The 57,671-nt window shown below is 32.0% G+C and carries 60 protein-coding genes, 13 pseudogenes and 1 other annotated feature (2 of these 74 running past the window's edge); of the genes and pseudogenes, 44 read left to right on the top strand and 29 right to left on the bottom strand.

From position 1 onward, the window contains the following. The 4 genes and pseudogenes from DN393_RS13540 to DN393_RS13525 all read left to right on the top strand — a co-directional run. A protein-coding gene (locus tag DN393_RS13540; protein ID WP_081257252.1) for an IDEAL domain-containing protein crosses the window boundary here: on the top strand, positions 1-84 show its final stretch. Its footprint begins 255 nt before the window's first position; the window shows 84 of its 339 coding nt (coding positions 256-339); its start codon lies beyond the left edge, outside the window; it ends in the stop codon at positions 82-84. Positions 85-99: 15 nt separating this feature from the next. Continuing rightward, positions 100-546, top strand: a complete 447-nt coding sequence (locus DN393_RS13535; RefSeq protein WP_064475370.1) for a hypothetical protein — start codon at positions 100-102, stop codon at positions 544-546. Positions 547-1,107: 561 nt separating this feature from the next. Then, positions 1,108-1,272: pseudogene (locus DN393_RS13530) on the top strand (dUTP diphosphatase); the annotation flags it as partial. A 2-nt stretch (positions 1,273-1,274) separates the two neighbouring features. Beyond that, positions 1,275-1,448: pseudogene (locus DN393_RS13525) on the top strand (N-acetylmuramoyl-L-alanine amidase C-terminal domain-containing protein); the annotation flags it as partial. Here the strand turns inward: DN393_RS13525 and DN393_RS13520 are convergent. Then, positions 1,429-1,893: a restriction endonuclease gene (locus DN393_RS13520; protein ID WP_088046700.1), complete on the bottom strand. Its 465-nt coding sequence runs from the start codon at positions 1,891-1,893 to the stop codon at positions 1,429-1,431. The pseudogene DN393_RS13525 and the gene DN393_RS13520 overlap by 20 nt on opposite strands. 121 nt (positions 1,894-2,014) lie before the next feature. On the opposite strand from DN393_RS13520, the gene DN393_RS13515 reads away from it, so the two are divergent. Then, positions 2,015-2,464 carry an epimerase gene (locus tag DN393_RS13515; protein ID WP_098101534.1) on the top strand — a complete coding sequence of 150 codons (450 nt, stop codon included), beginning with the start codon at positions 2,015-2,017 and terminating at the stop codon, positions 2,462-2,464. A gap of 25 nt (positions 2,465-2,489) precedes the next feature. Here the strand turns inward: DN393_RS13515 and DN393_RS13510 are convergent, their stop codons facing one another. Further along, positions 2,490-2,687: a helix-turn-helix transcriptional regulator gene (locus DN393_RS13510; RefSeq protein ID WP_064475970.1), complete on the bottom strand. Its 198-nt coding sequence runs from the start codon at positions 2,685-2,687 to the stop codon at positions 2,490-2,492. A 150-nt stretch (positions 2,688-2,837) separates the two neighbouring features. Here DN393_RS13510 and DN393_RS13505 point away from each other — a divergent pair. Next, positions 2,838-3,139 (top strand): annotated as a pseudogene (locus DN393_RS13505) (hypothetical protein). A 9-nt stretch (positions 3,140-3,148) separates the two neighbouring features. Continuing rightward, positions 3,149-3,286, top strand: a pseudogene (locus DN393_RS32605) (replication-relaxation family protein); the annotation flags it as partial. Between the two features lie 264 nt (positions 3,287-3,550). Here DN393_RS32605 and splB read toward each other — a convergent pair. From splB to DN393_RS13490, 3 genes are all read right to left on the bottom strand, one after another. Further along, a complete protein-coding gene (gene splB, locus DN393_RS13500) occupies positions 3,551-4,579 on the bottom strand; it encodes a spore photoproduct lyase (protein WP_098101535.1) in 1,029 nt (342 codons plus the stop codon). Next, positions 4,576-4,839 carry a transcriptional regulator SplA domain-containing protein gene (locus DN393_RS13495; RefSeq protein WP_064475375.1) on the bottom strand — a complete coding sequence of 88 codons (264 nt, stop codon included), beginning with the start codon at positions 4,837-4,839 and terminating at the stop codon, positions 4,576-4,578. Before DN393_RS13495 ends, splB begins: the two co-directional genes overlap by 4 nt. A gap of 162 nt (positions 4,840-5,001) precedes the next feature. Further along, positions 5,002-5,175: a hypothetical protein gene (locus tag DN393_RS13490; RefSeq protein ID WP_000354585.1), complete on the bottom strand. Its 174-nt coding sequence runs from the start codon at positions 5,173-5,175 to the stop codon at positions 5,002-5,004. A gap of 257 nt (positions 5,176-5,432) precedes the next feature. On the opposite strand from DN393_RS13490, the gene DN393_RS13485 reads away from it, so the two are divergent. Further along, entirely contained in the window at positions 5,433-5,795 is a 363-nt protein-coding gene (locus DN393_RS13485; RefSeq protein WP_149173579.1) for a carboxymuconolactone decarboxylase family protein, read from the top strand. Positions 5,796-5,914: 119 nt separating this feature from the next. On the opposite strand, the gene DN393_RS13480 is transcribed toward DN393_RS13485, so the two are convergent. Further along, entirely contained in the window at positions 5,915-6,370 is a 456-nt protein-coding gene (locus tag DN393_RS13480; protein WP_088046698.1) for a TspO/MBR family protein, read from the bottom strand. A 347-nt stretch (positions 6,371-6,717) separates the two neighbouring features. After that, positions 6,718-7,599, bottom strand: a complete 882-nt coding sequence (locus DN393_RS13475; protein ID WP_098101538.1) for a protein kinase domain-containing protein — start codon at positions 7,597-7,599, stop codon at positions 6,718-6,720. A 127-nt stretch (positions 7,600-7,726) separates the two neighbouring features. On the opposite strand from DN393_RS13475, the gene DN393_RS13470 reads away from it, so the two are divergent. The 9 genes and pseudogenes from DN393_RS13470 (at position 7,727) to DN393_RS13430 (ending at position 16,668) form a co-directional block, all read left to right on the top strand. Next, positions 7,727-8,239, top strand: a complete 513-nt coding sequence (locus DN393_RS13470) for a GrpB family protein (RefSeq protein ID WP_098101539.1) — start codon at positions 7,727-7,729, stop codon at positions 8,237-8,239. 171 nt (positions 8,240-8,410) lie between these two features. Then, positions 8,411-9,400 carry a zinc-binding dehydrogenase gene (locus DN393_RS13465; protein ID WP_098101541.1) on the top strand — a complete coding sequence of 330 codons (990 nt, stop codon included), beginning with the start codon at positions 8,411-8,413 and terminating at the stop codon, positions 9,398-9,400. A gap of 261 nt (positions 9,401-9,661) precedes the next feature. Continuing rightward, positions 9,662-10,261, top strand: coding sequence for an undecaprenyl-diphosphatase (locus tag DN393_RS13460; RefSeq protein ID WP_064475381.1), 600 nt, complete (start codon positions 9,662-9,664; stop codon positions 10,259-10,261). 297 nt (positions 10,262-10,558) lie between these two features. Then, positions 10,559-12,697 (top strand): penicillin-binding protein, encoded by a 2,139-nt coding sequence (locus tag DN393_RS13455; RefSeq protein ID WP_098101542.1) that lies wholly within the window; start codon positions 10,559-10,561, stop codon positions 12,695-12,697. Between the two features lie 176 nt (positions 12,698-12,873). After that, positions 12,874-13,132 (top strand) — a binding site (T-box leader). Between the two features lie 65 nt (positions 13,133-13,197). Next, positions 13,198-14,436, top strand: a complete 1,239-nt coding sequence (locus DN393_RS13450; protein WP_098625474.1) for an MFS transporter — start codon at positions 13,198-13,200, stop codon at positions 14,434-14,436. 123 nt (positions 14,437-14,559) lie between these two features. After that, a pseudogene (locus tag DN393_RS32405) lies at positions 14,560-14,665 on the top strand (penicillin-binding protein); the annotation flags it as partial. A 22-nt stretch (positions 14,666-14,687) separates the two neighbouring features. Then, positions 14,688-14,897, top strand: a pseudogene (locus tag DN393_RS13440) (GNAT family N-acetyltransferase); the annotation flags it as partial. Between the two features lie 257 nt (positions 14,898-15,154). Beyond that, positions 15,155-15,661 (top strand): DUF3189 family protein, encoded by a 507-nt coding sequence (locus tag DN393_RS13435; protein ID WP_064475384.1) that lies wholly within the window; start codon positions 15,155-15,157, stop codon positions 15,659-15,661. A 200-nt stretch (positions 15,662-15,861) separates the two neighbouring features. Continuing rightward, positions 15,862-16,668, top strand: a complete 807-nt coding sequence (locus DN393_RS13430) for a DegV family protein (RefSeq protein WP_064475385.1) — start codon at positions 15,862-15,864, stop codon at positions 16,666-16,668. A gap of 134 nt (positions 16,669-16,802) precedes the next feature. Here DN393_RS13430 and DN393_RS13425 read toward each other — a convergent pair whose 3' ends face one another. Beyond that, positions 16,803-17,375: a DJ-1/PfpI family protein gene (locus tag DN393_RS13425; protein ID WP_064475386.1), complete on the bottom strand. Its 573-nt coding sequence runs from the start codon at positions 17,373-17,375 to the stop codon at positions 16,803-16,805. Positions 17,376-17,959: 584 nt separating this feature from the next. Here DN393_RS13425 and DN393_RS13420 point away from each other — a divergent pair. The 3 genes from DN393_RS13420 (at position 17,960) to DN393_RS13410 (ending at position 21,625) form a co-directional block, all read left to right on the top strand. Continuing rightward, complete coding sequence (locus DN393_RS13420) at positions 17,960-19,183, top strand: methyltransferase domain-containing protein (RefSeq protein WP_064475387.1); 1,224 nt, start codon at positions 17,960-17,962, stop codon at positions 19,181-19,183. 112 nt (positions 19,184-19,295) lie between these two features. Beyond that, positions 19,296-20,600, top strand: a complete 1,305-nt coding sequence (locus DN393_RS13415) for an MFS transporter (protein WP_064475388.1) — start codon at positions 19,296-19,298, stop codon at positions 20,598-20,600. 515 nt (positions 20,601-21,115) lie between these two features. Beyond that, on the top strand, positions 21,116-21,625 hold the full coding sequence (locus DN393_RS13410) for a DUF7018 domain-containing (lipo)protein (RefSeq protein ID WP_064475389.1): 510 nt from the start codon (positions 21,116-21,118) through the stop codon (positions 21,623-21,625). Between the two features lie 198 nt (positions 21,626-21,823). Here the strand turns inward: DN393_RS13410 and DN393_RS13405 are convergent, their stop codons facing one another. Further along, positions 21,824-22,522 carry a hypothetical protein gene (locus DN393_RS13405; protein ID WP_064475390.1) on the bottom strand — a complete coding sequence of 233 codons (699 nt, stop codon included), beginning with the start codon at positions 22,520-22,522 and terminating at the stop codon, positions 21,824-21,826. A gap of 509 nt (positions 22,523-23,031) precedes the next feature. On the opposite strand from DN393_RS13405, the gene DN393_RS13400 reads away from it, so the two are divergent. Continuing rightward, on the top strand, positions 23,032-23,832 hold the full coding sequence (locus DN393_RS13400; RefSeq protein WP_149173578.1) for a GNAT family N-acetyltransferase: 801 nt from the start codon (positions 23,032-23,034) through the stop codon (positions 23,830-23,832). Positions 23,833-23,877: 45 nt separating this feature from the next. Then, a pseudogene (locus DN393_RS13395) lies at positions 23,878-24,557 on the top strand (glycerophosphodiester phosphodiesterase family protein). A 258-nt stretch (positions 24,558-24,815) separates the two neighbouring features. Here DN393_RS13395 and DN393_RS13390 read toward each other — a convergent pair. Continuing rightward, the gene (locus DN393_RS13390) at positions 24,816-25,277 is read right to left on the bottom strand and encodes a DUF2306 domain-containing protein (RefSeq protein WP_064475393.1); all 462 of its coding nucleotides are present in this window, start codon (positions 25,275-25,277) and stop codon (positions 24,816-24,818) included. Positions 25,278-25,451: 174 nt separating this feature from the next. Here DN393_RS13390 and DN393_RS13385 point away from each other — a divergent pair, with 174 nt between their 5' ends. Beyond that, a complete protein-coding gene (locus tag DN393_RS13385; protein WP_149173577.1) occupies positions 25,452-25,982 on the top strand; it encodes a DUF4269 domain-containing protein in 531 nt (176 codons plus the stop codon). A 43-nt stretch (positions 25,983-26,025) separates the two neighbouring features. Here the strand turns inward: DN393_RS13385 and norG are convergent. Continuing rightward, positions 26,026-27,459, bottom strand: a pseudogene (norG, locus tag DN393_RS13380) (efflux pump transcription regulator NorG). A gap of 147 nt (positions 27,460-27,606) precedes the next feature. On the opposite strand from norG, the pseudogene DN393_RS13375 reads away from it, so the two are divergent. The 15 genes and pseudogenes from DN393_RS13375 to DN393_RS13310 all read left to right on the top strand — a co-directional run bounded on the left by DN393_RS13375 (position 27,607) and on the right by DN393_RS13310 (position 40,320). After that, positions 27,607-28,521, top strand: a pseudogene (locus DN393_RS13375) (DMT family transporter). Positions 28,522-28,659: 138 nt separating this feature from the next. Next, entirely contained in the window at positions 28,660-30,021 is a 1,362-nt protein-coding gene (locus tag DN393_RS13370) for a family 8 glycosyl hydrolase (protein ID WP_149173576.1), read from the top strand. A gap of 161 nt (positions 30,022-30,182) precedes the next feature. Beyond that, a complete protein-coding gene (locus DN393_RS13365; protein WP_064475397.1) occupies positions 30,183-31,106 on the top strand; it encodes a nucleoside hydrolase in 924 nt (307 codons plus the stop codon). Positions 31,107-31,182: 76 nt separating this feature from the next. Then, positions 31,183-31,641, top strand: a complete 459-nt coding sequence (locus tag DN393_RS13360) for a GNAT family N-acetyltransferase (RefSeq protein WP_098101551.1) — start codon at positions 31,183-31,185, stop codon at positions 31,639-31,641. Positions 31,642-31,701: 60 nt separating this feature from the next. Further along, the gene (locus DN393_RS13355) at positions 31,702-32,148 is read left to right on the top strand and encodes an NUDIX domain-containing protein (RefSeq protein ID WP_149173575.1); all 447 of its coding nucleotides are present in this window, start codon (positions 31,702-31,704) and stop codon (positions 32,146-32,148) included. Positions 32,149-32,347: 199 nt separating this feature from the next. Then, complete coding sequence (locus tag DN393_RS13350; RefSeq protein WP_064475399.1) at positions 32,348-32,620, top strand: heterocycloanthracin/sonorensin family bacteriocin; 273 nt, start codon at positions 32,348-32,350, stop codon at positions 32,618-32,620. A 102-nt stretch (positions 32,621-32,722) separates the two neighbouring features. Next, positions 32,723-33,739: a serine hydrolase domain-containing protein gene (locus DN393_RS13345; RefSeq protein ID WP_098101555.1), complete on the top strand. Its 1,017-nt coding sequence runs from the start codon at positions 32,723-32,725 to the stop codon at positions 33,737-33,739. Positions 33,740-33,770: 31 nt separating this feature from the next. Next, the gene (locus DN393_RS31530) at positions 33,771-33,914 is read left to right on the top strand and encodes a hypothetical protein (protein ID WP_000653369.1); all 144 of its coding nucleotides are present in this window, start codon (positions 33,771-33,773) and stop codon (positions 33,912-33,914) included. Between the two features lie 284 nt (positions 33,915-34,198). Continuing rightward, entirely contained in the window at positions 34,199-35,407 is a 1,209-nt protein-coding gene (locus tag DN393_RS13340; protein WP_064475401.1) for an L-lactate MFS transporter, read from the top strand. A 289-nt stretch (positions 35,408-35,696) separates the two neighbouring features. Beyond that, positions 35,697-36,323: a cadmium resistance transporter gene (locus tag DN393_RS13335; RefSeq protein WP_064475402.1), complete on the top strand. Its 627-nt coding sequence runs from the start codon at positions 35,697-35,699 to the stop codon at positions 36,321-36,323. 189 nt (positions 36,324-36,512) lie between these two features. Continuing rightward, positions 36,513-36,938 carry a GNAT family N-acetyltransferase gene (locus DN393_RS13330; protein ID WP_064475403.1) on the top strand — a complete coding sequence of 142 codons (426 nt, stop codon included), beginning with the start codon at positions 36,513-36,515 and terminating at the stop codon, positions 36,936-36,938. A gap of 206 nt (positions 36,939-37,144) precedes the next feature. Next, a complete protein-coding gene (locus tag DN393_RS13325; protein ID WP_000757647.1) occupies positions 37,145-37,588 on the top strand; it encodes an NUDIX hydrolase in 444 nt (147 codons plus the stop codon). A 30-nt stretch (positions 37,589-37,618) separates the two neighbouring features. Next, positions 37,619-38,749, top strand: a complete 1,131-nt coding sequence (gene dnaN / locus DN393_RS13320) for a DNA polymerase III subunit beta (protein WP_064475404.1) — start codon at positions 37,619-37,621, stop codon at positions 38,747-38,749. A gap of 22 nt (positions 38,750-38,771) precedes the next feature. Further along, entirely contained in the window at positions 38,772-39,251 is a 480-nt protein-coding gene (locus DN393_RS13315) for an NUDIX hydrolase (protein WP_064475405.1), read from the top strand. Positions 39,252-39,381: 130 nt separating this feature from the next. After that, positions 39,382-40,320 carry a hypothetical protein gene (locus DN393_RS13310; protein ID WP_149173574.1) on the top strand — a complete coding sequence of 313 codons (939 nt, stop codon included), beginning with the start codon at positions 39,382-39,384 and terminating at the stop codon, positions 40,318-40,320. A gap of 60 nt (positions 40,321-40,380) precedes the next feature. Here the strand turns inward: DN393_RS13310 and DN393_RS13305 are convergent, their stop codons facing one another. Next, entirely contained in the window at positions 40,381-41,343 is a 963-nt protein-coding gene (locus DN393_RS13305; RefSeq protein ID WP_098101559.1) for an MBL fold metallo-hydrolase, read from the bottom strand. 296 nt (positions 41,344-41,639) lie between these two features. On the opposite strand from DN393_RS13305, the pseudogene DN393_RS13300 reads away from it, so the two are divergent. Together DN393_RS13300 and DN393_RS13295 are read left to right on the top strand one after the other, a co-directional pair. Beyond that, a pseudogene (locus tag DN393_RS13300) lies at positions 41,640-42,232 on the top strand (hypothetical protein). 152 nt (positions 42,233-42,384) lie between these two features. After that, entirely contained in the window at positions 42,385-42,780 is a 396-nt protein-coding gene (locus DN393_RS13295) for a RidA family protein (RefSeq protein ID WP_064475408.1), read from the top strand. Between the two features lie 723 nt (positions 42,781-43,503). Here the strand turns inward: DN393_RS13295 and DN393_RS13290 are convergent. From DN393_RS13290 to DN393_RS13265, 6 genes and pseudogenes are all read right to left on the bottom strand, one after another. Further along, positions 43,504-44,319 (bottom strand): YwqG family protein, encoded by an 816-nt coding sequence (locus DN393_RS13290; protein ID WP_098103123.1) that lies wholly within the window; start codon positions 44,317-44,319, stop codon positions 43,504-43,506. Positions 44,320-44,397: 78 nt separating this feature from the next. Beyond that, positions 44,398-44,805 carry a DnaJ family domain-containing protein gene (locus tag DN393_RS31955; protein WP_064475410.1) on the bottom strand — a complete coding sequence of 136 codons (408 nt, stop codon included), beginning with the start codon at positions 44,803-44,805 and terminating at the stop codon, positions 44,398-44,400. Positions 44,806-44,826: 21 nt separating this feature from the next. Then, a pseudogene (locus DN393_RS31950) lies at positions 44,827-46,025 on the bottom strand (alpha/beta hydrolase). Between the two features lie 79 nt (positions 46,026-46,104). Further along, positions 46,105-46,470: a hypothetical protein gene (locus tag DN393_RS13275; RefSeq protein WP_088046690.1), complete on the bottom strand. Its 366-nt coding sequence runs from the start codon at positions 46,468-46,470 to the stop codon at positions 46,105-46,107. Positions 46,471-46,708: 238 nt separating this feature from the next. Further along, positions 46,709-47,080, bottom strand: a complete 372-nt coding sequence (locus DN393_RS13270) for a YxiJ-like family protein (protein WP_002127599.1) — start codon at positions 47,078-47,080, stop codon at positions 46,709-46,711. Between the two features lie 12 nt (positions 47,081-47,092). Further along, positions 47,093-47,944 (bottom strand): patatin-like phospholipase family protein, encoded by an 852-nt coding sequence (locus DN393_RS13265; protein WP_149173573.1) that lies wholly within the window; start codon positions 47,942-47,944, stop codon positions 47,093-47,095. A gap of 54 nt (positions 47,945-47,998) precedes the next feature. Here DN393_RS13265 and DN393_RS13260 point away from each other — a divergent pair. Next, positions 47,999-48,181: pseudogene (locus DN393_RS13260) on the top strand (PH domain-containing protein); the annotation flags it as partial. 121 nt (positions 48,182-48,302) lie between these two features. Here the strand turns inward: DN393_RS13260 and DN393_RS13255 are convergent. From DN393_RS13255 to DN393_RS13235, 5 genes and pseudogenes are all read right to left on the bottom strand, one after another. Continuing rightward, a pseudogene (locus DN393_RS13255) lies at positions 48,303-48,776 on the bottom strand (GNAT family N-acetyltransferase); the annotation flags it as partial. A 1-nt stretch (position 48,777) separates the two neighbouring features. Further along, positions 48,778-49,299, bottom strand: coding sequence for a YfiT family bacillithiol transferase (locus DN393_RS13250; RefSeq protein ID WP_064475413.1), 522 nt, complete (start codon positions 49,297-49,299; stop codon positions 48,778-48,780). A 17-nt stretch (positions 49,300-49,316) separates the two neighbouring features. Next, a complete protein-coding gene (locus tag DN393_RS13245; protein ID WP_064475414.1) occupies positions 49,317-49,844 on the bottom strand; it encodes a GNAT family N-acetyltransferase in 528 nt (175 codons plus the stop codon). Positions 49,845-49,888: 44 nt separating this feature from the next. Continuing rightward, positions 49,889-51,229, bottom strand: a complete 1,341-nt coding sequence (locus DN393_RS13240) for an FAD-dependent oxidoreductase (protein WP_149173571.1) — start codon at positions 51,227-51,229, stop codon at positions 49,889-49,891. Between the two features lie 62 nt (positions 51,230-51,291). Further along, on the bottom strand, positions 51,292-52,071 hold the full coding sequence (locus DN393_RS13235; RefSeq protein ID WP_064475416.1) for an undecaprenyl-diphosphate phosphatase: 780 nt from the start codon (positions 52,069-52,071) through the stop codon (positions 51,292-51,294). 132 nt (positions 52,072-52,203) lie between these two features. Between DN393_RS13235 and DN393_RS13230 the strand changes: the two genes are divergently transcribed. After that, positions 52,204-52,410 carry a hypothetical protein gene (locus DN393_RS13230; RefSeq protein ID WP_064475417.1) on the top strand — a complete coding sequence of 69 codons (207 nt, stop codon included), beginning with the start codon at positions 52,204-52,206 and terminating at the stop codon, positions 52,408-52,410. A 53-nt stretch (positions 52,411-52,463) separates the two neighbouring features. Here the strand turns inward: DN393_RS13230 and DN393_RS13225 are convergent, their stop codons facing one another. The 4 genes from DN393_RS13225 to DN393_RS13210 all read right to left on the bottom strand — a co-directional run bounded on the left by DN393_RS13225 (position 52,464) and on the right by DN393_RS13210 (position 55,602). Continuing rightward, positions 52,464-52,844, bottom strand: a complete 381-nt coding sequence (locus DN393_RS13225) for a nucleotide excision repair endonuclease (RefSeq protein ID WP_001048941.1) — start codon at positions 52,842-52,844, stop codon at positions 52,464-52,466. Between the two features lie 77 nt (positions 52,845-52,921). Further along, on the bottom strand, positions 52,922-53,485 hold the full coding sequence (locus tag DN393_RS13220) for a GNAT family N-acetyltransferase (protein ID WP_064475418.1): 564 nt from the start codon (positions 53,483-53,485) through the stop codon (positions 52,922-52,924). A gap of 39 nt (positions 53,486-53,524) precedes the next feature. Continuing rightward, entirely contained in the window at positions 53,525-54,097 is a 573-nt protein-coding gene (locus DN393_RS13215) for a hypothetical protein (RefSeq protein ID WP_064475419.1), read from the bottom strand. Positions 54,098-54,171: 74 nt separating this feature from the next. Then, the gene (locus DN393_RS13210; protein ID WP_064475420.1) at positions 54,172-55,602 is read right to left on the bottom strand and encodes a PQQ-dependent sugar dehydrogenase; all 1,431 of its coding nucleotides are present in this window, start codon (positions 55,600-55,602) and stop codon (positions 54,172-54,174) included. A gap of 202 nt (positions 55,603-55,804) precedes the next feature. Here DN393_RS13210 and DN393_RS13205 point away from each other — a divergent pair, with 202 nt between their 5' ends. After that, positions 55,805-56,062 carry a hypothetical protein gene (locus DN393_RS13205; RefSeq protein ID WP_064475421.1) on the top strand — a complete coding sequence of 86 codons (258 nt, stop codon included), beginning with the start codon at positions 55,805-55,807 and terminating at the stop codon, positions 56,060-56,062. 48 nt (positions 56,063-56,110) lie between these two features. Next, entirely contained in the window at positions 56,111-56,560 is a 450-nt protein-coding gene (locus tag DN393_RS13200) for an NUDIX hydrolase (protein WP_064475422.1), read from the top strand. A gap of 441 nt (positions 56,561-57,001) precedes the next feature. Here the strand turns inward: DN393_RS13200 and DN393_RS13195 are convergent, their stop codons facing one another. Then, entirely contained in the window at positions 57,002-57,190 is a 189-nt protein-coding gene (locus DN393_RS13195) for a hypothetical protein (RefSeq protein WP_048560902.1), read from the bottom strand. Between the two features lie 16 nt (positions 57,191-57,206). Further along, positions 57,207-57,671: the 3' portion of a DNA alkylation repair protein gene (locus DN393_RS13190; protein WP_064475423.1), read on the bottom strand. It continues 213 nt past the right edge of the window; only the last 465 of its 678 coding nucleotides appear in the window; the start codon falls outside the window, past its right edge — the gene reads right to left on this strand; its stop codon occupies positions 57,207-57,209.

Raw genomic sequence — 57,671 nt, 5'->3', positions numbered from 1 at the left:
GATCAGTTAATTAAATATAACCTCATCGACCATGCATTAGACACAAGAAACGAAGAATTGTTCCATAAGTTAATTGTAAATTAAGGGGAAGGTGGAAGGATGGCGGTCCTTTACAAATTCAAACTCACAACCATTTTCGAACACTGGCCAAATGAAGAATTTGTAGTAGCAGAAACCGAAGGAAAAGCAAGATTCCTATATTGGCAAAAGTTCAGAACAAAGTTTCTAACAATGCCGATGGTTGAATTTATGAAGTTTGTAAAGTGTGAGAACGAGGGTGTATTTGATATCAAGCGCATGTACAGCGCGGAGAAAGCTTTTAAGAAAATGCAGAATTTCCGCAACCTCCATTTTGCTTATATGGGTATGCGAGTAAACGTAGCTGGCATGTGGGGTACGATCGTTGGAAACTGGAAAACTAATTTGTTTGTTTTGTTCGATGGGGAAATTGAGAGGCATAACTGCCATCCTCATTGGGAAATTGCTTACTATGATGATGAGGGCAATGTGGTTCGAAACTACCAGAAGGGAGAGTATGCGGTATAAGTAAAAAAGGACGAGCAGTCGTACCTGCCGTCCTTTATAGGAGAAAAATTATTCTGGATTAGAACTACGAATAACCAGAAAACGCGCTTTAAAACAGTGTTGTCAAAGATGTAATAATCTATGCAACAAAAACGCTTAGTCGGAATTCAAAACACCAAATGGCTTGCATTGGTAACAGGCTCAAAAGTAGTATATGTAAAATGAAAAATTCCATACAAAAAGCAGACAACATTTGCGGTTGTCTGCCAGTTAGCCGAATGAGTTAGCTAATTGTGATATATTGCATTCCCATTACGAGAAGAGTGAAGCTGCTAGTTCAAACAGCTTGTTGGTATTATTTTCGATATTTTTAAAAATATACAGTAAGAATTAGAAAAGTTATGAACCAATCTGCCTCTTACTGTAAAGAGAAGGAAGTACCAGCCGTGGATTAAGCGGCTTGAAAATAGTATGTATTGATTTTTGAAAAATATTCAAGGGGTGAAGAAACATGGAATATTTAATAAATGGTGTTTATGAAATTACATTATTGATCAGTGAAGCGAAAGGGAGAAGAGAATAATGAATATCGTAAAATTACGTGGATTACAAAGGATACTTGATAATCGAATTATTAAACAACACGGTTTAGAAGGTCAAAACTTAGTTAGTAATTTAATTTTGGCGCTACAGGTTGAAATCGCTGAATTAGCGAACGAGACACGTTGTTTTAAACATTGGAGTAATCATATGAGGTTCAAGATGCTATGCAAGCTTTAACAACTGTTAAAATGACAGCGAACTTCAAATTACAATCTGATGGCTTAACGTATTTTGTTTCTGAGCCAACGTCAGATACACAACTTAATGCGATGAAAAGATACCTTGACCGTAAATTAATAATTACGGTTTCATCATGTTAATAAGAGCGTCACCATCTATTAACTCAATATTTTTATTCGCAGCGTATTGCCTTGCGTTCTTATTAAATTTACTAAGTGTAACAAAGTATCCTCCAACTGCATCACCATCAATAATAGCGCTATGTAACTTTTGAATGTACGGTCTTCCAATAGATTCCTTTGTATATCTTTTCACTTCAACAAATTTCACTTCATCGTCTTTCCAAAGGATAATGTCTTTTCCGCCATCATTTGAGCCAGGTGTAACTTGTGCTCGATACCCAAGAGAATTAAATAAGTCAGCGATTAAGTATTCAAATTTTCGTGGATCCATTTGCTCTAGATATTCACGATTAGCCTGCTCTCTCAATTGGTTCATACGAATCTCCTCTTCTGAGACTTGTGGTGCTTTAAGGATTATTCCTAATGCAAAAACGATGACTAATGAAAGGATAGCCCAAATCATAGAATTCACCTCAGTATGAGTATGTCCTAAATGAGATTAATTAAAATTCTTGTAGTCACTAATTTTGTTTTATGCTAAAATCCATTGGGTATTTATTATTAATAATTATTTTGGAGGATTTATGAGCAATCAGAACGACAACAAGACAAGCAGTGTTAAAGCAGTCCCAGTAATGATTTTGGGATTATTCTTACCAATCTTTCTTCCGGCTTTATTAATGTTGGGGCTAGGGAAATGGATGCCGAATGAAATTCAATATTCAGGAATAATGTCATTATTCATTTTATCTATTGAAATGTTTATAATAGCGGCTCTTTTTACGAAGATTTTAAGTTTGGTTGGCTTGTCTGAAAAGAAGTTAGATGAGTTAGGCTTTTTAGGGTTTACAATATCAATGGTTACTTCATTTTTAGCAATATACGTAGGGTATTTTTGGATGACCAAAAGTGGTTTATCATCAGTTGAATTAACGTCGAAAGGTATCTTAGTTATTGCTATTGTTGCAACTATTATTTTAGCAATTTTATTAAAAGTTTTAGAAAGAATGGAAAAAAATGAAGTGAAACAGTGAAAAAGACGGTGTATACCGTCTTTTTTTATTTTATATCTTCTTCGATCCAAATTTCTTCTAATTTCATTTCCAGTGCACGAGCAATACGATATGCAACAGGCAAGGTTGGAAGTCCCCCTTTTATTAAATTCGTCATTGCCGAATTACTTATATTCGCTTTCTTTGCGATATATCCATATTTGATGCCTTTTTCATCAAGAATTTGTTTTAATTGACTTCGCATAATTTCCACATCCATTTTAAATTTTTGCTTGTCCATTTAAATATTTTGAGAATGGACAGGCAAAATCCTTCTTTCTAGGTCATATACCTATATCAAAACCACGAGGAATACCGAGTGAAATCAAGGACATCAAGAGGGGAGAGGGCGCGTATGCGTTGGCAATATTCACATTTGAACGAAACGCCTTACCTGTATCCATCAAAAGAATTAAGAGGTATGTATAGGGATTCAAATGGCAAAAAAGAAACAAATGCAATTGTGGACCACATGGCAAGACAGGAGGTTTTTGATAATCGTGAGTACAAGGCTATTACCGTTTATCAAACGATATTATAGATGATTTATATGAAGATGAGGATGAAGTACTTGAGTGGGGAGATGTCATTAATGAGTATCAGCCGGTTATGACAGCGAAGGGATTACAACTCATTCAAAAAGAGGGATTTAAATGACAATCGTAGGAGAAGCATAACGGGAAAATGTCAGTTATTCATTTCTTTACAGTAACCAAATACAGAGAAAAGAAACTCGAAGAGTTGGCAGCTAAATATGATGTTTTTGTGAAGGTTTATGTAATAGAAGATATATATATAAAGTAATAACATGTTTTAAAACGAACTGGTTAACACTTGAGGTAAGAGTTCTATTGCATTTGTAAAAGCAAATTAAGCCTATGTGTATGTGAAGAAAAAACAAAAACCGCCCTTGATGAGACGGCTTTTTAACTAATAAACCTATTAAAAAAATTTAGGATTTGAATTTTCAATGTTTCTAAAGGGTGCGGTGCATTAGCACCATATTCTTTTGTTTTTGGGGTGAGTAATTTCTTAGATTAGTGAAGAAAAGAACGTTGTTCTTTCTTTTTATGTAAAATATTCTAACTTGGCATTAGGAAAGAACTGTTTCATATAGGAATACAGATAATTTTTTATATCCTCTTCTTCTTCTTTTTGATAAATGTATTTTCCGATGCCATATTTCCCCCATTTATATCTTCTTTTCTCTTCATCTAATTCTAATTTTGTCATCGGGTAGTTTTTTTCAATCACCCTCTTAGCTGGCTTTGTAAAACGATGTTGAATAAATTCAAATGTAATATCATCCCGAGCATCAAGAGGTAATTCAGCATTTAGGCGTTCAAACATATGATAGTATCCATCCTGCCAGCCTTCATGAAGGTAAATAGGGGCTACAATGAAACCAAGAGGATAGCCTGCTCTAGCTACTTTTCCTGCTGCTTCAATTCGTTTGGCTAAGGAAGAAGTTCCTGGTTCAAAGTTTTTAATCACATAATCAGCGTTTACACTAAAGCGAAATCTTGTCTTTCCATTATGTTTAGCATCAAGTAAATGATCTACATGGTGGAATTTCGTAACAAACCTCAATTTACCATATTCCGATTCTCCAAAATGCTCGATGGCCCGTTTAAGAGTATGCGTTAAATAATCGATTCCTACAATATCTGAAGTACACGACGCTTCAAATCTTGTTAATTCAGGTGCACGCTCCTCCATATATTTGTCAGCAGCATCTAAAATTTCTTCAACATTTACATACGTTCGTATATATGGCTTACTTCCCATCGTTGTTTGTAAATAACAATAATGACAATGTCCCATACATCCTGTTGCAAAAGGAATTGCATACTCCGCTGAAGGTTTGGAAGTATCAAATTTCAGCGTTTTTCTAACACCAACAACAAGTGTAGATTTTGCTACTCGATACTTTTGAAAATCGTTATCGCCTGGTAAATCTCTTACTTGATTATGGGAAGTAGTATGTCGAATTTCAACATCCATCTTTGAAAACTTCTCAAACAGCTCTTTCCCCAAAGGATAATCTAAAGCTTTAGGTTCAAAATATACAAGCTTAGGCATAAATGGTTTATTCATTCCAACATCCCCTCTGAAATATCACCATAATAGTAAGTGTACGCTTGGTTTGCCTCATCTTCGGTAGCATATACAGCCATTTCATTTGTTAGTGGATAATACGTTTCATAAAGAAATAATGCTAATTCATTAGGTCTTTCAGGGTTATTTACAACTGCCGCAGCTTGTATATTAGCTACGTCTTGAGTATGGGGATTTCGGTAAAAAATATAGACAATGTCACCAGCATGATATGTTTTACTTTCAGAAGAAAATTCCATTCTATCACCTTTTCATTTTGTATAATTCAATGTACAGATTTTTACTTTCTAATTTTCCTGTAGTGTAACCATTTAATTTCATTAATAAGATTACGTCATACAAACACAATTAATAATTGCACTACCAAAAAGGCAAGCATATATCAATGCTTGCCTTTCGTTCTAACGACGATGTTCAACAAGATCAATTACACCTAAAACCACGTGAGCTAAACCAAAACCAAATACTGTATTTGCAATCATTTTATTAGTTCCACGAGTTTGTTTAAGAGCATAACCTGCTGCTGTCACTGCTGTACCTAGAGCTGTTGGAATTAATCCTTCACGAATGTCCACAGTGATGCCTCCTTGTATCGTAGTTAGTAATAAATTTGTTTCAATCCTTTGAAGTAAAGCGTTGAAACAAGTATTAGTATTTTTCTTTTTAGTAAAATTATGTGGAGTTTTTATGAATAAGTATTTCGGATTCATTACAGCAATAGAGAGTGAAGAAAATATAACCTGTTTTCTATTACCAATTATGAGTAATCAAAACTGTTTAGGCCCATACTAATCTGTGTTTAATACATGATAGATATGAAGTTGAATATAAAATGGAACATAAAGGTAAAAATTCAATAGAAGATGCATTACTTCAGTACAAATATGGTTTGGGAGTATTTGCTGAGAAGATGCCGAAACCTACTGAACAATTTAATTCATTTACGGAAGAGTGCTTTAAAGATGGTGCGCTATCAAAAAAGAAAAAACAATTGATTGCATTAGGTATTAGTCTTTATTCACAGGTTGAGTATTGTATTATTTATCATACAAAGGGATGTTTTGATCAAGGAGCTTCTGAACAAGAAATACTAGAAAGCATTGGTGTAACGGCAGCATTTGGCTGTGGCCCTACTATGAGTCAAGCAGTCACACTTGTTCAAAAATGTATAGAAGAACTAAAGAATATGAATTAATTAGAATAGAATTGATTGCATGAAAGTTTAGCTTTTTTATTTCTAAAATGTTTTTTTATTAATTGGCAAACATGAAAAAACTTGAGCATTTTTGGTTATGCTCAAGTTTTTATAAGATATTAATTCATACTAAAAATCGTCCAGGATAAGTATGTAGCAAATGCAGACCATAAAAAATATGGGATGAATAAGTAAGTTGATATCTTAGATAATTTCAAAGAAAAGACAATTAGTAACAATGTGGTAATTGTGATTAAAAAACAATCTATTGTTGCTAAAAATAAATTCTTTTGGCTAAATTGAAAATAACTGAACGCTTGATTGCAGATATAATTTAAAAGAAATAGGAACCAATATAGTTTTTGATGAAGCCCATACCTGTTATAAATAATTGTAATTGATAATGCAATAAGCCCATATAAAAAAAACCAAACAATTCCGATTATCATACCAGAAGGAGTCCAAGGTGGTTTTTGCAGGGCATCATACCAAACACGATCGATAGGGAATAAAATACTGGAAAGATAAAATAAACCATATGTGAGTAAGAATATCATGATACTAGATTTTTTCATAAACATTCTCCTTATTATATAGAAGATTACAGAACTCTATACAATAGTATGTCCTTCCAACAAATACAATTATTATATTCAATATGTACATAGGTATTTTTGTTGAAATTATTTAGCATTAGGATCTACAGAGAAAAGAGGCTGGAGGATATAATTGCAAAGGATGTTGTATTTAAAAGGTTTAGTAATAGAAGAAATAAAAAAGTGCTAACAAGTTTGCAAACGAACTTGCTAACACCTATACAAAATAGACTTAACCAAGTAGACAGTACTAATATGCAATATTCATGAAAGCATCTATGTTATACATGATTATAGTAGAAACTTTATGTTTTTAATAATATTGGTTATATATTTTCAGCATTTGCCACGTTTATCCACTCTTCATAAAATACTTTAACTGATTCATATCGTTCAGCTCGGCTTTCATTTACAGCACGATACGCTATTTCATATAAATCCCTACTTGCTTCCCATTTTGTAAAGGAACGATCTTTTCCACCTCCTAAAATTTCGAAAGCCATCGCCCCCATATTAAATACATTTGTTCTTGCATCAATCATAGCGTTTAGCTCAAATTCTTCAGGAGACATAAAACGCGAGGAACCCCATAATCTTCCCATTTTATTCACGTATGGTTTTTTAGAATATAAATCAATATCACAAATCTTCGTCTTATTTGTATGAAAATTATATAAAATACTACCGTCATAAAAATCTATTGCTACATAGTTTTCCTTTTCGACATATGTATGGAAAGAAAACATAGAATTTAAGGATTGAATTCGCTCCAAAACAGATAAATGCTTATATTTATAATAAGGAGAGTTTGGATTTTTATATTTCTCAGGAGGCGGGAAACTCCAATGTGAATGAAGACATTCGCCATCAAACCAATCAAAAATTAAGACATATCCAGATTGAACGGGAAAATGTTCAATTAATTGTATAAGTGATTCATGCTTTAATTCTTCATATAAGGAAACTGAATTTTTTAATCTATCAATTGCATCGCCGGTCTTTCCGTTATATGCAATTGTATGTGCCCCTGCATATTTAATAAATTTCTTATGCCCATCTCTTACTACACCAAAAGATAGATTTCCTGAATCTTGCTGGTCAAAAACCGCAAATACGGTTCCTAATTTCATAAGCCAATCAAAATTATGATATTTTTTTAATTGGAATGTTACTTGATTTAATTGAATTTCAACTGGAATATCTTTCATAATATACCTCACATTTATTATAATTAAGTTGTATATTTCAGTATTCGACATATTTTGTAAAAATCCTATGTTAATTACATTAAATTTTACAAATATAATAATAAATACTTATAAAAGGGTGAACAATATGGAACAACAAATCGTTATTAAACCATATCAAAAAGATTGGTATGAAGAGTATTTAATAGAAAAGGAGAAATTTATTTCATTATTTGGAGGAGAATGTATTGCTATTGAACACATAGGGAGCACATCTGTACAAGGATTAGGAGCGAAACCTCTAATTGATATGATGATTGGCGTAACGGATTTACAAATTACTGAAAAGAGGATTGAAGATTTATTAAAAATTGGATATGAGTATGTTCCAAAAGAAACACCTAATCGACGTTTTTTTAGAAAAGGAAAATGGAGAGCTGGTACCCATCATTTGCATGTTTATATTTATAATAGTGACGAATGGAAAAACAATCTTTTATTTCGAGACTTTCTAATAAAACATGAATGGGCACGTAAAGAATATAGAGAATTAAAAGAGAAACTTGCAGCTACATATCCTTTTGATCGTGTTTCATATACAAAGGAAAAGGCACCGTTTATTCAAAGAATTTTAGAATTGGCCAAAACTCAAAAAAACTAAAATTACAGATTCTTATCTAAAAAATTTTAAAAACCCCTTCCTACGTTATTTATAGGGAGGAATTTTTTCTTTTGTCATAACGATATACATTATTTCTAATTATTGGAGACGGATTATTTTATTTATTTCGATATTTCTAGTACATTGAAAATATTAAGGGGGAATTAAACAATGAAAGCTATTGTACATCAATATAAAAAAGGGATAGAAGGATTAGAATATAAATTTTCATCTGAAACAAATCCTAATGCTGGTGAAGTAAAAGTAAAGTTAAAAGCTGCAGGATTAAATCATAGGGATTTATTTATTATAAACAATAGAAAAGAAATGGAGCTGCCGTTAGTAATAGGGTCAGATGGTTCAGGAATTGTTATAGAAATCGGAGAAGGTGTTTCAAATAATTTATTAAATAGCGAGGTTATTATAAATCCTAGCATTGGATGGGATAATATTGCTGAAATACCTGAGTTACCAGAGGTGTTAGGTGGACCGAAAGATGGTACGTTTGCTGAATATGTGATTGTACCAGCTGAAAATGTAGTGGCAAAACCGTCATATCTTACTTGGGATGAGGCTGGAGTTTTATCTTTATCGGCATTAACAGCATATAGAGCGCTTTTTACAAAAGGTAGATTGAAGTGTGGAGAACATGTTTTAATTCCGGGAATAGGCGGCGGTGTAGCGACATTTTCCATGTTATTTGCGAAAGCAATTGGTGCAAAAGTGATTGTTACTTCAAGGGTAGCGACTAAAAGACAGCTTGCTGAAAAATATGGCGCAGACATTTCTTTTAATAGTTCTGGAAATTGGGAAGAGAGTTTACGCGGAGAGAAAGTAGATTTAATAATTGATAGTATAGGTCCAGCAACATTTTTACAATATTTTGATGTATTAAAACCAAATGGGAGAATTGTTAATTTTGGTGCTAGCTCAGGAGATAAAATTGAATTACCTTTACGAGCATTATTTTATAATCAAATCGATATTATGGGGACATCTATGGGTAGCCGTGAGGAATTTAATGAAATGATTAAGTTTATAGAGAAATATAAAATTAAACCAATTATTGATAAAGTTTATTCGTTAGAAGAAGCCATTCAAGCGTTAAGCCGTATGGAACAGGGCGAACAGTTCGGTAATATCGCTCTACGTATGGAATAAAAATATGATTTAATAACCTATGTTTTTATATGAATATGTTATGTAATATATACACTTATAGTTTGTGAATCATTTGATTTAAAAGGTTTTTCCACCCTATATATTTTTAATACATGTAAATAGTTACATAATTGTCAAATGAAAAATAGTAAAATGAATAAATTGAAAATCTAAATGTGTGTAAATATTGTATACTGTGTAAATCAAGTAAACTTGTAACTTAATTTCAAGTAAAACAAGAAATTGTAAGGAGAGAGTAATGTGAATTACACAGTATTTCAATGGATAAACAATTTAGCAGGTACATCTGCGCTCTTAGATAAGGCAATGATTGCTATTACAAATAGCGCTGCATATGTGGCTATTCTATTCATGTTTATCTTATGGTTTCATAACGGAAAGAAAGAGAATGCGATAAGAAAACAATATACAGTGTTGTATACGACACTTTCAGTAATAATTGCATTACTAGTAAATGTTTTTATTCATGTAGTATATTATCATCCACGTCCTTTTGTATCATATGAAGTGAATCAATTAGTACCTCATGCAGAAAACTCATCATTTGTTAGTGATCATTCTGTACTTGTATTATCGATTGCATTCACTTTTATGCTTAGAGGAGAAAAGTTAAGATATATTGCATTTTTATGGGCGGTTTTAGTTTGTATATCTCGTTTGTATGTAGGTGTTCATTTTCCTTTAGATGTAATGGGTGCAGCTGTAATAACGATTATAACAAGCAGTTTATTATTGCAGAAAAAACGTATATTTGAACCAATCGCAAAACTTGTTTTCAAAATGTATGCACTCGTAGCGAAACGAATTCCTTTTCTAAAGAAATATAACCATGTAGCTTAAATTTCATAATTAATCTTATAGATTAGGCAAAAAATCCTCCTTTGGAAATCCAGAGGAGGATTTTTTGTTGTATACAAGTGAATAGATTACTTCCAACAAAATTAAAAGAATGAATATTCTTAAATTTCACGTACTGTATTTTAAGTATGTAAATAAAATTACAATAACAACAACTAGTTTTGCATTGTTTTAAAGGAATTAAAAAGAAAACTTCGAAACATATAGTATCGAAAACAAAAATCACATATTTTAAAGCGCATCTTTGTATGTATCAATTAATAGAGAAAGGAGATAAACATGCATAAACTTCAAACGAATAAAGGCGCGCGGTATTTTATGGTTGCTTTTATTGTTTTGTTTCTTATTATGCTTTTGCGTTTTTTCTATATTCAGGCAGTAGGAGTCCTGCATAATGTGGATGTAAAGGATCTAGCAAATGAACAACATAATAAAAATGGTGTATTGGAAGCAAATCGTGGCACGATTTATGATCAAACTGGAAAAGTGCTAGTCCAAGATTCCACAACGTATCGTGTTGTTGTGAATTTAAAAGGAAAAGAAAACGTGAAAAATAAAGATGAAACCGCAGAACAATTAGCTGCCGCGCTTGAAATTGATAAAGAGGACGTACTAAAAAATTTTCACGAGGGACGTACGCAAGTTGAAATTGGAAAAGTTGGTCGGAATTTATCTAGAGAAGTGAAGGAAAAAATAAAACAATTAAAAATCCCTGGTGTATCCTTTATGTCAGAGAAAGCCAGAGTATATCCAAATGAAGATTTTGCATCCTATATACTTGGTTTTGCTAGACCAGATGATAAAGGAAATACAGAAGGAAAATTTGGACTTGAAAAAAGTCTAGATAAATATTTGCGCTCTACAAATGGGAAAATAGAATATGTGGGCACGCAAGGGGGGATTCCGCTTACGAATGATATAGGAAAAGTAGAAGCCGCTAAAAATGGAAATAACGTATACCTTACGCTTGATAAACAAATTAATGGTTTTTTAGAAGAAGCAATGAACAAGGCACAAGAACACTATGATCCTTCTATGTTAGTAGGAATCATAGCGGATCCAAAGACAGGCAAAGTTTTAGCGATGTCTAGTAAACCTAGTTTTAACCCCAATAAAGGTGATATCGAGTACTTTTTAAATGATCCAATCGCAAATGCATACGAACCCGGTTCAACAATGAAAATATTTACGTTAGCTGCTGCAATAAATGAAGGGGTATATAACGGGAAAGAATATTTCCAATCTGGAAAATATTCAGTTGGTTCATCTGATATAAAAGATCATAACGGTGGGTTTGGATGGGGATCTATTACATTTGATGAAGGCTTCGAAAGATCATCCAACGTAGCTTTTTCTATTTTAGAAGATCAGTTATTGAAACCGGATAAATTTAAGCAATATATGAATAAATTTGGATTCAACCAAAAAACCGGAATAGATTTACCTGGCGAAAGTAAAAACACATTATTATTAAATACACAAATTCAACAAGTCACAACTTCTTTCGGACAAGGTTCTACAGTAACTCCCATCCAATTAATCCAAGCAGCTACTGCTATAGCAAATGACGGAAAAATGATGCAACCATATATCGTTGACAAAGTTGTAAATCCAACAAACAAACAAGTTATTATGGAAAATCAACCGAAAGAAATTGGGAATCCGATAAAAAAAGAGACAGCGGACAAAGTAAGAGACTTAATGGAGCGTGTTATTACGTCTTCAAAAGGTACTGGTACAATGTATAAAGTGGATGATTATCCAATAGGAGGTAAGACCGGAACAGCGCAAATTCCGAATCCTGAAAATGGACGATATATGGAAGGGAAAGAAAATTATATTTTTTCATTTTTAGGTATGGCTCCGATTGATGACCCAGAGTTAATTGTATACTTAGCTATTAAACAACCAAAGTTAAAGGGAGACGAGTATGGAGCTCAGCCGCTTGCTGAAATATTTAAACCAGTTGTGAAAAATAGCCTTGAATATTTAAAGGTGAAACCATATACAGAAAAACAAATGGTAGATGCAACGAAACGATCCCAATTAAAAGTACAAAACTATGTCAATCAATCAATGGATACAGTAGAGAATAATGTAAAAAAAGAGAAGCTTCAACCGATAATTTTAGGCGAAGGAAAAATAATAAAACAATATCCGCAATCTGGTGAAGTAATGAGTGAAGGGGATCGTATATTTTTATTAGGGAAGAACGCAATAATGCCAAATTTACAAGGTTGGTCAATGCGTGATGTTATGTATTTCTCTAAATTATTAAAATTAGATTTAAAAACTACAGGTACGGGCTATGTAACGAGTCAGAGCATTGAAAAGGGAGAAGATATACAAGAAGGCGATGCATTAATCCTAGAATTGGAACCACCGTTACAACCGTTAGCAGAGGCGAATACAAACTGATTCGGACAAAGTGAAGGGTCTATATACAATAGGCTCTTTTTTTTATAGATTTAAGTAATTTCACGCACCGTAATTTTTTTAAAAAATAATAAATGAGAGAATCAACAGTGACACTTCGTAAATATCTGATTATTTTATATTTACAGTTAACGTAACTTGTGATATTATGGAAAAAATTAAATGTAGTGAAGAGAAGAGTAAATAAAATGAATTTTTCACAGAGAGCTCTATTTAGCTGAAAAGGAGCAAAAATTCTTTATTGAACCAAGCCTCTGAGCAGCACATCGGAACCTTTTATTAGGGGATAGTGTGACGGGAGCTCCCGTTATAGGGCTATGGTATAAGCATGTAATAGAATGCAGTACCTGATAAGGTTAATATGGCGACATATTAACAAACTAGGGTGGCACCGCGATGATAAATCTCGTCCCTAAGACTAAAAGTCTTGGGGGTGGGATTTTTTTATTGTTTTAAAACAATTTGGAAAGCGGGGGCCTAAAATGAAAAACACACTTAAAGATTGGAAATATCCTTTATTACTACTGTCTGGAGTTGGTATTGCGAATTTAGGGGCATGGATTTACTTAATAGCACTAAATGTACTTGTCTATAATATGGGGGGATCAGCCTTAGCTGTTGCTACTTTATATGTAATTAAACCATTAGCCGCTTTATTTACAAACGCTTGGTCAGGAAGTATGATTGATCGTTTAAATAAACGGAAGTTAATGATTCATCTCGATATATATCGTGCGGTATTTATCGCTATTTTACCTCTACTTCCATCACTTTGGTTTGTTTATGTATTCGTATTCTTTATAAGTATGGCCAGTGCGATTTATGAGCCAACTGCTATGACGTATATGACAAAATTAATTCCCGTGGAGCAAAGACAACGTTTTAACTCATTACGTAGTTTAATAGGGTCTGGTGCATTTTTAATTGGTCCAGCGATAGCGGGAGTATTGTTAATAGCAAGTACACCGGAGTTTGCTATATATATAAATGCTATAGCATTTCTCATATCAGGAGTAATTACATTGCTGTTACCTAATCTTGATAAAAAATCCGATATTCATACGTCAAATGACAAGCTATCTCTAGCTGTACTAAAAAAAGATTGGAACATCGTTTTAAATTTTAGTAAAAAATCTTTATATATCGTTTTTATCTACTTCTTATTTCAAGGAATGATGGTTTTAGTTGCCGCAAATGATTCACTTGAATTATCATTTGCGAAAGAAGTTTTATTGTTAACAGATAGTGAATATGGCTTTTTAGTTAGTATCGCTGGAGCTGGGTTTATTTTAGGAGCCATAACAAATACAATTTTATCAAAAAAATTAACACCATCATTTTTAATTGGAATAGGATCATTATTCATTGCAATCGGTTATTTAATTTATGCTTTTTCAAATGAATTTTTAATAGCGACTATCGGATTCTTTATTTTATCTTTCTCTATGGCATATGCAAATACGGGATTTTATACTTTTTATCAAAATAATATACCTGTCCATATCATGGGACGGATTGGGAGTATATATGGACTTGTGATTGCGGGCATCACCATTTTAATTACGATATTGTTCGGAGTTGCCACTCAATTTATTTCTATACAACTTGTGGTTATTGTAGGCTCATTAGTAATGTTACTTATAACTATCATATTGTGTGTGTTTACTTTATTGCCATCACAGTCTAAGATGTATTCCTCTGAGTCAATCAATTCGAAATAGTTCTCTTGGTTTTGATTTATGGTATTCAATAGGAGGGTTCACCCTCCTATATATGAAAATATAAGAAAGGTGAACAATATTGATAAACAAGGGTGGTTTTTGTAATGAAAACAAAAGATCAAATTTGCACCTGGAAGTAAGTTTCACTACAACAATGCAGGTTTTATCATACTGGGATTAATAATCGAAGAACAGACAGACAGGACTTGAATTTACGGAATATATAGAAAAAACATATTCAATCCAATTAGTATGAAAAGAACGGATTTGTAAACGTAGATTCATATTTACACGTATACTCGGATCATAAAGACGAGATAAAAGGTGTCATGAAAAGTAATATAGATCAGCTATATCCAGTTCAAACATTTGCTCATTATACAGGTGAAAATAAAGAAGACATAAGAAAACAATTTAAACGAGTTCATGATTGTTTTTGTTTCGAAAAGTATTTTAACTAACAGTTCATACAGGTTAATAGATATGTTTGTTTTGAATAAAGATGCTAACAGATGTACGAGTCAAACGTACGTCTGTTTATTTTTATTAATAATGCTTACGACTATTACATTGTGTACCGTAATAAATAGATGATAGTATAATCGAAAAATATATAATGAATTAACAAAAAAATTGTAAATACATTCATCCTTTGTTTATCAATGCTGTGAACGGTAATACTAAATAACATTGAACTTTTACAACAAGGAATGATAATATGATATTTATTTACACAGATTTCGGCGGAACACATTCAACTTCACTTGCTGCAGCTTATCATTTAAATAAATTACCAACGGATCGTAAGTTAACGAAAGAAGAAATTTTGAATGTAGATTACTTTAATAAATTGAAAACAGAGGATATGGGGAAAATTATTTTTCATGGAATAGACGAGAATGGTAATCCGGTTTATACAATTGGATGCGGCGCATCAAAAGTTGTTGTACCTGCGATGAAGCATTTAGGAGAGATTCTGCAAAAACATTATCAAAGTCATGAAAAGATTATTTTTTCTAATACATCACCAACAGTACCTATACCAATGACTTTCGGTGGTCTGTTTTCTAGAAGGTTCCACATTGACTTTATCGGTGTACCGTTACTTGTATGGGGAGCAAAACTTTGCTGTGATAACATACAAAGACTTGTTAGTTATACGAAAGAAGCTGGCCAATTGACGAACGATTATGTTGTAATTTTAGATAATGAAACTTTTAAATAATGTATGATAAGAAGAAAATCGGGCAAATACTTCGATTTTCTTCTTTTTTTGGTGAAAATGACAAAAAATATTCACATTTAATATCCATCTACTATAGCCAAAACAATAAAGTCCTGTTACTATTACAGGGATATTCTCTTTTCGTAACGTAAATATATAGAAAAGTCAGAAAAGAGGAATTGAATTAAGGGAGGAACAACATGAAGCGTGTTGCTTGGATTACTGATAGTACAACTGCGAGTTTTAAAACAGAAGGAGATAACTTTGTTATCCCAATTGAAGTTATTATTGATGGTGTGTCGTACAAAGATTGTGAAGAAGGTGTGCGTGAGCGCGTTTATAATGCTTTGAACGAAGGTAAAACTGTCACTACATCACAGCCTAACATAGGGGAAATGGTAGATTTATTTTCGAAATGCAAAGAAGAATATGAAGAGGGATTTGCAGTTGCTATTAGCGGAAAAGTAAGTGGAACTTATCAAAACATGAAGTTAGCTGCAGACATGGCAGGTTTCCCATTAACGGTATTGGATAGTGAAACAACAAGTTATCCAATGGATGAACTAATTAGAAAAGCGAAATCGTTATACAATGATGGTATGACGTTACAAGATATACACAAAACATTAGTAAATGAAAAAAGAAGACCTTTCCACGTATTCCCGAAAAGTTTAAAAGGCCTTTACGCAAGTGGACGTGTAAAGGGAGTTCAATTTTTACTTGGAAGTTTATTAAGTGTTAACTTAATATTAGAAGTAAAAGGTGGAGAACTTTTACTTGAAAAGAAAGTTCGCAAAATCCAAAAATGTCGAGAATACATTAAAAATGAGCTTGAAAAAGAATTACCAAAAGTACTTCATATGTTCCATGCTAACGATAAAGATGGAGCTGAAGAATGGATTTCAGATATTAGACAAGCATTCCCTGAAATGGACTTTAAATTATATCCATTACCAATTTCATTTGCGGTTCATGCAGGTGAAGGTACAATAGCAATTAGTTATTAAGATGAAAACCCGTGAATGATTCGCGGGTTTTTTATTTAATTAAATTGAAATTGGAGGCATATTACATCGCTATCAAGCAAAAAAGATCATTTTATCATTTTTGGGAGCAACCAATCCCCCAATTTGATTTGAAATTAAAAATATAAACCTTTGCCTACTGGCTGAACAGTTTCTAGCACAGTATTGACCATTTCTTCATTGATTAGGTTCCTTATAATCCAAGCTGAGAGATCTTGAGCTGCAAAACAGCCTGCAGCAGTCGAAATATTTCCTTCGTTCACGAAACTTTGTTCAATAACGTCCACATCAAATTCTTTAAGCTGTTCTACTGCGGATGGATATGTAGTGGCTTTTTTACCTGTTAGCAATTTTTTAGCTCCTAGTAGTAATGAACCAGAACACATAGATCCTATTAATTGTCTTTGAGGATTTACATGAATACTATTAAGATACTCTTGATTTGTATATAAATTTTGTACACCCTTACCACTTGCAAATATTACAGCGTCAGCAGACGGAATATCAGATATGCTTCCTGTCATGGGAATACGTAAGCCAGACATGGATATATGAGTTTTTCCCGTTCCTAATAGTTGAACGTCCCAATCAGAAATACCGCCAACTAAACGTACACGATTTAATAAATCCCATGGTAGAAAAACATCTATATCAGTAAAGTTATCAAAACAGACTATTGCAATTTTCATTTTCTAATCCACCCCTTACTGTTGTTACCAGTGCCAATTAACTTTTCTAATAAAACAATTCCTTTAACATTTGATTCTAATTCCATAAGTATATCCCCTTATTTACAAGATGAACTTCTCCTGTTTATGTTCTATATTAAGTTATAAATCCCTATATATTTCATGCATTTGAAAAAGGTGTTAGCAATTTTTTAACTCACCCAAACATATAAATCAATTAAATCTTCTGCTTAGTTTCTACCGATTCGTTCTACAAAACCAACATTTTTAGCAATAACTTTGTAAGGTATTTGGAAATGAGAATCTTTAACTTTCTCGAGCAAGTTGGTGTAATTCATCACATACAGAAATAGAAATAATAGTGTCATCAGAATAGTAGTCCTGCTCCACGGGTTAAATAAAGGAGAAGTGATGATATCCGTTTACATGTATATTTTATTAAATAAAAAATTATATACTTACAAAATATGTGGCATTGAAATATCCTATACATACCTTAAATTTTGTTGTATAGAGAGATAAAAGGATTTTTAAAGATAAAAATAGAAATCTATATAAAAATATATACAAATGGTAGGGATGTTATGAAAATTGGTAAGTTTGGAGAAGTAAATAACATAAGTATTGATACAATTAGACATTATATGGATCTTGGCCTCATTATTCCTGAAAAAAAGGGCGGTCACAATTTTTTTGACGAGTATTGTCAAACAGATTTAGAGCTTATATTACATTACAAAGAGCTAGGTTTTAGCTTGAATGAAATTAAAGAACTATTTTTTTATAAAAATTTAGCGAAATCTATGAATTACAAAAAAGATACTTTTTACCAATCTTTATTTAAATTGAAATATGACCAGATGGAACAGGAAATAGAACTTTTGGAGAAGAGACGGGATAAATTAAAGGAAGTGTTACATGATTTATTATTAACAAATGAAACTTCGAATTCAATTATAGGGATAGATTTAAACGTACTTCATTTGCTTACATGTTCTAAGTGTAGTAAAAAACTAATTCTTCAAGATGGAATTATTAATAACAATCAAATTACTGAGGGGAGGTTACTTTGTAATTGTGGTGAAGAATACATTATTACTTCAGGAATTATAAATGCTGGTAAATCATTTAAAGCAAATGAGCGAACGTCACTTGAAGATACTATTTCGGATTATATTCATGAAACTGATAATGCGTATTTGGAAAATATGCATAGGGAAGGGGAATGGGCGAAAAAGAAACTAATACATTTAAATTTAAATAACAAATTAATACTGGATTTAGGATCGGGACTTGGATTCTTTTTGAGAAACATTTATGAAGAACTTCCCGAAGATTGCCTATACATTGCAGTGGATCGAGATTTAAATAAACTTTTATTTTTAAAAGATGTATTAGCGAGAAGAAATCCGAAAAGAAACATCCTCTTTATCTGTGCTGATTTTTTGAATATCCCTATTCAGAATCAGTCAGTTGATATTGTAATTGATCATTCTGGTACGAGCAATTATAGTTTTGAGCATGAGGATTTTTTACTTCGCGAATTAAATCCACTCTTTAAAACGGATTGTTATTTAGTAAGTTTATTTATTTTATTTAAAAATTTCAGCTCAAATAGCCAAATTACAAATAACTTTCGAGAAAATTTTACACTTTCAAAAGTAACGAAAGAAATCCAAAATCTACACTTTCAATCCATCGATGAAAGTACTTCAAATTATTTGAAACGAGGAGGAAAGTACGAGGATTTCTTTGTTCAAGGAGAAGAAATTTATACATATTCATTTTTCGGAAAAAGATGGGGTTAACCCCATCTTTTATTTATTTTCCCTGAAAACTTTTCAAATAGTACATATTGCTATTGGGTTGACCCAAGAACTTACAATGTACGTAACACAAAATTAGGCAGGGGGAAAAGTGATGGGAAGTTTACGATTACATATAGAAAATAAAAAAAGAAACCAAGAACTAAGAAATATTTGTTTATATTCAATTGCAAAAACAGTATCAATATTCGGTAGCTCTATGTATAGTTTCGCACTAGGATTATATGTTTTACACATAACTGGATCTGCGTTAAATTTCGCAATTACGCTCATATTAGGAACGATTCCAATGATTGTTATGAATCCATTTGCTGGTGTAATCGCTGATAAGGTTGATAAAAAGAAACTAGTTGTTTGTATGGATTTACTAAGTGGGTGCTTATTAGTAACTGTTTATATATTAAGCAGCTATTATGGATTAAACTTATTCATCATTTATACTACTACCTTTCTAATGACGGTCTTTACAACCTTTTTTGGAATAGGATTAGAGGCTGCAAAACCAAATATCGTCTCTAAAAAGAGGCTTATGAGTATTAATTCAATAAGTAAAATTATCGATTCTGTATCTTTAATACTAGGCCCTATGCTAGGGGGGATTGTTTTTGCAGTCTTTGATATTAAAACATTTATCATTATAAACGGTATTTCATTTATTCTTTCGGGTATATCCATATTATTTATTAACTTTAAATTGTTCGAGCAAAACATAAACGAGGAATGTTCTATGGGAGAAATTAATTTTATTAAAGATATAAAAGAGGGATACTCTTACTTAATTGAGAGGAAAAGCTTAAAGAATACGTTTAATATATTAATTTCCCTTAATTTTTTCTTAGGTTTTGCTGTAACTGTTCCATTACCATACATTATTAATACAGTTCTCAATCTGAGTCCTAAACAATTTGGTATAATTCAAGGGACTTTTCCAATAGGTATGATAGTGGGTGCAATATTAGTAAAAAAGATAACTGATCGTTTTTCTTATTCCTATCTATTGAAAAAAATAAGTTTTATGTTGGCGATTTTTATGATAGTTTCAGGTATCCCTGTTTTATTCAAAAGTATTGAAGTAAGTAATATTGTATTTGTTACTATGTATTGCGCTATTATGTTCTTTGTAGGGCTAACGATAGCATTAATCGATATCCCTTTAATTTATTTTATGCAAAAAGAGATTCCAGATGAATATAGGGGTAGAGTGCTTAGTATTGGATTAAGTATAGGTAAAATGATGCAGCCGATAGCGCTGGTATTATCAGGTCTATTATTAAATCATATTCCAGCCTACACGATTCCAATTGGAGGGGGCATCGTATTTCTTATTTTGAATAAAGTTTATTCAAATAAGTTGAATTTAGAAATTCATTCAAAAGAGTATAGTGTTGAACGTAATTAAATAATATCGAAAAAGCGCTGGATCATCATCTTGCGCTTTTCTATCGTAATTCCGTTGTTATTCCACTTATACACTTATCAATATTATCTTCTTCAATACCAATAAATAATCCTCATACTTTTAAATCGAGATTGTAGAAATATTGTTAGTTGTAGCATGTCTCTTCACTGAATACTTAGACAAAAAGGATCTTAAACGTTGAAAAATACATTAGGGAGAGTATTGAAAAAGCATACGGTGGGGGGGATTATCTACAACTATAATACATGTTATTATATGTTCATATTATTAAAAACCTAAATTTTCCATTAGAGAACAGGAAAGGAACTATTATTTACTTTATGCTAGTCAAATACAACACCTTTAAATAAGTTATAAATAAGAAAAGATGCAACTCTAATTTATATAACGTCTTAAGGTGCAATAAACAATATTCATAGAGTGAATAAATTAGGAAGACTAAAGAAAGAGTTGGAAGAAACGTAGATATAGTTTAAACAAAGGGGTAAATATTAATGAAACGTAAAATATTAACAGTAGTTTTACCAATTACATTAGCATTAGGAGTAGGTTGCAGTAAGGATGTCTCCGAAACAAAGAAAACTGATAGTATAAAAGTAGCAGAAGAAAAGCAAGATGATGGTAGATTAAAAAACGCACATGATTACAAAGAAAAGGTTAATGATGTAGCAAAAGAGTGGGTAAACCAGTATCAAGTTATATCAGATGTAATAGCAAAAGACCCTTCATTTGCTACTACAGAAAATGAGTTTAAAACAGAAATAGGTAATTTTAAGGTTGTAACACAGAAAATGAAAGAGATAAAACCACCTAAGAAATATGATGATTTACAAAAAGAGTTGTCTGATGCAATGTTAATGTACGAAGACTCTTTAACAGAAATGGTAGAAGGTTTAGATAAAGGTAACCCCGAAACAGTCACACAGTCTTCTAAACATATGGATGATGCTTTAAAGAAGATAAAGAAAACAATACAGACAATAAAAGAACTAAACGATAAATAGTAGTAATTAGGATATAGATTTCTATGAGATACAAAATTCTAACTATATCTACAAGGGATTCTTTTGCATAGTGATCAAGATTTCCGGGATATTCCAAGCTAATATAATGATTCCCTACAAAAAATAAGACAGTACACAATATTGATTTAAAGTAAAACTCAAATTATAAAAAGCGCAGGATAATCATCCTGCGCTTATCTATCGTAGTTCAGCTGTTTTTCTAATAACAATCTTATCAATATCATCTTCTTCATCACCGATAAATAAACCGCGTTCTTGTAAATACGCCTCAAAATATAAATCCGCTTCTGCACGTTCATCATATGGTTTTACAGATAGAACGAAACCTAATTTGTTTTGTTCCTCTAAATGAGAAGTGGAGATGTAGGCCGGTACATTGTGGCGTAAAAAGAGTTCTTTAACCGGAATAATCATATCTTTCATTAATTTCGTTAACATACCCATTTCAAACTCGAAATTAAAGCGATCTATGCTACATAAATCAGCGAATACTACACCGATAAAACCTGTATTAAATACTTCTTGATATTCTACTTCTTCGTTACCGTAAAAATTCTTTTCGATTAAATAATTTATAAAGTAAGAAACACCGTCACTTTGTTCAAATGGTTTCGTTGAAAGAACAAAGCCGATTTTCTTTTGTTTATGTAAATACACACATGACATGTATGCTGAAATGTTATGTTCTTTAAATAGAGAACTTGTTGCTCCAGAGAGGCCATCAAGTACGTGATGAACAATTTGAAGTTTTTTACGAGCGAAATAATAGGATTTCTTTTGTAACTCCAATGTATCAATAAAGACAGAGCCAATAAAGCCTGTATTTGAAATAATAGGTGTTTGCTTTTTTCTTCCTCTGCGCTTTGCTTGAGCCATTGTAAAAATCATCCCTTCATGTACAATTAAAATAAAAAAGAACGTTTGTTCGTATATTTATATTTTACTATTAAAACACTCTAAAGTAAAGGGTTTTTGATGAAAAAATAACAAAAAAGACACCTGTAAAAGGTGCCTTAAACGCTGTAGGGAAGAGGGTTCATCCCAACTATTTATATTATGATACAGAAACGATCTCTTCTGTATCTTCTACATCTAAATGACAGTCCATAGTACGAACATCTTGATCTTCATGACTTCCGAAATAAATAGTAATTTTCATATGTATCGCTCCTTTATTCTAGGAATACCTAAAATAATTACTAGTAATGTTACTGTTTATTATATACCACTTTTTTCATTCCGACAACGTTATATCATTTTTAATTCTTTTAGAGGAAAAAAGAGTAATGTATAGAGATATTTTTATAGAAATAGATACATTTCTTATGTGTTATATTTAATACTGAAGAATTCGAAAACGAATTTTTATGAAAGGAGAAAAAAGAATGAATTATAAACAGTTACTAATAGATAACTTCACATATAAAACCTCATATATTGCGCGGCAGTTACATGGAATGAATGTAAAAGAAACGAAGGACTACATTGCTGTCGAATGTGGTTTACCGGCAGATACATTTAATATCATTACTATACTAAACAATAATTTAACGGAAGGTATTGAGAAACTATATAAAGTGGTAAACAACTATAATCAAAAGAAACTTCCAATGAGTGTTTGGTTTTGGGATGATAGGCATGAGCAGACTATAAAAAGCGTATTAATAAAACTTGGCTTAAAAGAAGCAGAACAAAATATCGCGATGGTAGCAGACTTAAAAACAATTCATCCAACAATAAACATGCCAGAAGGTTTTACGATACAAAAATCATCTTCGTCAGGACAAATTAAAAAGTTTGGGGAAACATTAGCTAATCTATTTGGTACATCAGAGGAAGGTACACATGTTCAAGCGTTCTACAATCAAACTGCTTCTTTCGATTTATGGAATAGTGAACAAATGAAACTGTACTTAGGATTTTATAAAGAAGAAGTCGTATCGGTTGGTTCATTAGTATGTACAAAAGATAGTATTGGTATTTATGATATAGCAACTAAAGTAGAATTGAGAGGGAAAGGGTTCGGCTCTGCTATGTTTAATTACTTGCTGCAAGAAGCAAAGGAATTGAAAGTTGCTCAATGCGTATTACAAGCTTCACCTGATGGCATTAATATTTATAAAAAGACTGGTTTTCAATCTGTAGGACAAATGACTGTTTTTGAAAATCGACATTTAATGGAATAAATCATCCAAGTCAAATTGCTTTCATGTAGGAGTTAAAACATCATTATGAAGAAGATATATATCGTTACAATCATTTGCACCTTTATGGTAATAGGTACTTTTGTTTTTCATAAAGCAAATGAACTTAAGTACACGAAAGCTATTAATCAATTAAATCATATAAAAAACATTGCACATAGAGGCGCTTCTGCGTATGCGCCGGAACATACAATAGCAGCGTATAAATTAGGGCAACAATTGAGAGGAGATTATATAGAAATTGATCTCCAAATGACAAAAGACGGACATTTAGTAGCTATGCATGATGAAACAGTAAACCGCACTACAAACGGTACGGGGCTAGTTAAGGAACATACATTAGAAGAAATAAAGCAACTTAATGCAGGTTCTTTTTTTAATGAAAAGCATCCAAGTTTAGCGAAGAAAGTCTGCAAAAGATTCATAGTTTAGATGTTAATATACCGCTAGTACAATTACTATCTTACAAAAAGGCAGCTCATTTAACTGAATTAGAGATAAAAAAGTATAAAACATACTGTATCGGTCTTGGGATGAACTATAAATATATTGATTCAGCTTATGTAAAGAGTATAAAGAAAAACGGATTAGAAGTTCATCCATTTACTGTAGATAATGAAACAGATATGAAAAAGTTACTTTTATGGGGAGTTGACGGGATGTTTACGAATTACCCGGATCGTTTACATTCGTTAGTTAAACTATAATAGTGTAATTATCACTGAACCAATAAAACAAGTACCCACAAGTATACAAAGATAGTTTATGGTTCAAATGGTAACATCATTGAATACATAGCGCCGATATTGAAATGAAATCCGAAAAAGAATCCAATATTTTTATTGGATTCTTTTTATTTAGCTCTAAGTGACGAACTTAAAGCAATATGAATTTGTTAATAAAATATTACATTGGGTATGATTTTTTGTAATTACCATCAGAAAGTAACGGAATTGTAATGAATTTTAACTACGCTTTTTATATTTTTTTGATACACTGGCTACGAGAGGAATACCGATTAATGTAGGTAAAAACCAAAACCATATAGGTGGCAGTAAATTTATTAAGGGAATATGAATACCGACGTTTACTAAAAGTGCAGTTACCGCACCTATATAAGAACCTAACATACCTCTAATATGGTGATGTAGCCAATTTCTCCAACGTTTTTTTCGTGCCAGGTAGCCATAAATCGCAAATGAATAAGAGAAAATTGCTACATAAAATAAATATGCGATTTGATCCCAGTTTATAATGGATAATATAATTGCAGTAAGGGTGATGACAACGTAGGATGCATGATATATTTCACCCCATTCCGTATGTTTTCCTTTCTTCTTTTGGGCAACCATCGCTACAATACCAGTGATTAAGCATATTGTTCCAAATAATATATGGATGGTTAAAAGAATGTTGAAAATGCTCATAATAATTCCTCCTTTTTTATTTTTATAGTATTGCAGTATAGGAGAAAAGTTGAAACATATTTTTTATCGACCTTAATATATTGAAATAAAGGTACTCCTAGAACAAATTTAAACGGACAAATTTTTCTTGGATATAGTGAGACACGTACTACGTGAAATGAAGGAGAGACTTCCATGTTTACATCTATTACATATTTACAATCAGGGAATGAAAAGCAACAAAAAGTGTATGATGTTTTGAATAAACTTAACATTATGGAGGATTTAACTTTGTATAGTCCGGTTCTTTGCGGGACAATTCCTATTAGAATTGATACTCTTCAATCTGACTTAGATATAGTAATGGAAGTACATAACTTTGATGTTTTTGAACAGGAAATGAGATCTTTATACGGTTCTTATAAAGGATTCAAAATAAAAAAGAAAAAAATTAAAACTACAGAATCGATAAAGGTAAATTTTGAGTTTGAAGGTTTTGAATTTGAATTATTTGCTCAGCCTAAGCCAGTACGTAACCAAAATGCATATAGACATATGATAGTAGAGCACATGTTATTAATGCAGCATCCCCATATAAGGGCAGAAATACTTCACTTAAAAGAGAGCGGTTTAAAAACAGAACCTGCTTTTGCTCAAGTATTAAATATTGACGGAGACCCTTATGACGAACTTATTTTATTGGGACAGGAAATGAGATTGTGGTAAATAAGATACATAAAAACTCCTCTATAGTAAAGAGGAGTTTTTGTTATGACATTAGCTTACGGATTAATTCACTCAACAATTTAATCCCGTTAGTCATTTGCTCTGGTGAAGCATATCCATATGATAAGCGAATGTACCGATCTGATTCTTCTTCATAAATACGTCCTGGGTTTAAAAGAATTCCATTTGATAGTGCCTCTGAAAATAATTTCTTCATCGGAATGCTAGGTACAACCTTTAGCCATATAAATAATCCGCCACTAGGAATATCCCACGATGCAATATCTGCGCAGTACTTATTTAAAGCTCGTATCATGATTTGTCTTCGTTCTTTTAGTTTAATTCTTACGTTTGCAACATGTTCTTCATAAAAACCTTTATTTATCCATTCAGCAGCAACTCTTTGGGATAATGAGCTGGATCCATAGTCTGTTTGCATTTTTATATCTGACAATCTATCAATTACAGGTTCTGGTCCAATAATCCATCCAATTCTAAGTCCAGGAGTAAGTGTTTTAGAGAGACTACCAACATACAATATATGTCCATGTTTATCTATCGACTTTAAAGGAGCTGGAGGTGGTTCATCAATCCATAACTCGCGGTAAATATCATCTTCAATAATAGGTAACTGTTCTTTTTCACATATTTTTAATATTTCTTTTCTTCGTTCTTGAGACATTAATATCCCTGTTGGATTTTGAAAACAAGGGATAGAATATAAAATATTTTTCTTTTGACTATATTTAATTCGTTTTAAAAATTCGTTAGGTAAAATACCGTGATGATCCATAGATATACCAGATAGATTTATATTTGCTGATTGAAATACATGAAGTGAATATAAGTAAGAAGGCTGTTCAAGTAAAACGGTTGATTCTCTATGCAAAAGACCAATTGATATTAATTGGAGTGCTTGTAATGCACCAGAGACGATTAATATAGAACTGGCTGATGTATGTATTCCGAATGATTTTACGTATTTACTAATTGCTTCACGTAACGGTAAAAAACCTTTTTGTTCTTCGTATCCAAAATACTCTAATTCCTCACATACGCTTTTCATAATCGTCGGCATAGTTTCTAGCGGGAAAAGTTGAGGCGCAAGTTCACCTTTACTAAGATGGATAAGTTTTTTATTTGCTTCTGCTTCATTGATTTCTCGTACTATTAACTTGCTAGGTTTATGAATACCGGCCTTTACATATTCACTCCAATCAGGCAGGGGATTCGTCGCTAATAATGACCATGTATTATTTGTTACAATTGTTCCTGCTCCAATTTTCCCTTGAATCAATCCATCTGCCATAAGTTCATCTAGCGCAGTTATTACAGTACTTCAATTTACATGAAATAATTTGGCTAACTGCCGTTGACTAGGAATCTTACTTCCAATAGGCCATTCTCCGTTTTCAATTTTTTCTTTCATATAGTCTACTATCTGCCGATATTTAGGCAGTTTTTTATTCGTTGTCATAAAAAAACTTCCTCGTTCACTTTATAAATGCCAAGTGGTTGGTTTTTACGATAAGTAACTGGTTGAAGACATTGTATCAACTATTAAATATGATGAAAAGAAATAATTGGTAATTATAAAGTGGTTGGTTTGAAGGGGGAGAAAAACATGAATTATAAAAAATGGGATTTTCGGATTATTTGTGCTCATGCTTTTACGATTTTTATATGGGGGACTGCCTTTCCGGCAATTCGTATGGGGCTTGAATCTTATACACCTGAGCATCTTACTTTACTACGTTTATTAATCGCTTCATTTATACTTCTGTTGTTTTCTTTTATTTACAAGTTACGGCTACCGGATTTAAAGGATATCCCAGCAATTTTTATGTTCGGTGCTTTAGGATTCACTTTTTATCACATTGCATTAAACTACGGCGAAAAAACAGTAAATGCTGGATCTGCAAGTTAAATTGTTTCAGTCACACCTATAGTAACGGCTATTTTTGCATCTGTTTTTTTGAATGAAAAAATGAAAATAAATGGTTGGATCGGTGGTGTAATTAGTTTTATAGGAATTGCTTTCATATCATTTAGTCAAGGAGATGCTATTCAATTGAATAGTGGAGGATTATTTATATTATTAGTAGCGATTTCAGAAAGCTTATTTTTCGTTTTCCAAATTTCTTACTTAAAAAAGTATGGTTTCTTGCCACTTACCATATATACAATTTTGTCTAGTACTGTATGTATGCTTATTTTCTTACCCGGAGTTTATCAAGAAATACTAGCAGCTCCTCTTGAAGTGAATATGAGTGTTATATTTTTAGGTTTATTTCCAACAGTACTCCCATATATCGCATTGGCATATATCATATCTCATTCTGGTGCTGCTGAGGCAACAAGTTCTCTATATTTAACTCCAGTAACTGCATGTTTTGTTGCTTGGATATGGTTAGGAGAAGTGCCAACTTTTGTTTCGATAATTAGCGGAGGGATTACTATACTTGGAATTGTGATTGCTCATATACCAGTATTAAGAAAAGAAAAACATAGGAATTTAGCAAATAATCAATCCGTATAATGTAATTCAATAATAATTTTATGATACTTTTTTATGTAATTTCCTTCTTATGTTGATAAATATAATATTTTGCATTTCAGTTAAATATTGTATGTTATATTTTATATAGTAAGCATTTTAAAAGGAGATGACAACATAATGAATGGAAAAAGAAAAATTTTCACATGTATTTCTATTATAGGAATTGGACTAGCTAGTTTTTCTAATTCTAGTTTCGCAGCAAATGTAATGGACAATTCAGTACAAACTTCTATTCCCATAGTTAATCAACAAGTAGCTGCTGTAAAAGAAATGAAACCATTTCCCCAGCAAGTTAATTATGCAGGTGTTATAAAACCAAATCATGTTACACAGGAAAGTTTAAATGCTTCTGTAAGAAGTTACTACGATAATTGGAAAAAGAAATATTTGAAAAATGATTTATCTTCTTTACCTGGTGGTTATTACGTAAAAGGAGAGATTACGGGTGATGCTGATGGGTTTAAGCCACTTGGAACTTCAGAAGGTCAAGGGTATGGGATGATAATTACAGTATTAATGGCTGGTTATGATTCGAATGCTCAAAAAATCTATGACGGTTTATTAAAAACAGCAAGAACTTTTAAAAGCTCTCAAAATCCTAATTTAATGGGATGGGTTGTCGCAGATAGTAAAAAAGCACAAGGTCATTTTGATTCTGCTACTGATGGGGATTTAGATATTGCGTATTCTCTTCTTCTTGCTCATAAGCAGTGGGGATCACATGGAACGGTTAATTATTTGAAAGAAGCACAAGACATGATTACAAAAGGTATTAAAGCTAGTAATGTTACAAATAATAACCGACTAAATTTGGGAGATTGGGATTCTAAAAATTCATTTGATACGAGACCATCTGATTGGATGATGTCACACCTTAGAGCATTTTATGAATTTACAGGTGATAAAACTTGGCTTACTGTTATTAATAATTTGTACGATGTTTATACGCAATTTAGTAATAAGTACTCTCAAAATACAGGACTTATTTCAGATTTCGTTGTGAAAAACCCACCACAACCCGCACCTAAAGACTTCTTAGATGAGTCAGAATATACAAATGCATATTATTACAATGCTAGTCGGGTACCATTGAGAATTGTAATGGACTATGCGATGTACAGCGAGAAAAGAAGTAAACTCATTTCTGATAAAGTCTCTTCATGGATTCAAAATAAAACGAATGGAAATCCTTCTAAAATTGTGGATGGTTATCAATTAAACGGATCCAATATTGGTAGTTATCCAACTGCTGTATTTGTTTCACCGTTTATTGCTGCAAGTATAACGGATAGCAATAATCAAAAGTGGGTAAATAGCGGTTGGGATTGGATGAAGAATAAGAGAGAAAGCTATTTTAGTGATAGTTATAATTTATTAACTATGTTATTTATTACAGGAAATTGGTGGAAACCTGTACCTGAAGATAAAAAGACACAAAATCAAATAAATGCTGCAATTTATGAAGGATACGATAATTAATTAAATTTGAGAATGGTTACTTAAGAAAGGAATTAGCATACGCTAGTTCCTTTTTAATATTTTGTAAAACATTATCCGTTCTAAAATTTGCATAGATATACTTACTTTTTTCATATACATAGTTATTAATGACTCAATTTTTTATGAGGGGAGGGTATTTCTTGGAAAAAGTATTATTTTTCGGAGACCCAGGTATTGATGACTCATTTGCTATTATGTATGGTTTATTGCATCCCGAAATTGAAATTGTCGGTATTGTAACCGGATACGGAAATGTTGAGCATATACATGCTGCACATAATGCAGCGTATATTTTACAGTTAGCAAATAGACAAGACATTCCTGTCATTAGTGGTGCAACAAAACCACTTACAGAAGAAATTACTATGTACTACCCTGAAATTCACGGAGCAGAAGGATTAGGGCCCATCCATGTTCCAGAAAGCGTATTATCTATTCCGATATACAATTTTGGCAGTATTGCTGCGATTCTTGTAAAGTACGGGAAAGATTTAACAATTGTCGATGTAGGAAGATCTACCTCGTTAGCGATTGCTTTTAATTTATGGAATGATTTAATGCTGAATGTAAAAGGAATCTATTTCATGGGTGGTGTTTTTTTAGAAGTAGGAAACGTTACGCCATTAGCAGAGGCAAACGTGTATGGAGATCCTATAGCAAGTAAAATTATTTTTCAGCAAGCAAAGAATTTATTTATATTCCCTTTAAATGTAACAAATAAAGCTGTGTTAACTCCAAATGTATTTAACTATATCCAAGCTAATGCAAAAAATCCATTTCATACGATAATGAAACCGATGTATGATTACTATTTATCTGCATACCAAAAACTTAATCCATCTATCGAAGGGCCTTTGCTACATGATGTGGTTGCTATAAGTGGATTAGTTAACCCAAGTTTTTTAAAATTTGCGCTTCGTACAGTGAATGTAGATACATACGGAGATACGAAAGGACAAACATTCGCTGATTTTCGCCCTAGCTCTATATCTAAAGGTTCCCGTATAGCGTTAGAAATTGATGAACAACAATTCATTCAAGATTTTATAAAAATCATGTTATAAGTTGTTGTCGAAAAAGGGATATATTTCACTACGTTGAATATATAAATACATTCTTTTTATAAAGGAGCTTACAATATTGAATGTCCAGTTAAAAGTTGTTACGAGAGAGAATTGGGAAGATGCATTAAAGTTACAAGTTAAAGAAGAGCAAATAAAATTTGTTCCATCTGTAGCAGTTTCACTTGCTAAAGTGTATATAAAACCAGATGGAGACAATGTAGAGTATATACCATTTGCGATATATGACGGCAATCTAATGGTTGGTTTTATTATGCATGCTGTTGTAAGAGAAACAACTGATATGTATTGGATAAATGGATTTATTATTGATCAAATGCAGCAAGGTAATGGGTATGGTAAAGCGGCATTACAAGAAAGTATTTACTTAATAAAAAATACATGTAAGGCGTGTAAAGAAATTAGATTAACAGTACATAAAGATAATGTCTTTGCAAAGAAACTGTATGAACTTTACGGTTTTCAACCATTGGGACATGAATATGATGGTGAGCAAGTATATCGTTTGTTCGTTTAAGTAATACGAAGTAAAGATGTGAAATGAAAGATGAAATTAAATAACTGGGAGGAATAGCAATTGAAAAATAAATTTCACCATATTGTACGCGCTGTTATGATAAAGGATAAAAAATTGTTAATGGCTGAATATATTGGCCATCATTATTTTTTACCAGGTGGTCATGTTGAAGTTGGCGAATCAGCTGAGAATGCATTAATAAGAGAACTACGAGAAGAACTCGGAGTAAACTGTAGTATAAAAAACTTTTTAGGAGTCATAGAAAACCAATGGGAAGACCGAGAAGTTATTCATCATGAAATCAATCACATTTTTGAAGTAGATTCGCAAGAGTTACATATTGATTTCATACCACAATCTAAAGAATCTCATTTAGCGTTTCACTGGATAGATTATAATCAAGAAGCTTTACATACGTATAAAATCATGCCAGTGCCTTCAGTTAAAGAGTTACTAGAAAGAAAATTAAGTGATGAACTACTCAACTGTTGGATTAGTAATTTTTAAGCACCTCTATTAATAGTAAATACGTTCACTGAAAGGAGATTAAGAAAATAGGCTATAAAACAAGGTACATCACCTAGTGTAAGTTCATATTTTGTTGATGTACGCATTTAGTCTATAGTCTGATTTCTACTTTGTTTGCAAAAATAGATAAACTGTAACATTTGGACGGAATTTATTTGTATAAATGGAGGGTTTCGTAATGAATCAGTTTCAACAAGAATTACAATCATTAAACCTTAATGATTATCAATCTGGTAATGTTGTGTATTGGGATCAACTACAACAAAATCAATATCCATACTATTACATTCAAGACGAAGCGCGTCGTTGTGGCGGATGTGGAGGTTGTGGTGGACGCTGTGGTGGATGTGGCGGCGGAAGATGCGGAGGTTGTGCAGGACGTTGTGGCGGATGCGTAGGTTGCGCTGGATGTTTCAGCTGCTTTAATTGCTGGAACTGGTGGATCATTTAAGTATAGAACATCAATAATATTTCACATGAAAGAAAGGTGTAAATACTATTTTATACTTTTCTTTCATGTTGTAATTTTTTATTCATGGTAAGGGGGATTTATTTGTATACGTACGATAAATTGATTTCTTGGGTTGAGAATATAAAAGAAGAAAATCATAGTTCTGCAACAGCACTGTGCATTATAAAAGATAATAAAATTGTACTAGAGCATTATAGTGGTCATCATTCAAATATATCTACAAGTAAAAAAATAACAGCATCTTCACAATTTAATGTTGCTTCTGCGAGAAAAAGTTATTTAGGATTAATGGTAGCATATGCGCTTTACGAGGGGAAAATAAATTCTATTGATGACGAGGCGATAAAGTACTTTAATGATTTCGACCCTGTATTACTTGGTAAAACAACGATAAGACATTTAGTAACCCATTCGCACGGTTTAGGAGAAACGAATGACGGGACAATTTTTCGTGAATTTGAACCTGGACAAGCATGGGCGTATAGAGATATTAATGTAAGAATGGTAACACGTCTTATTTATCAGCTATATAACAAAAGTTTTCCTGAATTGTTAAAGGAGCGTGTTTTTGATCTAGCTAACTTCAAAGAAACAGGTTGGAGAATTCAGCAAGATGAAAACTTAGTTAAAGTTGTTGATAATCCAAATGAAGACGCAATTAGTGAAATTGGTACGGTAGATGATGGTACTGAAAAAAATCTGTTTGTCTCAGCTAGAGAATTTGCTTATTGGGGCAATCTTCATTTAAATCAAGGTGTGATAAATGGTAAGAAAATTATTCCAAAAGAAGTGATAGAAATTGCAACAGGTTTGCAGAGTCCAACATTTACAAACAATGAACTACCACAAAACGGGTTGTTTTGGTATGTTCAAAATGAACCTGCGCTTTCAAGTGAACTTGGTGAACGAGTGCCGAAAGGATCGTATCAAATATTAGGAATTACAGGACCGACTCTTTTAGTAATACCTGAATGTAATGTAGTTGTTGCGAAAATGTACAATAAAAGATATAACTACGGCGGTGATAATTATTTATATTATTTACGTGAATTTAGCAATTTAGTCGCTGATACATTTCGTAACGGTAATAGGGCATAATTACACCTATAATGAAAAGGAGTGAAAGAAAATGAAAGATAAAATGAATAAAAACAAAAAACAAAATATTAAAGATGTGAATACAGAACAAAATGCAATTTATAGCGATCCTAAAGATGCTGCTAATATGCAAACGGTACCGCAGCCGAAGGATTTTGATGAAATTGAATACTAATTTTTCGTTCATCGGACTATATGATGAATGAAAAATACATCTTAAGTCCCATCACATAACAAAAATCTTTTGGTATCCTATATACATAAGCATTCGAAAATGTCTTATCTTAACAAAGCTTTCTTTAAGTAAATCTAATATAACCTGCAAAAAGACACTTCATTATGAAGTGTCTTTTTGTGTATATGAACTTAATTTCCATTTTCCACACAGTATCTTGCATTTTATGATGGTTATACTAACTGTGAAAAATCATGTCAAAATAAAAGAAGGGGACAGTTAGTATGAAACAAACTTCTATAAATCCGTTACTAATTGTTCTAGGTACAATTATTGTTCAAATTGGCCTTGGAACAATTTATACATGGAGTTTATTTAATCAACCCCTTGTTAGTAAGTTTGGATGGAACCTCAATTCCGTAGCGATAACTTTCTCCATAACAAGTTTTTCATTATCATTCTCAACCTTATTTGCAGGAAAGTTGCAGCAAAAATTAGGACTTCGTAAACTCATCGCTACTGCAGGGATTGTTTTGGGGCTCGGTTTAATACTTAGTTCACAAGTTTCTTCCTTACCATTACTATATTTATTAGCTGGTGTCGTTGTTGGTTATGCAGATGGAACTGCTTATATTACATCACTATCTAATTTAATTAAATGGTTTCCAAATCGAAAAGGACTTATTTCTGGTATATCTGTTTCGGCATATGGAATGGGCAGCTTAATCTTTAGATATATAAACGGAAGTCTTATCGATAGTCTTGGTGTATCACAAGCATTTTTATATTGGGGTATCATCGTTTTACTTTTAGTATTAACCGGATCGTTCTTCTTACGTGAAGCAATAGTGAGTAATACTGTAACTGAGACATTACACAATGATTATACGCCTCGTGAAATGATGCGAACGAAACAAGTATATCTTTTGTTTTTTATGCTATTCACATCGTGTATGGGCGGTCTATATTTAATCGGTATGGTGAAAGATATTGGGGTACAGCTCGTTGGACTTAGTGCAGCAACCGCCGCTAACGCCGTTGCAATGATTGCAATTTTTAATACGGTAGGTAGAATCGTTCTTGGAACGTTATCAGATAAAATTGGCCGAATGAAAATTGTCTCTGCAACGTTTATTATTATTGGATTGTCAGTCTTTACTTTAAGTTTCATTCCACTAAATTACGGTATTTATTTCGCTTGTGTAGCAAGTGTTGCCTTTTGCTTTGGTGGTAATATCACAATCTTCCCAGCAATTGTTGGAGATTTCTTCGGATTAAAAAACCATAGTACAAATTACGGGATTGTATATCAAGGTTTCGGGTTTGGTGCACTTGCAGGAGCGTTCATTGGAGCATTACTTGGTGGATTTCAACCGACCTTTATTATAATCGGTGTTTTAAGTGTTATTTCCTTCATTATTTCGATTTTAATTCGTCCACCAAAAGCAGAAAAGAATAAAGAAACACAACATTTGTATCGGAAGATAGCTTAATTATAAAAAGAGTCCTTATATAGGGCTCTTTTTATATTGCAAAATATTTGATTTTCCGTTTTTACTACTCGTGTAGGAAGAAAAGAATTACTTAATTCTAAGTAAAATGATTTGAAAAGTAATAAAATGATTTATTTCTCAACGAACTAAGTAGCAGATTAGTAAAATATTCATATGGTTTTATAAACGGAACTGAAATGTTATTTTAAACCTACATTAACCAATTTTTTTATTAGACATGAAATTCATTTATATACCAGTATTTTATTATAAAGGTAATTGGCTTATATTGGTTACAACCATAATTTCTTCTTTTATGGCATTCACTTCAACAAATATTGATGACATTTTTATACTCCTTGTTTTATTTTCACAAGTAAAGACAGGAGTAATTAAGAAAGAAGGTAGAGCTGTCCGGGAAAAAACTAAGATGAAAGAACTTTATATTGTTGTTGGACAATATTTAGGGTTTAGTGTAATTATTTTCCTAAGTATCATTGGTTCTTTAAGCTCTTTTTTCATTCCTATATCGTGGATTGGGTTATTAGGATTCGTGCCAATGTATATGGGGGTAAAAGTACTATTGTCACTTCGTTCTTATAAAAGGAATGAAGTCATTGATAACGCTTCTAGCTCATTATTTAAAGTAGCCTCGATTACATTAGCTAATGGAGCTGATAATATTTCAATTTATATACCCATGTTCGCTAGTCAAAATCTTAAAACTAATATTGTTACATTAGTTATCTTTTTTTGTATGATAGCAATATGGTGTTTTATTAGCTACACATTGTTAAGAGCTCCTATTTTAGCTAAAGTACTTGAGAGAAATTGTCATATTATCGTTCCAATTGTTCTAATTGGCTTAGGAATGTTCATTCTTTTTCGCAGTAATACAATTGAATTATTGTACTAATATGTTAAAACTAACGGAAGTTTTAATTAAAAAGAATCAAACGCCGTATAAAGCCGTACTACAGATAAAATGTAGTACGGCTTTTCTTTATTTTAGTGAAATGAAACAGTGCTCTACGACTATTAAGTTAGACAGGATATTACGATTATTAAATTGAATATATACTTTAAAAGGAGTGTGCTACTTAAAATGAAAATAGTAAAACAATGGGTCCAAGAAGATAGTGATTACATAAGAGAAAAAGTAATTGAATATAACCAAAAACATATTTCGGATGAAGAGAAAAAGCCTTCAGAAAAAATTAGTTTTATAGTGAGAAATGAAAAGGAAGAAATTGTAGGCGGAATAACTGCAATTACATTTTGGCACCACGTACATGTCGATTTCCTTTGGGTTTCTGATGAGTATAGACACGAAGGCTACGGAAGCAAGTTATTAAAACTTATTGAAGAATTTGCAATTGAAAATGAATGTAGGCTAATCAATTTAGATACTTTTAGCTTTCAAGCTCCTGATTTTTATAAAAAGCATGGATATAAGGTGATTGGAGTAAGTGAAGACCACCCTAAAGGGCACAATCGATATTATTTAGAAAAAAGATTAGAAAATATATAGAATCCCAAAATAAAGCATAAAGAGCGTACGTTGAATATTTACTTTCAAAATACGTTCTTTTTTATTTAGTAATGAAGGTTTATCGATTATTACTTTTACTAAGAGCAGATAAATGAACTACTCTATTAACTTTTTTATATTTTAAAACGATTAAATGGTAGAATGTAACAAAGGCAGAAAATTCTCGTTATTAAAGGTGGACTTAGATGAAAAAAGTAAATGTTACATATGCACTTTTATACGATAATACAAACGAAAAGATCTTAATGGTAAAAAACAAAGGAAAGAACGGTTCTTATTACACGCTACCAGGTGGCGCAGTTAAATTGGGAGAAACGTTAGAAGAGGCAGTAACTCGGGAAGTGAAAGAAGAAACAGGGTTACATATAACTGTAAACGGTATTTGTTCTATTAGCGAAGCTTTTTTCGAAGAGAGAGGTCACCATGCAATTTTCTTTAATTTTTTAGGCGAAATAATTGGCGGAGAGACATATATATCAAGGCCAAAAGAAATTGAAGAGATTACTTGGATGGAATTACATAGAGCAGCACCGCATTTACGTATACCAGAACACTTATTAAATACATTACAAAGGAAAGAAACAGTACCTTACTTCTTTAACGGAACAATCATTCATCAATCTTCATAAAATTATCATTTCATGTAAGGCGGGGAAAAAATGGAGTTTATCGTTAATCATAAACATTTCACTCAAGCACTTTCAGAAGTAAGTAAAGCTATATCTACCAAAGCTATAATCCCTATACTATCCGGTATAAAAATAATTGCAGATCAATCTGGAATTACTTTAATCGCAAGTAATTCAAATATTTTCATCGAAAGATTCATCCCTAGTTCTAACGAAGACGACCAAATTACAACTATATTAAAAGTAGGGACTATTGTAGTACCTGCAAAATATTTCATTGAAATTATAAAGAAAATGCCAAGCAATGTAACAATAAAAAGTAAGGATGAGCAAATTATTGCGATACAGTCAGAAGAAATTACATTAAACTTAAATGGACTTCCAACATATGAGTTTCCGAATGTACCACTTATAGACGATCATGCAAAAGTACAAGTAGAAACGGAACAATTGATTGAAGTGTTTAAACAAACAGCCTTTGCAGTAGCTAAAAATGAATCTAGACCTGTTCTTACTGGTGTTCATTTAGAGTTAGATTATACTAAGTTAATTTGCGTAGCAACTGATTCACATAGACTTGCTATACGCGAAACGAAAATATCTACAGATGTGAAAGCAAGTTGTATCGTACCAAGTGCAACTATTAGTGAACTGCTAAAATTAATGAATAGTAATTCAGAATTCGTATACATCTATCTTTCAGAAAGTCACATTATTTTTACATTCGGTACAACTACATTATATTCAAGATTAATTGAAGGAAAATATCCTAATATATCTAGTTTAATTCCAAATGAATTTCAAACAGTCATTAACGTAGATAGAAAAAGGATTTTACAAGGTGTAGATCGATCAAACTTATTAGCAAGCGAATGGGCAAATAACAATGTCAACTTAGAAATCATAAACGAATCAACAATTAAAATTTCTTCTAATGCTTCTCAGATTGGAAAAATATCCGAGACACAACAGATAGATAAGATTCAAGGTGAAAAACAATTAAATATATCTTTTGATGGACGATTTATGATGGATGCCTTAAAGGCAATAAAAGAAGAAACGGTTACTTTAAGTTTCAGTGGTTCTATGAGACCGATATTAATTGAAGCAGGGACACAATCTGCAGCAGTACATCTTATATCTCCAGTAAGAGCTTATTAATAACAAAGGAAGGAATCACATTATGTACAAGCACACTTTATGTTTTATAAAGAGAAATGAAGAGATACTTATGTTAAATAGAGAATATGACCCTGTAAAAGGATTATGGAACGGGGTAGGTGGAAAGATAGAAAAGGGAGAAACACCTTTAGAAAATGCGATTCGTGAAATAAAAGAAGAGACTAATATAGAAGTTAAGCATGATCAAATTCAATTTAAAGGCATTATTAAATGGGAGGATTCTTCATATTCTGGCGGTATGTATATTTATCTAGTAGAGCTACTTAGTGAATTTACATATCAAACTCCCAAAAAAGCATCAGAAGGAATTTTAGATTGGAAAGAGATTTCTTGGATTTTAAGTGACTATAATTACGGCGTAGGAGAGATGATACCTAAATTTTTATCTAAAATACTCCACAATGAATTAATATTAGAACACAACTTTGTTTTATCTAATCATAAATTAATAGATTATAGGAATGAAGAATTGGCTAAGTAGGACAGTTCTATAGATAATATAGTTCAATTATAAAAAGCAGGAATTGTAATCTATAATACACAGCACAATCATTATAACCTAAATATAAAAGCCATAGATTATTCGAAGAGTAGCCAAGGAGAAAACTTATATGAGGATGAGTGTAATGAAGAAAATAATTATTTTACTCATAGCTGTAGTTCTAATTACTTTTGCTTTTTATCAATTCAATAAAAAAGATAGTTTAGCTAAAAATGATAAGGTGTATGTAGAAGACTTTAAAGGTAAAAATGATTCAAACAAAATACAATCTGCTATTAATAAAGCAGAGGCTAGTACAATTAAAACAGTATTGCTTGAGGATAAGAAATATAAAATTACGTCACCAATCGTAGTGAAAAAAGGTGTAAAATTATTATTCGGTTATGGAACACAGTTTGTTGTTGAAGGTAATTTTAGAGTTCTAGAATTAGAAAAAAACGCTTCTATCGAAGGAGCTTATATAGCGATAGACGATCCTACATTTAATTCTGAAGTTATATATTTAGACGGAAAAAATAAGTATTATAACACTTGGCACAAAACACAAATAAAAGATATAAATATTATTAATTGGACAGAAACGAATAAAGGTACCGGAATTTCATTGTATGCTGGTGGGAAAGAAAATGAAATTTCATTTATTAACTTTGAAAATATAAAAGTTGTAGGAATGGAAACTGGGCTGAAATTAGTAGCAAAGAAACCGCAATCTGGTTATGCTTGGATAAATGCCAACCGTTTTATGAACTTCTCACTTGAAGATTGTGTAAATATGATTTATATGGATAGTAATGTAACTACACCAAATGAAATTAGTGGGAACCAATTTACAAAACTACAAATACAACCATCAAGTAAAACGAAAAATATAGTAAGAGTAAGTGGACAGCATAACGAGTTCAATGGAATGGTGTGGGATTTACAGAAAATCAATCACGAAAACGAACTCATTGAACTAACTGATAAAAGTATGAATACGGTTATTAATATTACCTCTGTACAAACAAATAGAGTTTTAGATAGCGGGAAAGCAAACATAGTGAAATAAGTTTACATACAGAAAAAGAGCGAATTCCTTATAAAAGGGTTCACTCTTTTTTATTTATAATTAAATTTCTCTCCACCAGGCTGATGACGGATAGTCTGTAGATTTTAACGTAGTCGATTCACCAATTTGCGGCGTTGCGATTTTAACTCCTAAACGTTGTGCTTCATTCGTAACTCGTTCAATCGGATCACTCCATTCATGTAATGCTAATGTAAAAGCACCCCAATGAATCGGAAGAAGTAATTCTCCTTTTACATCAATATGAGCTTGTACCGTTTCTTCAGGCAACATATGAATCGCAGGCCATCTCGGATCATATTGCCCGCATTCCATCAATGTAAGATCAAATGGACCGTATTTATCACCAATTTCCTTAAAGTGAGGAGCATAGCCGCTATCACCACTAAAGAAAACCTTAGTCTCTTGACCAAGAATAAGCCATGAACACCATAACGAACAATCTCTATCTGTCATACTTCGTCCTGAGAAATGCCTTGCAGGTGCACAAACTAATTTTATATTATCAAACGCAATTTCGTCCCACCAATTATGCTCACTAATTTTACTAGGTGAAACGCCCCATTTCATTAAATATTGCGCAACTCCAGTTGGAACATAAAAATGTTTTGCACGATCTTTTAACTGCATAATACTCTTGTAATTCAAATGGTCATAGTGATTATGTGAAATGATAATCGCATCAATTTCTTGAAGCTCTTCACGTTCTAAAGAAAAAACACCACTATAACGTTTACTATTAAACAGAGGAAATGGGGAAGAGGCATCTCCAAACATCGGGTCTAATAACAATGTTTTACCTTCTATTTTTAAAAGAGAAGCAGAGTGCCCAAACCATGTCAGACTCTCTAAAGATTCATTATTTTTATTCGATAAAACAGTAGGTAAATTCTTTACAGGACGCAGCTTTGTTTTCATTTTAAAGTAATCCGTCATTAAACCTATAATATCTTTCGGTTTAAAACTTACATCAGTATGAATTTGATTTATATATTTCTTTTTCATTCGTTCTCCTTTTTACGTTTAACAATATACGTATGTTGTTATTGTAGCTAATTGTAGTTTAAACGAAATCATTTTACCTTTCATCTTTAATGCAGTACATTTCATAAATTTGTAAAATTCATTATTCTTATATATAAAATACAAATCATATAGCAGCAGATAAAACCAATATAAAGTAAATGTAAATTGTTTTAATTTAGTAAATACCTTCTTATACGCAACGAAGAACATACGTTTCATTGTATGTTATAGAAGTAAATACGCCTTTAAATAATAAAAGGAAGGAGAATTAATAAATGCAAGTAAATAGAAAAAAGTACTCAAAATGTAAACTATCAAAATCTGAAATAACGCAGCTATATGCAGAAGGGAAGAGCACCTCAGAAATCGCTACACTTGCTAATGTTTCTGCTAGGTATATTCGTATGGTGTTAACAGAGAATAACGTTCCAAGTCGCACTATAGGGAGTTGGAAGAGAAAGTATGACATAACAGAAGATTATTTTAAAACGTGGTCAAATAACACAGCTTATATTTTAGGGTTTATAGCAGCAGATGGTATCATACAGAAAGAAAATCAATACAACTATTTTCAAATTGGATTTATAAAGACAAAGATATTTATTTGCATAGAAAATATGAAGTGTTTCAGAAAGAAAGTCTAAGTTTAGACCAAGTACAAGATCGAAAACTAAAACAAACTCAAACTGCCGTTAAACAAAGAAAACAAAATTTCCTTAAAGAATATGTGAAAAATAAATGCAATGCTACAACTTGTTCAAATTTAGAAATAAGCGAATCGACTTTTAAACGTTGGTTAAAAAATGATAATCAATTTAAAAGAGAGTATGAAGAGATTAATTTGACAAGTTCCACTAGCGATAACTAAATATAAAACTCTAGAAAACCTTAGTATAGGTATGAAGATAGCTATACTAAGGTTTTTAATTTGAAATCATTAAAGGATTCTTAGTTTTATTTATGGAACATAATAAATACATGGATTTTACAATTAATTTACTAAAAAAGGAGAGAGACACCATGCAAAAGAAATTTATCAATCCAGAAACGATGCCACCAACTTTTGGATACTCGCATGTAGTCGAAATTAGTAACGCAAAACGAACAATTTACATATCTGGGCAAGTAGCAATAAATACTGATGGTCAAATAGTTGGTGTTGGTGATTTAGCTACACAAACGCAACAAGTATTCGAAAATATTAAAAGTGCATTAGAAACTTCGGAATTACAATTTAATGATGTAGTAAAATTAACATTTTTCTTAACAGATATTTCTCAAATGGCCATTGTTAGAGATATACGAGATCAATACATAGATACTAAAAATCCACCAGCAAGTTCAGCTGTAGAAGTTAGAAAGTTAATTACCGATAACTTATTAATTGAAATTGAAGCAATTGCTGTAGCAAACTAATTTTAAAAACTTATTATTAATAATTTATCCATGCAATTCGTTTAATGCGTTCATTTAAAACGAATTGCATTTTTTATTGTCTTAAATCTAATTTATACCTGAAGACATTATCATCAAGAACTTATAAAACAAATAACTAAACAATCCATCACACAGAATGATTTAAAAGAAAAAGGGGAGGCTAACCACTAAAACTAACTTATAATAAGTTTATTACTTTTTACTAGTTAACATAATATATATTATAGGCAGTTATAGAAATAAAGCAATCTCAGGTATCAAAAACCAAGTAAACTATACTTAATGAGACGAAACGGAGATTTTTAGTGAAATTTAAATAAAATCGTATCTAAACGAATTTCTACAGTTTTTATCAATCTTTTTGTTATAAATCCATCACATCAAATTCAAATCAATAATCCATTAAGATTTAACGAATTAAAATCATTTTTGATCGGCAAGAAATTCTCATGTAAAAAATTATTTCTATACAAAATATAAATTAGTAATTTTATTTTATGTTTTACTTAATGAATTTATATTGCTATTTACACACGTTTTATAACTTTACTTTATTTGTTGTTATTTCTGTTATTTACGCTTGACTTTCCTTACACTCATTGTTCTTTATTCTAGTTAACATAACGTTTATTTTTAACATAAAAAAATCTCCCTCACCTTTAGGAAGATTTTTTAGCTTGCTAGTATTTCATTTATATATTTTTAATAACAATCCCAATTGTAAATAATATTGGAAAAATCTAGATTTAATAAATCATCTTTCTTAATAAAGAAATTAGCAACACCAGAATCTCCCCACATAATATTTAATGAATCGTCTGTATCGATTTGCAATAATAATATATTATGTTGCTGGTATTTTTCTTCCCATTCCCTTGGATCTGTCTGTGTGAAAAATGGATAACCACCAACTTTATGCCCTTGATCTTCACATAAATCATCATACAGTTCGCCTAATTCTGTATTATTTTCTTCATCAACAATTTCTTCCCAATCAATTTCCTCGCTAAACATCTTTTCAAATCGATAATCCCTTGGTGTTACGGGTTGATAACCTAATTCAAACTTTAATTTTGCTGCTTCAGGTATGATAAAGTCCTCTAATTCAAAAGTATTTAAATAACTAAAATCAGTAATAACCTTATTCAAATCTTCTATAATTGTAGAATGATAAATAATTCGAAAGTCTTTTTGGGTTGTTGGATGGTCAAAATCTGCTCCGTAAAGTTCATCTTCAGCACTTACGAAAAACTGTAACATTCCCTTTTGAGGCATATATAAAACATGCGGCATTTCTTCAAAGTTTAACTGCGCAAGTAACATCATAGGTTGTCCATTTGAATCTTTAGGATGCTCTTGATCTATAGGTAAATACGGATAACCACCAAACTTACTCTCAAAAAGCGTTGTCTCTGCTTTCGCTCCAGACACTTTAATATACGGCTTCACACTTTCTTCTAAAATACTACGATACTGCTCTAGTTCTTTCGGAATTTGAAGTTGATACGTATTCTTCATTACATTTGCCTCCCTTTAATAATGAATTGAAAATGCCTTACTTAATTATATAGCAAGAGATAGCTGCATTGAAAATCGTTAAATATCAGTTTTCATCCTCGTTTTTTGCGCACTTGGTGGACAAAGTAAATTATGTTCTAAAACTTTTTTATTAATAGTTCGAATTAAATTAGCTGCTTCTGCAGTATTTGTATTTTCTTTTAGTCTCTCTTTTAAATCATCAATTTCTTTTGAAAGCTCAATCCACCTAGGTAAAACATGATTATTCTTTAGCGTTCTATACAGTTGCTTTTCAGGATTGTAAGAAAGATCATTATCAAGATTAAGAGGCTTCCCTTTACCGGGTAAATTATCAAAAGACCCTTTCTTTTCTGCTTCTTTAACGATAGAACTAATATGATCCTCATACGTAAAGGACCAAACCTTCTCATCTTTTACTAATATCTCTTGCTTTTTTAGTTTTTTATCTAGTTCTTCTTGATTCATAGACTCTCTCTCCTTTTTAATTTAGAGTGTCGTTTTTGTAAGTTTTAATGCTTTCAATCCATCAAACAACTTTTCTCGCCACCAAACACCGTCATGTCCGCCTTGAAACTCTTCATAAGTAATTTGGTATCCTTTTCCTTTTAAAGCTTTATACAGGCGTCTATTAGCTGTTAAAAGAGGTTTGTTTTCAAGTTCTCCTGCTGCAATATAAAAATGAGGTTGAATCGCATTTAAATCTATAGATGAAATTTGATTTTCAATCCAAGGAATTTGATTTTCATAACCATCCTTTTTCCAATGCACGGATCCAGACATTGACAACACGTTTCCGAAAACATGTGGATTTTGAAGCGCTGCATAAAACGCTGCTATGCCACCAAGACTGAAACCAGCAATTGTTGTATGATTCTTTTCTTGATATACGTGATACCTAGCTTTAATCCACAGAAGTAGTTCCTCCGTTAAAAATGTATTCATTTTATCGTTATAAGTTAGCTCTTCTAGTCGATCAACAGAATCTATTGCAACAGCAATACAAGATGGGATTTCTTTTTCGTATATTAAATAATTGAGTGTTCTTGCGATTGAAAGGTTATGAATGAATGAATGAATTCCCATCAAACACAATGAGAAGTTCTTGAAGATGTGAAGTGTGAGAATAGTCATGAGGCGTATAAATATGAATTTTACGTGTGTTATTTAAAATCGTACTATGAAAAGAATATGTTTCAATTTTTCCGGATGGATAATGGTTTGAAGGAAAACGACTGCTATACTGTATTTCCATCCCTATGTTTAACACAGACGCTTTATTGGCACCGTCTTCAAATGTATTTCCATTAAATTTGTCTAGTTCGTACTGTTCACTACGCTTTATCCAATCATTTTCAAAAAAATCGTTTACTGAAAAATAATAAGTTGAAATAAAACTCTTATCTGTCCTAAACGTTTTATACCATATATCTGCTGTCTGTAACAATCGTTTTAATTGATTTACAGACAGATCCCAACCAGGAAAACTACCGAATACATAAACATTTTCAGTTTTTTGGTCTCCATATATACGTTATAAGCTTATACTTATTATCTACAGGACATTGTTCTATTAGTGGTGTATTATTCGACTTTATTTCATGTAAAAAAGTATAAAAAGCTGTCTCATTTCCATTCTTTAATTGATTATTAAGCTCCTCTAACTTAGGACTAATTATTGAAGTCACCCATCTTCCTCCTTTGTATTTCTTTTCACTAGATTGTTTTTATAAAAATTAGGATTAGGATGTTATGTATTTAGATGAGTTATTTATTAGAAAGTTTATCAATTGCCTGAATAGAAAGTTCCAATGCTTTTATCCGTCTTGTTAAAAGCGTTTTTTGAGGACTTCCAGCTTTAAACTTATCATAGGCCCTCTCAATGGATGGAAGCAAACCAGCAAGGACATTACGAGCTTCTGCTAACTCTTCTTGACTATACTGGTGACTTTCTTGATTCCAAACGTTTTCTAGTACTGCTAACCCTACGCAAACTGCTTTAAGTCGTTTTTTTACTAATGTAGTATTTGCACCTTTTTGATTCATTTGTGATAGCGCATTTTCAAGTTTACGAATAGTCGATTGTAAAGATTTTATTGATTCCAATTTATCTATATTTGATACGTTTTCCATGTTAATGTTGTCCCTCCTGTTTTAATTTCACTCGAAATATTTTAACATAAATAACAAACTTTATTCGAGTTGGACAATGCATTAAAGGAAAACAGTCGTTAAACGCCTCTCCCTCCCTTATATCTTTCTATATGTACTTCTTTCTTCGTATTAGAATCCCTATATAAACAATGGATAAATATTGTATTTTTTATGAACAAAAAAACGCACAAGCAGCATAACTTGTACGTTTTTATTTTTATTCAGTAAGATAATACAGTAATAGTTTCCGGGCCTTCTCATAATTCATGAAATCTCTATACAAAATGGGATACTTCACAATTTCTGTTTCTATAAAACGATATTGCGGAAACCATTCAAAAAACGATTTCTTTAGCCACTTTATTTGATCAAACACAATCTCCTTTTCGTTGTTATTAAGTATGTAACTTAAAGTACCTGCTGTATGCATCCAATAATAATTTAAATCAGCGCTTATGCAATCATCTTCTGTAAACATATTATTAAAATCTTTTCGTATTTTTCGAAGGTCACAATTCGGAAACGGTTTAAGCAGCGGACTATGCATTTTCTGCAATTCATTAAAAATAACCTTTTTACCTAATAGCAACTTTCCACCCCTTTATTTCTCAATCCAATTTAATAATTTTTCATAATGATATTGAGCATCTGTATAGCCGAGATTATATAGGTTAACAAGTTTCTCTTTATTTCTTTCTATTCCGCTTATAGGAAGCTGTGCGCTTGGCTGAATTACATAAAAATTATCTTTTTGTTCGTTGTGATTCATATAAGATACAGTTTCATTATAAAAACGATAATGTTCTACTAAATGCTCTGCGATTTTTGGATATCTTCTATATAAAATTTTAGCTAGTCCAGAAAATTTATTACGCTGCTTCTCGTATCCTTCTGGCTTTGTCATTATAACAACGTTTTTTAAATAACCATCATTTTGCGCTTTAAAAACTGGAATAGGATCTATAATCCCTCCATCTAACAATTTTCGATTATCATATTCTACAACAGGTGCTATAAACGGCACAGAGCTTGATGCACGAATAATTTTTAAAATATCATTTCCATGTTCTGTTTTATTATAATAAACTGCCTGTCCTGATTCACAATCAGTCGTTCCGATTACAAACTGTTCATTTGAATTTAGGAATGTTTGAAAATCAAACGGTACAATTTTGTTTGGTACTTCATCAAATAAAAAATCCATTCCAAATAATTCACGTTTTTGAATTAAGTTTCGATAAGATATATACCTGTGATCTGCTACTAGCTCTGTATTCACTTTTTTATTTCTTCCTTTTTGACGTGACAAATATGTTGCTCCCATACACGCTCCGGCGGATACACCGACTACATACGGAAAGAATAAGTCCCTTTCCATAAAATATTCGAGTACTCCTGCAGTATATAATCCTTTCATTCCGCCGCCTTCTAATACTAAACCAATATTTTTCATGCTATATCCCTCTACTTCTGTTTTCTTAATTATATGTTAGCACAAGATTTTAGGTATCATTCTATTCCTTATAAAAGCATTACACAATTCAGCATTGAAACAGCCGGGCATTTTGATTTAGATGCTGAGCTTAAAATTTGGGTATCTAGTTTAAGTACGCCAATTACGAAAGAATTTAAAGGTGACGATAGTGTTTTAAGCATTCAAAAAGCGTTAGTAACATATACGACGAAATAACGCCTTTTAGTATGTTTATTCATTTTTTAAATTACTAACCCGAGTATTTTGGAAGAATATGCATTAGTTTTGTATATTTAATCTCAAACTACATAAAAAGGTAAAGCTTATTTTAAATGCTTTACCTTTCTTTTTTGTAATAAATAAGTGTAGTTTTATCATTTAATTTCTTTATTTCTTCCGTTCTTTTATACCCCATCTTTTCGTATAGAAAACAATTTCTTTCTTCTTCTAAAATCGTAGCAAGTTCAAAGCTCCGTGTTTCTGGAAACATCTCTTCAATTAAAATAAGTACCTTCTGAGCGATTCCTTTCCCTTGATAGTTTGGATGAATAAACATTGGACTGATCCAAAATTTATAAGGTATTTCTTTTTGGGATATACAAATCGCTCCAACAAGTTTCGAATCTATTATCATCTTATAAAAATTACTGCTGGGATTATTTATTCTTAAAATAGTTTTTTCAATAGATTCATTTGCTGGATTTGTTTCATAGTCTTTATATTTATTTAATAAAGGACTAAATGAGTCTATTTGCATTTGAAATAAAACTGCTGCATCATTTTCTGTCGCTTTCTCTAATGTAATCTTCATGTTACCAATTTAGTCGCTTTCTTAATGAAGTTATATGCGCTGTATGATGACGTCCGTGCCATGCATAGAGTCCAATTGCAGCAGCAAGTTTTGTTTCACCAGTTTCCGGATGATTAAATGTCTTTTCTAGATGTTGTAGTTCTAGAGAATATAATAGGTTAACCCATCTTTTATGTAACGAATCTAACATTACTAGTGAAACGTCTACTGGTAATTTAGAATCAGGTAGTTCGGCCCACTTCTCTTCTTTATATGGTTTAATAGTTGGATTCTTTTCTGTTAGTGCTAATTTAAAGCGTATGTAGCTATTCATATGGCTATCAACAACGTGATGGACTACTTGACGAACTGTCCATCCACCAACTCGATACGGTGTGTCTAACTGCTTCTGATCTAAATCTTTAATTGCTTTTGCTAGTTCATTAGGTAAATCTTCAATTTCTTGAATCCATGTATCAATCATTTCTTCAGTTATAGGACGTTTGTATGTAAATTGCCCAATTGGATAACGTAAATCATTCATGTATAAGTCCCCCCTTATTATAAGCGTGAAGTATTTCTCCATATATAATGTACAAACTTCACATGTTCCCCGTTTAATTCTACAGATGTTGTATCTGCTTCGTTATGATAAGAAGAAAATCCGCTTTTTTCTAGTACAATTTGTGATGCGAGATTATTAATAGTTGTTTTAGCATGAATCTCATTAATTTCATTATTTTTCGCTACGTCTAAAACTAATTTTACAGCTGCTGTTGCAACTCCTTTTTTAGTAAACTTTTCTCCGACTCGATAACCTAACGAACTGCTCCGGAATTCCATATCTATATCTACTAAATTTATTCGTCCTACAATTTCTTTTTCTTCATTACGAATTAAATAAAAATAAGAATCTCCATCCGCTTGTTCTATTAATAAATCGTCTAATAGCTTTTGAAAATATTCAAAATCAAAATATTGCGAGCCACGATTTGGTACCATTGTTTCAAAAAAAGATTTATTCGTAAGTTCAAACGTAAATAAATCCTTCGCATCGTGTTTCTTTAATTGTTCTATGTATATTTTCATCTCGCTTACTCCTTCTATATATACTAACTGTTATATATTCTTTTTTAATCGATTATTTTCCTGCTATTTTTACGCTTCAGTAACACAGCAAGTAGTACTTTCGGATGAAATAGATGCAATGGACTACGAATTAAATTCATCACTCTTACTAATCGAATATAAACGTCAGAGTCAGTTGCAGATAGTTGATATATTTGTTTCGTATACCATAGCTGAAATTTTTGCTTTATCGTTAATTCTCTTTTTAGCTGAGGATGACGTGATATTTCCGTTGTAGTCATTTCCCAAGGGGTTTGTATGATATGAGCAGTCTCTTTATAAAACTGCTTTGTAAATGCTTTATCAAGCTTTTGTTTCCTTTGTAAAAGTAACTGCAATTGGTGAGCTTCTATAGCTGCAACTGAAACACCTTGCCCAAAAACAGGATCGAAACGACAATGTGCATCCCCAACTACTAACAATCTTTCGGGTAGATGATTCACTAAATCAAATCGCCTACGTACTTGATATGGAATTTTGTACGTTTTGATATTTGAAATTGCCTCAGCTTTATTTAGAAAATCTGTCACATTAGAAATTGATAAGTTTTCAGCAAAATCATAAAATCCATCATCTGTTTGTGGTGCTTTCTCATTTGCATATCCGCTGAAAGTAACAAAATAACGATTATCCTCAATCGTTTGAATAAGTACGCCATACGGATTGTCAGGGAAGCTTGGAGACATTAGCATATTACAGCAGTCTAATTTCTCATTTTCTTTAAGTTTAAACATTCTAGTTGCGTAAAATAAATCAATACGCATTTTCTCTTCTTGCACTTCAATATTGTATTCACGTAACCAAGCTATACTTTTTGAACCGAATCCACTCGCATCAACAACAATATCTGCTTGAATGTTTTCTTGTGTGCCAGTCTCTAAACATTTAGTTTTTACTGCACATACTTTGTTAAGCTTCCTATCTACTAATAACCCTTCAACTAATGTTCCAAATTTAATAGTAATATTTGAAATTTGATGTATTCGTTTTTGAATATGCCATTCAAGCAAATGCCTACTTTGTTGAATCATATGTACTTCTCCTGTGAATGGTTGTTTCCATAAACCAAATTGATGCCATTTTAAGTCACGAGTAAAGTTATTTATGATACTACCCGCTTCAATTAATTCATTAGTGATAGTAGGAAACAATTCCTCAATCGCTTTTTCTCCACCTTTCAATAACACATGAGGATGATTACTTTGTGGAATTCTTTTTCTTGAAGACTTTCCATCCCAGCTTTCACCAACTTCTATAATGATTACTTCTTTAAAAGTAGATGATAATGCTTTTGCTGCGAGTTTTCCTGCTATACTTCCTCCGATAACGATAGCCTTATTAAACATATTTGCCCCCTTAATGAAAAAAGACCCTGCCTTGTATGAATGAAACAGGATCTGTTACTAAATTAAAACACATGAGTATATTGCAACGTTAAAATTAAAATGCCTAACCCCCATACGTAATACGCGAATACTTTTAATGAGTGACGTTTTAAATATTGAATCATCCATGAAACGGCTATGTAACCGAAAAACGCCGCTGATAACGTTCCGACAATTAAAGATGTACTAGAAATAGATTCTGCTTTCCCTTGATAAACATCTGCTAATTGCAAAATAATGGCTCCGACAATGGCTGGCGTTGATAATAAAAAAGAAAAGTAAGCAGCTGTTTCGCGGTCTAACTGCCTCCATAATGCAGCGACGATTGTCATACCAGAACGAGAAATCGCTGGGAAAATAGCAGCAGCTTGAAAGGAACCGATAATTAATGCATCTTTATATGTAATGTCATCCATTTTTTTACGACCATTTTTTTGTCTATCTGCCATGTAGAGAAAGAACCCTGTCACTAAAAACTCCCAACCAATCGTAATACCTGTTTTTGAAATATCCTCAAAGAAGTCTTTAAATAACAATCCGATTACAACTGCGGGTATCGTCCCAACAATAAGTAGTAACATTAGTTTTGAAAATGGATTTTTAATTAAATATATAAATTCTTTTTTGTAATAAATAAACACTGCAAGTAAAGTCCCAATATGCAGCATCGTATCTAAAAACAATCCTGCTTCATCTAATTGAAACAAATGCCTTCCTAAATAAAGATGACCTGTACTACTTATCGGTAAAAACTCTGTTAAACCTTGTATGATCCCTAATATAAAAGCTTCTAACCAATTCATGATGGTCCCCTTTCTCGTTTGCTTGTACCAATATATGAAGGTTAAATTTTCGATATGAAAAAAACTATATTTCTCTATGAATTTACTTTTATTTTATGGATATATATGTAAAAAGGAGGGAGGAGGGTTACTATGTGGCAACATACGAAATTCGGTAATGTATTACTGTGGGCAGGACCTATCCTTGTGTTTATAGGGTTATGTATGACAAATGTTATTTCTGATATTCCATTCTTTGAGGGAAAACATAAATCAATTGGAATTGTACTTATATGTATAGGTGTATGCTGTTTTATTGTTGCTAATCATTTAAAAAAAGGAAAAAAATATGAGGAATAAATTTAAATAAAAAAACAATCCCAGTATATGCGCTAGGATTGTTTTTTTGTTACTTATTTATAGAACACTTTATCAACGTTATATTTTGCTTTGTATTCATTAATGATATATGTTTCGTAAATTTCTCTTTCTGTTGGATCTTCTACGATACATGCATCGATGCGGTATACTTCATCACGGTGATTTTTAATTGGTGAAACATTGTCTTCAAAATGCTTCTTAATACGTTGTCTAATTTTACGAGCTTTACCTACGAAAAGAAGTTCGTCATTAATATTGTAAAACATAAAAATACCGCCTTTATCTCTAGGGAACAAGTGGAAATCGATAAAACCATTAATTGGAGTGATTATTGGCTCGTCTCCTTTAATAACTTGTTTACGTTCAGTAATTGAAACATCAGCTTCAGGAATATTAATTTTAATCAAGTTCATTCACGTCCTCTTTTATTATAAAGATAAATAATAGCATACATATGTAAGAAAAGCTACGTTCAGAGGCATATTTCATTTTATAATTCAAATATTAAAGGTGTATCATGTAAACTCTTCTTCCAAATCATATGATCACTTGATTCTCCCCAATAATCCTTCAGTACATAACTAGGTTCTCCAAACTTCTTCGTCCATATACTTTGTGCTTTTTTGTATCCACTATCTAAACAGTATTCAGTTATTCCTCTGCTAAGTAACGTAATATACATAGCATTTAGTAATAAATTACCTATGCCCTTTCGTTGATATTCATGTCGTACAAATACAGTTCCTATTTCATATAAATCTTTAAACACACCACCTGTACAACTATGAATCAATGTACTTGCTGGACCGATTTCAATTGTTCCAATGATTTTATCGTTACTTGTATCAATTGCTAATAAAAAGTAACGACTTTCTCCATTACTCTCCAAATCATTTTTCAAATACTGTTTTTTCGTGTTAATTTCATTTTCTATGTCATCTAATAACTGTGATAACCCTTCATATTTAAATGTATCAGTAATAACAAGACGAAAAAACATATTCAGTTCATCTACATCATCCGAATTTGGTCTTCTAATTTTAACGTTATACACGACGTGAATCTCCAATCTTTAAAAATATATAAGAAATTGTTAAGACCATACTTTATATACTCTATTCAACATTATTCTACAAATGCCTGCATAGATCCAACAGTATAGAAAGCTCAGAATACATATTGATAGAATAATTTTCATATCAAAAGTTGTATGAACAGTAGGACCTAATACAGGAAATCGAAACACATTAAGAACAATCATAATTCCAATAACAAGACATAACGCGGAAAAGGAAACAATCCAAATCCTTCTCTTGAATTGTATAAAGGATACTCCTAACGCTATACCTAATAAACCTGTAGTAAAAGGAAAGACAATTAGTTCGCTTGGCTCAATAATAAATAATAGGAGAATAGTAAGAATGTAAGAAAGTATTCCCGTGCGAGTAGAATAACAAATAGCGAAAAATATAGGCAACGTCGCAAAAGGACTAATAAATAAGCCGATACCAGGGATTAAGTTCCCGGCAGATTGAAAAATAGCAGCAAGTGAACCAAGTAACGCTGTAATGACTAACCTCTTTGCTGGCGTCACCTTTCTTTTATGAACAAAATTCGCATCATGCGCGATCATCAGTTGATACCAATAGTTGCTAAAGTGATTCATCAAAATCCCCCTAAAGATATCTAATTATGCAATGGACGATTATATAATGAATGATTCTGAGAGTATGTATCATATTAAGGAACGATTTCAAAAATAGTACCTTTGTTAAAGTCTGTTACTTTCATAGAACCGTAAACTCCTAAATATAATCTAGTCTGATCTAAATTTGTTCCTAAACTCATATAATAAGCTGCCTGCTCACCGAAATCATAATGGGTTTCAATAACATGAAAGTCAGTATTTTTACCATGCGTACCAGCTCTAGAATAAGCTAACGCACCCTTTACTGGAGACTGAGATTCTTCTTTCTTAGCAAGATCAGTAAACACGATACTACCCGTTAAACTAGGTATTGCAGTTCCCATATATGGCTGGACTCCTGTAAGTGAAGTTCCTCCAAATTTATCTGGTCTGGAATCTTTATGAAAATAACTGATTAGAGGCTGGATACGCTTCGCGGTTGTTTCTATTGTTTCATTATAATAAGCCATTGTTCTCTCTTCTAAAGTAGGATTCTCAGAACAGTGCCTTATAAAAGAAGTAGGTAATTCTCCTTCCCATCCTCTCCAACCGAAATTAATAAATCCATATTGATCAGGAGTATCTCTCATTAAATTGGTTTGAACAAGTTCGGTAACTGGTATTGGTTTGTATTGAACAAATGAAAAAATAGACTCTACTATATCTTGCCCGACGTTTCCGGCATATTTGATATATTGATTATAAAACCTTTGAAATGAAATACCTGTTATATTACGTACGCCTTTTGCAATTAATGTAAGAGTTTCTCGAATAGATAGAGGAAGTTCATTAAAACGTGTAACTACTGGAGGATTATTTATGGACGTATTTTTACTTACATCGATTTCAATTATTTTACCTGCTATTTCTAAATCATCCTGGCTTAATCTAAACGGATCATAGCCAGAACCACCATCTCCATTAGTAAAAACAAGTTTTCCAGTCTCAGGTGAAAAGTTTAAGCTATTTACGCCGTTATGATTAAAAAATGGCCTTTTTATATTAAGTAAAGTTCGTCGCTTTTGAGGTTGACCGTTTGATTGTAATATCCATTCTTCAACTGTATCAATATGATCATATTGAGTATCTCTATTTGTCCACTTTAAGTTTAGAGTTTTTGGGTCACACGGATTCGGTTTAAATTGTTCTGAAAGTGCACCAGGTCCTTGGGTCCCGGCTACTGAATAATGAAGATAAAATAAGCCGTTATCATTAAATTGTGGATGGAACGCTAGTCCGAGCAAGCCGCGTTCATCATAACCGCTACTAGAAACACCTTCTTCAAATGTGCCTAGTTTAATAATTCGGTGACGAATATTTAAAAATGTCTTTATATCTCCGTCTCCTATGTAAAAAACCTCTCCTAATTGGGTTGCGATAAATAGTCTTTCGGTCGAATCACCTGGAAGTATAGTTGTTTTTATTACAGTTGGTAAATTTATGTTATGAACGATGGGCCGTAAACCAACTTTGACTTTTGTCAATTAACTGTACACCCCTTTTTATTCTTTTTAATAGAAGAATATGATTAGAGTAGTTCAATTAGTATCAAAACTATAGACGTGAAAGCGTGATATCCCTGTTTGTACAAGTCTGTTTTCTGATTAGCATCAATTAACTTACATTCCTTTTTATTACATTTTTTGATATGATATAACTATAAAATATAAATCAGGGGGACAATCCATGGCAATCTTACTACAAATCATCGTACCACTTATATGTGCAATATACTTTTTTACCCTCTATCATAATAGAACATATGGATCAGCTGCATTTCTCTTAGCAGTCATAATAGGCATTTTCGGTATAGAAAATATTTTTCAATATGCTAGTTTAACAGATCATGCTGTTTATCCATATTGGGGGAGTTTGAAGGTCGTAATCTTTATTTTATCAGTTGTATTTTTATTCAAAAGAACACCCACTCCATATAATAATTAAAAATTATTCATGTTTATTTAAAGCTTATTTTCGGGAAGAGGTTATGCAATGAGAGCGCCATATCAAGTATTAATATTTCCTTATATAATAACTGATGATTCTATTCAATACGCTATTTTTAACCGAAGTGATTACGGTTATTGGCAAGGAATAGCTGGTGGTGGAGAAGATGGTGAGACTCCTATTGAATCAGCAAAACGAGAATCTTTTGAAGAGGCTGGTATTTTAAGAGAATATCCCTATATAAAATTAGATTCTGTTTCTTCACTACCAGTAGAGGATGTAGTTGGAGGATTTCTTTGGGGAGAAGATGTTTATGTAATAAAAGAATTTACTTTTGGAGTTAAAGTTCCTACAAAAAACATTGCATTATCCAAAGAACACTTCAATTATAAATGGTTATGCTTTGAGGAAGCAGTAATGCTGTTGAAATGGGATAGTAACAAAACAGCATTATGGGAATTAAACAAAAGGTTATTAAAAGAATTAAAGTATTAGCTAACAAAGCCGTTAGTGCAACAAGAATTAAACAACTTCAAAAACCTTGCTGCATTGGGGGTATTTCCGAATTCTTAGGTTAATAGGCATGTGGCGGAACCCCAATTAGAATTTCTGAAAGTAGTTAATTTATCGCAACGAAAGATAAAAGCAATAAAAATGTAGGGGTTTGTGTAGCAATGGAACCAAATCACGCAATAAGCATTAGCGGACATTGTTTATGCATAAAAATCACCTTACCACTATTTTGTGAAAACTATATTCTAAGACATTTTTCAAACCAAAAACCCTTGATTTTCTACTCAACGTAGATAAATCAAGGGTTTCATTTATATTCTTTTAATTTATCTATTTTCATATAGATTATTGTTATCTGATCAGATATATAGAGACTGATATAGTCAGTTGTATAAAATTTAGTTGTTTCACAGTTTCTTTGTATTATGAAACAAACTCACATTTCAAGGTATTTCGATTTACTATAATATATTTACCTGTTGATTTATTCATTACTTGAGACACTTCCTTGGTATGTGTTACCTCAAACCAATCATTTTGTATATCCACCAATAATTTTATTTCCACATCACTTTTTCCATATTTTAAACCACTATAAGATACTTTCGTCATTGTGATCGTCCCTTTCTTAATGATTATAATCATTTCGTCGTTTGTTAACTTCAATCGTAATGAACTCCGGCAAATAGCTGGGAGTACATCCTTTTGCTACTATTACATCTTTGTAAAGACCTGTTTTCTCACCAAGTTTAATACAACGTGCACGATTCTTTTCATCATAAACGCCTATCCAGCCTGCGGTGAAGTTCATAGCCCATTGAACTTCCGGTTCTTCCTGCGTAATATTAGCTTCTAATGCAGATAGCAAGTCTGCGGTGTTATCAGGCGGTGTTTGTCCAGTCCATCTCAATCGCCCTTGATAATACCAAAAAGCTCGCCTTTGAAGAGCAGAAGGACTACTTTCCCATGACTCCATCAATGCAATTTTCTTCTTGTCTTTGGTGAGCTGATTAGCCATTAACCAATCCATTAAGTTATTTCGCTCATCAAAAGTGTGAGTCTGCATATCCTTATCAAGCTTATTTAGCACATC

It is taken from the genome of Bacillus sp. BPN334 (genome assembly GCF_008368885.1).
GTDB classification, from domain to species: Bacteria; Bacillota; Bacilli; order Bacillales; family Bacillaceae_G; genus Bacillus_A; species Bacillus_A wiedmannii.
Note: the sequence above shows the minus strand (reverse complement) of the source record. Positions and strands in the feature narration are given on the sequence as shown.

Coding starts and splice junctions, on each gene's coding strand:
- DN393_RS13535 (WP_064475370.1), top strand. CDS start 100: ATGGCGGTCCTTTACAAATTCAAACTCACAACCATTTTCGAACACTGG.
- DN393_RS13520 (WP_088046700.1), bottom strand. CDS start 1,893: ATGATTTGGGCTATCCTTTCATTAGTCATCGTTTTTGCATTAGGAATA.
- DN393_RS13515 (WP_098101534.1), top strand. CDS start 2,015: ATGAGCAATCAGAACGACAACAAGACAAGCAGTGTTAAAGCAGTCCCA.
- DN393_RS13510 (WP_064475970.1), bottom strand. CDS start 2,687: ATGCGAAGTCAATTAAAACAAATTCTTGATGAAAAAGGCATCAAATAT.
- splB (WP_098101535.1), bottom strand. CDS start 4,579: ATGAATAAACCATTTATGCCTAAGCTTGTATATTTTGAACCTAAAGCT.
- DN393_RS13495 (WP_064475375.1), bottom strand. CDS start 4,839: ATGGAATTTTCTTCTGAAAGTAAAACATATCATGCTGGTGACATTGTC.
- DN393_RS13485 (WP_149173579.1), top strand. CDS start 5,433: ATGGAACATAAAGGTAAAAATTCAATAGAAGATGCATTACTTCAGTAC.
- DN393_RS13480 (WP_088046698.1), bottom strand. CDS start 6,370: ATGAAAAAATCTAGTATCATGATATTCTTACTCACATATGGTTTATTT.
- DN393_RS13475 (WP_098101538.1), bottom strand. CDS start 7,599: ATGAAAGATATTCCAGTTGAAATTCAATTAAATCAAGTAACATTCCAA.
- DN393_RS13470 (WP_098101539.1), top strand. CDS start 7,727: ATGGAACAACAAATCGTTATTAAACCATATCAAAAAGATTGGTATGAA.
- DN393_RS13465 (WP_098101541.1), top strand. CDS start 8,411: ATGAAAGCTATTGTACATCAATATAAAAAAGGGATAGAAGGATTAGAA.
- DN393_RS13455 (WP_098101542.1), top strand. CDS start 10,559: ATGCATAAACTTCAAACGAATAAAGGCGCGCGGTATTTTATGGTTGCT.
- DN393_RS13450 (WP_098625474.1), top strand. CDS start 13,198: ATGAAAAACACACTTAAAGATTGGAAATATCCTTTATTACTACTGTCT.
- DN393_RS13435 (WP_064475384.1), top strand. CDS start 15,155: ATGATATTTATTTACACAGATTTCGGCGGAACACATTCAACTTCACTT.
- DN393_RS13430 (WP_064475385.1), top strand. CDS start 15,862: ATGAAGCGTGTTGCTTGGATTACTGATAGTACAACTGCGAGTTTTAAA.
- DN393_RS13425 (WP_064475386.1), bottom strand. CDS start 17,375: ATGAAAATTGCAATAGTCTGTTTTGATAACTTTACTGATATAGATGTT.
- DN393_RS13420 (WP_064475387.1), top strand. CDS start 17,960: ATGAAAATTGGTAAGTTTGGAGAAGTAAATAACATAAGTATTGATACA.
- DN393_RS13415 (WP_064475388.1), top strand. CDS start 19,296: ATGGGAAGTTTACGATTACATATAGAAAATAAAAAAAGAAACCAAGAA.
- DN393_RS13410 (WP_064475389.1), top strand. CDS start 21,116: ATGAAACGTAAAATATTAACAGTAGTTTTACCAATTACATTAGCATTA.
- DN393_RS13405 (WP_064475390.1), bottom strand. CDS start 22,522: ATGGCTCAAGCAAAGCGCAGAGGAAGAAAAAAGCAAACACCTATTATT.
- DN393_RS13400 (WP_149173578.1), top strand. CDS start 23,032: ATGAATTATAAACAGTTACTAATAGATAACTTCACATATAAAACCTCA.
- DN393_RS13390 (WP_064475393.1), bottom strand. CDS start 25,277: ATGAGCATTTTCAACATTCTTTTAACCATCCATATATTATTTGGAACA.
- DN393_RS13385 (WP_149173577.1), top strand. CDS start 25,452: ATGTTTACATCTATTACATATTTACAATCAGGGAATGAAAAGCAACAA.
- DN393_RS13370 (WP_149173576.1), top strand. CDS start 28,660: ATGAATGGAAAAAGAAAAATTTTCACATGTATTTCTATTATAGGAATT.
- DN393_RS13350 (WP_064475399.1), top strand. CDS start 32,348: ATGAATCAGTTTCAACAAGAATTACAATCATTAAACCTTAATGATTAT.
- DN393_RS31530 (WP_000653369.1), top strand. CDS start 33,771: ATGAAAGATAAAATGAATAAAAACAAAAAACAAAATATTAAAGATGTG.
- DN393_RS13340 (WP_064475401.1), top strand. CDS start 34,199: ATGAAACAAACTTCTATAAATCCGTTACTAATTGTTCTAGGTACAATT.
- DN393_RS13330 (WP_064475403.1), top strand. CDS start 36,513: ATGAAAATAGTAAAACAATGGGTCCAAGAAGATAGTGATTACATAAGA.
- DN393_RS13325 (WP_000757647.1), top strand. CDS start 37,145: ATGAAAAAAGTAAATGTTACATATGCACTTTTATACGATAATACAAAC.
- dnaN (WP_064475404.1), top strand. CDS start 37,619: ATGGAGTTTATCGTTAATCATAAACATTTCACTCAAGCACTTTCAGAA.
- DN393_RS13315 (WP_064475405.1), top strand. CDS start 38,772: ATGTACAAGCACACTTTATGTTTTATAAAGAGAAATGAAGAGATACTT.
- DN393_RS13310 (WP_149173574.1), top strand. CDS start 39,382: ATGAGGATGAGTGTAATGAAGAAAATAATTATTTTACTCATAGCTGTA.
- DN393_RS13305 (WP_098101559.1), bottom strand. CDS start 41,343: ATGAAAAAGAAATATATAAATCAAATTCATACTGATGTAAGTTTTAAA.
- DN393_RS13295 (WP_064475408.1), top strand. CDS start 42,385: ATGCAAAAGAAATTTATCAATCCAGAAACGATGCCACCAACTTTTGGA.
- DN393_RS13290 (WP_098103123.1), bottom strand. CDS start 44,319: ATGAAGAATACGTATCAACTTCAAATTCCGAAAGAACTAGAGCAGTAT.
- DN393_RS31955 (WP_064475410.1), bottom strand. CDS start 44,805: ATGAATCAAGAAGAACTAGATAAAAAACTAAAAAAGCAAGAGATATTA.
- DN393_RS13275 (WP_088046690.1), bottom strand. CDS start 46,470: ATGGAAAACGTATCAAATATAGATAAATTGGAATCAATAAAATCTTTA.
- DN393_RS13265 (WP_149173573.1), bottom strand. CDS start 47,944: ATGAAAAATATTGGTTTAGTATTAGAAGGCGGCGGAATGAAAGGATTA.
- DN393_RS13250 (WP_064475413.1), bottom strand. CDS start 49,299: ATGAATGATTTACGTTATCCAATTGGGCAATTTACATACAAACGTCCT.
- DN393_RS13245 (WP_064475414.1), bottom strand. CDS start 49,844: ATGAAAATATACATAGAACAATTAAAGAAACACGATGCGAAGGATTTA.
- DN393_RS13240 (WP_149173571.1), bottom strand. CDS start 51,229: ATGTTTAATAAGGCTATCGTTATCGGAGGAAGTATAGCAGGAAAACTC.
- DN393_RS13235 (WP_064475416.1), bottom strand. CDS start 52,071: ATGAATTGGTTAGAAGCTTTTATATTAGGGATCATACAAGGTTTAACA.
- DN393_RS13230 (WP_064475417.1), top strand. CDS start 52,204: ATGTGGCAACATACGAAATTCGGTAATGTATTACTGTGGGCAGGACCT.
- DN393_RS13225 (WP_001048941.1), bottom strand. CDS start 52,844: ATGAACTTGATTAAAATTAATATTCCTGAAGCTGATGTTTCAATTACT.
- DN393_RS13215 (WP_064475419.1), bottom strand. CDS start 54,097: ATGAATCACTTTAGCAACTATTGGTATCAACTGATGATCGCGCATGAT.
- DN393_RS13205 (WP_064475421.1), top strand. CDS start 55,805: ATGGCAATCTTACTACAAATCATCGTACCACTTATATGTGCAATATAC.
- DN393_RS13200 (WP_064475422.1), top strand. CDS start 56,111: ATGAGAGCGCCATATCAAGTATTAATATTTCCTTATATAATAACTGAT.
- DN393_RS13195 (WP_048560902.1), bottom strand. CDS start 57,190: ATGACGAAAGTATCTTATAGTGGTTTAAAATATGGAAAAAGTGATGTG.